Below are 57,671 nucleotides of genomic sequence, written 5' to 3' on the forward strand. Positions count from 1 at the left end.
TGCAGGGGGGACCCTGTGGGAGAGTAGGACGCCGCCGAACTTCTTTTACGGGAAAGCCCCGTGTCCTTTGTGGACACGGGGCTTTTCTGCGTTTATCCCCATTTTCCCTCCGGGGTGGATGGTTCACGGAGCCTTCGTCCGCTGCCGCTGTTCCCAGCGGCAGCGGACGAAGGGAATCGGCCGGCGATCAGTCGTCGGTGCCGTATCCGGGGAGGCCCGCGGCCCGGCCGAGTTCGAGGTCGAGCGCTTCGCGGCGGATGCGCTGATCGACGTAGAGCAGGACCACGACGCCGGCGAGGAGGGCGTATGTGACCGTCGAGATGATCACGCCGCCGATGCCGGAGACGATCAGGAAGGGCCAGCCGAGGTCCGAGGCGCCGCTCGTGAGGGCGGGGTCGGTGGCGCCGCCCTCCGAGATGACGGTGATGACACCGAGCGGAACGCTGATGAACAGAGCCACGACCAGGGCCACGAGGAGCGTCACCAGCACGGTCAGCGCCAGGGCGCCGAACGTCCGCCACCAGGCGTCCTTGACGAGCTTCGCGGACCGGCGCATCGCGGCGGCGATCGACTGCCGCTCCAGCATCAGGGCCGGGAAGGCGAGCGAGAAGCGGACCAGCAGCCAGATGGAGGCGGCGTACCCGGCCAGGACGCCGAGGAGCGCCAGCCCCGCACCGGCGGCGTTCCCGACGAGCAGGCCCGGCAGTAGACCCACGGCCAGAGCGGCGGTGCTGAGCAGGAGCAGCAGCAGGGCCAGACCCAGCAGCCGGGGAAGCCTGCCCCGTGCCTCGGCCCACGCTTCGGAGAGCGTCACGGGACGGCCCAGGACCGAGCGGCTGACCACCACGGCCAGCATGGCGGTGCTGATCAGGACGGCGACCAGGCTGATGGCCAGGGACGGCAGGTAGCCGAAGGCCTGCGCCTGGGCGGAGTCGGCGGCCTGCCGCAGGATCTCCATCCCGGAGGCGTCCGGGTCGATCGGCTCGGGGGCCGGCAGCAGGAAGCGTTCGACCAGGATCGTCGCGACCTGGGCGGGCACGGCCACCGTGAGGCCGATGCCGACAACGGTGCGCCACCGCGTACGCATCGCGGCGAACGCCCCGCCGAGGATCTCACCGACGCCGAGCGGGCGCAGCGGGATCGTGCCCGGTTTGGCAGCGGCGGGCGGTTGCCCCCAGCCAGGTCCCTGCCGGCCGCCCCAACCCACGGGAGGCGGGGGCGCGGTCGGGGGGAACCACTGTCCGGCGGGTGGCTGCGCGGAGGGCCCGTTGCCTGTCGGGACGTTGCCGTCGACGGGTTCCGAGGGGCGGGGGACGTCGGCGCCCTGGCCCTCGGAGGGGGCGGATCCGGGCGAGGCCCGGCCCGGAGTGTCGTTCATGCTCGCTCCTTCACGGTCCCGCCCGTAGATCGGGGCGGCAAGGTGGCAGCCATGGTGTCATGCGGGGTTTCGGCGAGGTCGGGGCGCTTGTTTGTCTCTCCATTCCTTCAGATGCGGGCGGCTCAGCGGGCAGACTGGGCGGATGGCTGATCAGAACGTGCGACCGTCGGCGGGTGGAGTACCTCCCGCGCTTTCCGTGCTCCGCTGGGCCGAACCTCCGGAGGGGCCTGCGGTGGTACTCCTCGACCAGACGCGGCTGCCCGCCGAGGAGGTCGAACTGGTGTGTGCTGATGTGCCCGCCCTCGTCCGCGCGATCCGGACGTTGGCGGTGCGGGGCGCCCCGCTGCTGGGCATCGCCGGGGCCTACGGGGTGGCCCTCGCCGCGGCCCGGGGCGACGACGTGGCGATGGCCGCGGAGCTGCTGGACCGGGCGCGGCCCACCGCGGTGAACCTGGGGTACGGGGTACGGCGCGCCGTACGGGCGTACCAGGAGGCCGTCGGGAAGGGGGCGGACGCGGGGCCGGCAGCGGCGGCGGTGCTGGCCGAGGCCAGGGCCCTGCACAGGGAGGACGCCGAGGCCAGCGGGCGGATGGCGCGCCACGGCCTCGCCCTGCTGGAGGAGCTGCTGCCCGATGGGGACGGCCACCGGCTGCTGACCCACTGCAACACGGGGGCGCTCGTCTCCGGCGGCGAGGGCACCGCCTTCGCCGTGGCGCTCGGGGCGCACCGGGAGGGGCGGCTGCGACGGCTGTGGGTGGACGAGACCCGTCCACTGCTCCAGGGCGCCCGGCTGACGGCGTACGAGGCGACGCGCAACGGGATGCCGTACAGCCTGCTCACGGACAACGCGGCCGGCTCGCTGTTCGCGGCGGGGGAGGTGGATGCCGTGCTCATCGGGGCGGACCGCATCGCCGCCGACGGATCGGTGGCGAACAAGGTGGGGAGCTACCCGCTGGCGGTGCTCGCGAAGTACCACCACGTACCGTTCATCGTGGTCGCGCCGACCACGACCGTGGACCCGGGCACTTTGGACGGGGCGTCGATCGTTGTGGAACAGCGACCGGCCGCCGAGGTGACGGAGTTCATGTCGCCGGGGGCCGGGGCGGTGGGTCAGGAAGGCGGGGGACTGCCCGTGGCGCCGGAAGGCACGGCCGCGTACAACCCCGCGTTCGACGTCACACCGCCGGAGCTGGTCACGGCGATCGTCACGGAGGAAGGGGCGGTTTCACCGGTCACGGGGGCCGGACTGGCAGCACTGTGTGCCAGGTCATCGCAGGTAACGATTAGCTAATGGGATGATGTCGATTATGAAGGGACGCGTCCTTGTCGTCGACGACGACACCGCACTGGCCGAGATGCTCGGGATTGTGCTGCGTGGTGAAGGGTTCGAGCCGTCGTTCGTTGCGGACGGCGACAAGGCACTAGCTGCATTTCGTGAGGCCAAGCCGGACCTGGTCCTGCTGGATCTCATGCTGCCCGGAAGGGACGGAATCGAGGTCTGCAGGCTGATCAGGGCCGAGTCGGGTGTGCCGATCGTCATGCTCACCGCCAAGAGCGACACGGTCGATGTGGTGGTGGGCCTGGAATCCGGGGCCGACGACTACATCGTCAAGCCGTTCAAGCCGAAGGAACTGGTGGCCCGTATCCGGGCCCGCCTGCGCAGGTCCGAGGAGCCGGCGCCCGAGCAGCTGACCATCGGCGACCTGGTCATCGACGTGGCCGGGCACTCGGTGAAGCGGGAGGGGCAGTCGATCGCCCTCACCCCGCTGGAGTTCGACCTCCTGGTCGCGCTCGCCCGTAAGCCGTGGCAGGTGTTCACCCGGGAGGTACTGCTCGAACAGGTGTGGGGTTATCGGCATGCTGCCGACACCCGGCTGGTGAACGTGCATGTCCAGCGGCTGCGCTCCAAGGTCGAGAAGGACCCGGAGCGTCCGGAGATCGTGGTGACCGTCCGAGGCGTCGGTTACAAGGCCGGACCGAGCTGACATGCCCCCGAGTAGCGCTGCTCCGCAGCCCGGGGAGCCGGGAGCCCGTGCGGAGCGGGCTGCCGGCCCAGGAGACAGGGCGCCCAGGATCGGGCGCCTTCTGCAGGGCGGCCGGTTGTTCCACGACCGGGCGCCCGGCGGCCCCGTGCCGCGCCTGCTGATGCGCTGGGTGCGGCGGCCGCTGCTGCCCGCCGTACGGCTCTGGCGGCGCAACCTCCAGCTCCGGGTCGTCGCGGGCACGCTGCTCATGTCGCTCGGGGTGGTGCTGCTCCTCGGGCTGGTCGTGATCGGGCAGGTGCGCAACGGCCTGCTCGACGCCAAGGGCAAGGCCGCCCAGACCCAGGCGGCGGGCGGTTTCGCCGCCGCCCAGGAGAAGGCGAACGCCCCGCTCACCCCCGGCGGGCAGCGCGGTGACCCGGCGGACGGCGCCACCGCCAACAACTCCTGGCGTACCGAGCTGGTCGACCAGCTCGCCAGTGGCGGGAAGAACGCCTTCAACGTGGTGGCGCTCAGCGCCGACGAGGGCACGCGCGCACCGCGCGGCTCGGGCAGCGTGGAGGCGGTGAGCATCCCGCAGAGCCTGCGGGACGCGGTGAACAAGGGGCCGGGGGCGTACCAGACGTACTCCGAGATCCAGTACGCCAACGGGCAGCCGCCTCAGCCCGGACTGGTGGTCGGCAAGCGGCTCTACGACATCGACCACAACCCGTACCAGCTCTACTACCTCTTCCCGCTGACGCAGGAGGAGAAGTCGCTGACGCTGGTCAGGACCACGCTGGCGACGGCGGGGCTCTTCCTGGTCGTGCTGCTCGGGGCCATCGCCTGGTTCGTGGTGCGGCAGGTCGTCACGCCCGTGCGGATGGCGGCGGGCATCGCCGAGCGGCTCTCCGCCGGCCGGCTCCAGGAGCGGATGAAGGTCACCGGCGAGGACGACATCGCCCGCCTCGGCGAGGCGTTCAACAAGATGGCGCAGAACCTCCAGCTGAAGATCCAGCAGCTGGAGGAGCTCTCCCGGATGCAGCGGCGTTTCGTCTCCGACGTCTCGCACGAGCTGCGGACGCCGCTGACGACCGTACGGATGGCCGCCGACGTCATCCACGAGGCGCGCGGCGACTTCGACCCCGTGACGGCGCGCTCCGCCGAGCTGCTCGGGGACCAGCTGGACCGGTTCGAGTCGCTCCTCGCCGACCTGCTGGAGATCAGCCGGTTCGACGCGGGCGCCGCGGCGCTGGAGGCGGAGCCGATAGATCTGCGGCAGGTCGTACGGCGGGTCATCGGCGGGGCCGAGCCGCTGGCCGAGCGCAAGGGCACCCGGATCCGGGTGGTCGGCGACGAGCAGCCGGTGATAGCCGAGGCCGACGCCCGGCGCGTCGAGCGCGTCCTGCGCAACCTCGTGGTCAACGCGGTCGAGCACGGCGAGGGCCGCGATGTCGTGGTGCGGATGGGGGCGGCCGGCGGCGCGGTCGCCGTGGCCGTCCGGGACTACGGCGTGGGGCTCAAGCCGGGCGAGGCCACGCGGGTGTTCAACCGCTTCTGGCGGGCGGACCCGGCCCGCGCCCGGACGACCGGGGGCACCGGCCTCGGGCTCTCCATCGCGGTGGAGGACGCCCGGCTGCACGGCGGGTGGCTGCAGGCCTGGGGCGAGCCCGGCGGCGGTTCGCAGTTCCGCCTGACCCTGCCGCGTACCGCGGACGAGCCGCTGCGCGGTTCGCCGATACCGCTGGAGCCCGAGGACTCGCGGGGCAACCGGGAGCGCCGCGAGCGGCCCGCCCTGCCGAGGACCGGGAGCGAGCACCGGCTGGCGTCGGTGCCGAGCCAGCCCGGCGGCCAGGACAGGTCCGCCCTGCCCGTGCCGCCCCGCGCCCCCGTGCCGCCCCGGACGGCGCCCGCCTCGGTGCATCCGGCGGCCCTGCCCGGGAGCGGGGCCCGGGTCGTCGCACGGCCCGCGGAGGACCGACCGGGCGACGAGTCGGACACGGTGGAGCGGGATCCGGAGCGGGGAGGGACGAATCGTGGGCGCTGACCTTCGCGAGGGCGGCCGGGGGCGGGTGCTGGGGCTGTCCGCCCTGATCGGGTGCGGTGCGGTGCTGCTGTCCGCCTGCGGCTCGATGCCGGTCACCGGGGACGTGAAGGCGGTCGACGCCTCCCAGCCCGGCGACTCCCAGGTGCAGGTGTACGCCGTCGCCCCGCGTGCCAACGCCATGCCCAACGAGATCGTCGACGGCTTCCTGGAGTCCATGACCAGCGACGACCCGCGCTTCCGGACGACCCGCCAGTACCTGACGAAGGAGGCCGCGGCCTCCTGGCGGCCGAACGCCCTCACCACGGTGCTCACCAAGGCACCGACCAGGAAGGACCGTCCGCTGCGCGACGGCGCCCGCAACGTCACCGAGATCGCCTACACGCTGACCGGCGAGAAGGTGGCGACGGTCGACGACCAGAACGCCTACCAGCCGCTGGCGCCCACCGAGTACGAACAGACGCTGCACCTGGTCAAGGAGGCCGGGCCGGACGGCAAGGAGTGGCGGATCGACCACGTGCCGGACGGCCTGCTGCTCGGGCAGTCGGACTTCCGGCGCCTGTACCGGTCGGTGAACAAGTACTACTTCGCGGCGGGGCAGCCCGAGGGGCAGCCGACGCTGGTCGCCGATCCCGTGTACCTCCGCAGCCGGGTGGACCCGGTCACCGGGATGGACACCGTGACGCAGTCCGTCCGCAGCCTGCTCGCCGGGCCGACCGACTGGCTGCGGCCCGCGGTGACCTCCCGGTTCCCGGCCGGTACGGCGTTGCGGAAGGGTGTGACGTCGCTGTCGCCCGACGACCGCAACGTGCTGAAGGTGCCGCTCGACAAGAAGGCGGACGGCGTCGGGCAGCGCTCCTGCCGCATGATGGCCTCGCAGGTCCTCTACACGCTGAAGGACCTGACGTCCGCCCGGGTCGAGCAGGTCGAGCTCCAGCGCTCCGACGGCTCCCCGCTCTGCGTGCTCGGTACCGACCAGGCCGAGGAGTTCGCCCCCGACGGATCGTCGAGCGGGCCGGACAGCCAGTACTTCGTCGACGAGAAGGGGCACGTGGAGCGAATACCCGGCAGCACCAGGGGCAGCGGGGCACCGGAACCGGTGTCCGGCCCGTTCGGTGACGGGCCGGTGCGGATGAGCGCGGTCGGCGTGGCCCGGGACGAGCAGTCCGCGGCGGCGGTCTCGCACGACGGAACGTCTCTCTACGTGTCGTCCATCGTCTCCGACGACGGCCTCCCCGAGGCGTCGGTGATCAGCCACGCCCGCAGGGCCAAGGACCGGCTCTCGGCCCCGAGCTGGGACGCCCGCGGTGATCTGTGGGTGGCCGACCGGGACCCCGGCAACCCGAGGCTGCTGCGGCTGCCCGGAGGGACCGGTGAGCCGCAGGAGGTCGAGGTGCCCGAGCTGGGCACCGGCCGGATAGAGGCGGTACGGATGTCCGCCGACGGGGTGCGGGTCGCGCTGCTGGTGAACGAGGACAAGCGCAACACGCTGAAGATCGGCCGGATCGAGCGGCGCGGACCGGCTTCGGCGCAGAAGATCTCGGTGGTGGACCTGCGCCAGGCGGCGCCCCAGCTCACGGACGTGACGGCGATGTCCTGGTCGGGCCGGAGCCGGCTGGTGGTGGTCGGCAAGGAGCAGGACGGCGTGCAGCAGGTGCGCTACGTGCAGGTGGACGGCTCGACGTCGGCGTCGGGGGTGCTGCCGGGGGTGAACCAGGCGCTGTCGGTGGCGGCGGCGGACGACGAACAGCTTCCGCTGATGGCGGCCACATCCGGTGACGGGATCGTCAAGCTGTCGCCCGGTGACAACTGGCAGACCGTGGTCAAGGGCGGCTTCTCGCTGGTCTACCCGGGCTGAGGCCTGGTCCACCCGGGCTGAAGGTGGTCCCGGGGCGCCACCGCGTCCGTTCCCCGTTTTCCACAGGGGTGGCCGGTTCGCCGCGGGAGGCGCACAGTGGGTTCATGCGGGGGTGGTGGCGGGAGATCTCCGGTCTGGTGCTGCCGGTGTCCTGCGGCGGTTGCGGCGAGCCGCGCGTGGAGCTGTGCCCGGAGTGCCGCGCGGAGCTGTACGGCGGGGCTCCGCGCCGGGTGAGGCCCGCCCCGGAGCCGCCCGGACTACCGGTGGTCCATGCGGCCGCGGCGTACGAGGACGCGGTGCGGGAGTTGCTGTTGGGGCACAAGGAGCGCGGTGAGCTGGGGTTGGCCGGTCCGCTCGGTACGGCGCTGGCGGGTGCGGTGCGCGCCGGGGCGGTGTCCGCGGAGGCGGCGGGCGGTCCGCTGCTCCTGGTGCCGGTGCCGTCGGCGCGGCGCGCGGTGGCGGCTCGGGGCCACGATCCGATGCGGCGGATCGCGCGGGCGGCGGCGCGGGAGTTGCGGCGCGGCGGACTCCCGGCCCAGGCGGTGCCCGTACTGCGGCAGCGGCGGGCGGTGGCCGACCAGGCGGGGCTGGACGCCCGGAGCCGGCACGCGAATCTGGCCGGGGCGCTGGAGGTCGTGGCCGGGGGCGAGCGGCTGCTCGCGGCGGGCCGGGTGGTTCTGGTGGACGACGTTCTGACGACCGGGGCGTCGCTGGCCGAATCGGCACGGGCGCTCAGGGAGGCGCAGGGCGTACGGACGGCGCACGGGCACACCGGATCCGCTCGGGGCGGCGTCGGGCAGGCGGCCGTTGTCGCAGTATCTCCCGCGTCCTTCGAAATAAACCGGAACTCTCGGTGAACTCCCTGCGTTGCAGGTAATGAGTAGGAAAAACAGCCCGATCGGAGGTACGTGCGAGTAGCGGGTGCCGATATCCGGCCAGGCAGGCTATGTTCGGTTGTGAGGAATGGTGAACGCCAAACCTCGCTGAATGCACCGCCAGGTTTCGGGCAGGCGACACACCGGTAGTCCAGACGCTGGAATTCGGTGGGGCCGAGGCTCCGCCGATGGGGGAGGAGGAGGTGGAGGTCACCGAGTCCGTGGCTCCGGTCATCACCGGAGCTTGGTGCAAGAGGGAGATGCTCCGCCGCTGAGCGGAGCGATCCGGGAACGGAGTTCTGCGTGGACATCGTCGTCAAGGGCCGCAAGACCGAGGTGCCCGAGCGGTTCCGCAAGCACGTGGCCGAGAAACTGAAGCTGGACAAGATCCAGAAGTTCGACGGCAAGGTGATCAGCCTCGACGTCGAGGTGTCCAAGGAGCCGAATCCCCGTCAGGCCGACCGTTCCGACCGGGTGGAGATCACGCTCCGCTCGCGCGGCCCGGTCATTCGGGCGGAGGCGGCCGCGGGTGACCCGTACGCGGCGCTGGACCTGGCCACCGGCAAGCTGGAGGCGCGGCTGCGCAAGCAGCACGACAAGCGCTACAGCCGCCGGGGGAGTGGCCGGATTCCCGCTGCCGAGGTCGCCGAGATCGTGCCGGGGGCGGCGTCGTTCAACGGTGACGGCGAGCTGGTCTCCGACGAGGCGGCCGATTCCGTGCCCACCACCAGGATCGGCTCGCTGGAGGTCCAGGGCGAGGGTCCGTTGGTGATGCGCGAGAAGACGCACGTCGCCGCGCCGATGTCGCTCGATCAGGCGCTCTACGAGATGGAGTTGGTCGGGCACGACTTCTATCTGTTCGTCGACTCCGAGAGCAAGGAACCCAGTGTCGTCTACCGGCGGCATGCCTACGACTACGGCGTCATCCACCTGAGGACCGACCCGCTGGCCGCCGACGAGGCGGGCGGCGCGGGCGGCGCGCTCGGCGGCTGACATCGTCATTCCGCGGGTGCCCCTGGTGTGCCTGTGCGCCCCCGGGGGCATCCGCGTGCGACCACGGGAACACCGTTCCGGCGTCCAGGCATGGAATCATGGCGCCCCAGGCCAACCGGGGTTCTGTGAACTGACGTTGGCGGACAGTGTGTGGACTTCAGGCCATGGCCTTCAGGGGGAGGAACGATGGCGGACACCTTCGGGCCCGTGCGTGACGCGAATGACGCCGACGAGATCGCCGGTGCCGGCGCGAACGGCGGTTTCCGCAGGGAGCCGATCAGAGTTCTCGTGGTGGACGACCACGCGCTCTTCCGCAGAGGGCTGGAGATCGTTCTCGCCCAGGAGGAGGACATCCAGGTCGTCGGTGAGGCGGGGGACGGTTCGGAGGCGGTCGACCAGGCCGCCGACCTGCTCCCCGACATCGTGCTGATGGACGTGCGGATGCCCAAGCGCGGCGGCATCGAAGCCTGTACGGCCATCAAGGAGGTGGCTCCCAGCGCGAAGATCATCATGTTGACGATCAGCGATGAGGAGGCCGATCTCTACGACGCCATCAAGGCCGGGGCCACCGGATATCTCCTCAAGGAGATCTCCACGGACGAGGTGGCCACGGCCATTCGCGCGGTCGCCGACGGGCAGTCCCAGATCAGCCCCTCCATGGCGTCCAAACTGCTCACCGAGTTCAAATCGATGATCCAGCGGACCGACGAACGCAGACTGGTTCCCGCGCCGCGCCTCACCGACCGGGAACTCGAAGTCCTCAAGCTCGTCGCCACGGGCATGAACAATCGCGATATCGCGAAGGAACTGTTCATCTCCGAGAACACCGTGAAGAATCACGTCCGCAACATTCTGGAGAAGTTGCAGCTGCACTCCAGGATGGAGGCGGTGGTCTACGCCATGAGGGAGAAGATCCTGGAAATCAGGTGAACCCCGCCCGGCGGCGGGGAGCGGCCGGTCAGGCCAGGGCGCGGGCGATCTCCTGGTCGAGCGGGCCGCGCAGCTCCGGCGCGTCGACCCGCTCCAGCCGGACGCCGGTGCAGCCGACCCAGGAGGCGGCCTCCACCAGCGCCTCGGCCATCGGCGCCACGGCCTTGCGGCCGGCCAGCGACACCTGCCGGGCGACCAGGGTGGTGCCCTCGCGCGCCGGGTCGACCCGGCCGAGCAGCTTCCCGCCCGCCAGCAGGGGCATCGCGAAGTATCCGTGGACCCGCTTCTGCTTGGGGACGTAGGCCTCCAGCCGGTGGGTGAAGCCGAAGATCCGCTCGGTGCGTGCCCGCTCCCAGACCAGCGAGTCGAACGGCGACAGCAGGGTCGTACGGTGCCGCCCGCGCGGCTCCGAGGCCAGCGCCGCGGGGTCCGCCCAGGCGGGCTTCGCCCAGCCCTGGACCGTCACCGGCACCAGCCCGGAGTCGGCCACCACCGCGTCGAACTGCTCGGCCTTCAGCCGGTGGTAGTCCGCGATGTCCGCCCGGGTGCCGACGCCCAGGGACTGCCCGGCGAGCGCGACCAGCCGCCGCAGGCACTCCGCGTCGTCCAGATCGTCGTGCAGCACGGCGTCGGGCAGGGCGCGCTCGGCGAGGTCGTACACCCGCTTCCAGCCGCGGCGCTCGGTGCACACCACCTCGCCGTACATCAGGGCGCGCTCGACGGCGACCTTCGACGCCGACCAGTCCCACCACTCCCCGCCGTTCTTCGCGCCGCCCAGCTCCGTCGCCGTCAGCGGCCCCTCGGCGCGCAGTTGCTCGATCACCTTGCCGTACGCGCCGTCGGGCAGCTCGTGGCCCCAGTGCGGGCGGGCGCGGTAGGCGCGGCGGCGGAAGGCGAAATGCGGCCACTCCTCGACCGGCAGTACGCACGCCGCGTGCGACCAGTACTCGAAGGCCCGCCCGCCCGACCAGTACGCCTCCTCCACGGTGCGCCGGCCGACCGCGCCGAGGCGTGCGTACGGGATCAGCTCGTGCGACCGGGCGAGCACCGAGATCGTGTCGAGCTGCACGGCACCGAGGTGCCGCAGCACGCCCGGGACCCCGGAGCGGCGGTCCGGGGCGCCGAGGAAGCCCTGGGCGCGCAGGGCGATCCGGCGGGCCTGGTCGGCGGAGAGTTCAAGGGCGGGCGGCGGCACGGACGTCATGCCCCGCACCCTAGAGGCAGCCACTGACAACCGTCCCGGAGGCGGTGGAGCCCGCCGGACGGCGATGCGGCGGGGCGAACACTTTTCGGGACTTCCCGGCACCTTCGGAGCGTCCCGGCCGTTGATCCGGGGGGGACGGCGGGGCCAACGCGGCGGCGGCCCTCCCGGCGCGGCGGGGTCCTCGCTTACGATGGCCGTTGCGGTGGGGTCCACCTGCCGTGCCCGCGCCAGAGTCCATCCAACGACCCAGTGCCAGGCCCGACCGGCAAGGAGACCAGCCTCAGTGTCCGTCTTCAACAAGCTCATGCGTGCAGGCGAAGGCAAGATCCTGCGCAAACTGCACCGCATCGCGGACCAGGTCAGCTCCATCGAAGAGGACTTCGTCAACCTCTCCGACGCCGAGCTGCGGGCGCTCACCGACGAGTACAAGGAACGGTACGCGGACGGCGAGAGCCTGGACGACCTGCTTCCCGAGGCGTTCGCGACCGTCCGTGAGGCGGCCAAGCGGGTCCTCGGACAGCGCCACTACGACGTACAGATGATGGGTGGTGCCGCCCTCCACCTCGGCTACGTGGCCGAGATGAAGACCGGCGAGGGCAAGACCCTGGTCGGCACCCTGCCGGCGTACCTCAACGCGCTCTCCGGCAAGGGCGTGCACCTGATCACGGTCAACGACTACCTGGCCGAACGCGACTCGGAGCTGACGGGCCGGGTCCACAAGTTCCTCGGCCTGACGGTCGGCTGCATCCTCGCCAACATGACCCCGGCCCAGCGCCGCGAGCAGTACGCCTGCGACATCACGTACGGCACGAACAACGAGTTCGGCTTCGACTACCTCCGCGACAACATGGCGTGGTCCGCGGACGAACTCGTCCAGCGGGGCCACAACTTCGCGGTGGTCGACGAGGTCGACTCCATCCTCGTCGACGAGGCCCGTACGCCGCTGATCATCTCCGGCCCGGCCGACCAGGCGACCAAGTGGTACGGCGACTTCGCCAAGCTCGTCACGCGGCTGACCAAGGGCGAGGCCGGCAACCCGCTCAAGGGCATCGAGGAGACCGGCGACTACGAGGTCGACGAGAAGAAGCGCACCGTCGCCATCCACGAGCCCGGTGTCTCCAAGGTCGAGGACTGGCTCGGCATCGAGAACCTCTACGAGTCGGTGAACACCCCGCTCGTCGGGTACCTCAACAACGCCATCAAGGCCAAGGAACTCTTCAAGAAGGACAAGGACTACGTCGTCATCGACGGCGAAGTCATGATCGTCGACGAGCACACCGGCCGTATCCTCGCCGGCCGCCGCTACAACGAGGGCATGCACCAGGCGATCGAGGCGAAGGAAGGGGTGGACATCAAGGACGAGAACCAGACGCTCGCCACGATCACCCTGCAGAACTTCTTCCGCCTCTACGACAAGCTCTCCGGCATGACCGGTACGGCGATGACCGAGGCCGCCGAGTTCCACCAGATCTACAAGCTCGGCGTGGTGCCGATCCCGACCAACCGGCCGCTGGTCCGCGCCGACCAGTCGGACCTGATCTACCGCACCGAGGTCGCGAAGTTCGCCGCCGTCGTCGACGACATCGCCGAGAAGCACGAGAAGGGCCAGCCGATCCTGGTCGGCACCACCTCGGTCGAGAAGTCCGAGTACCTCTCGCAGCAGCTCTCCAAGCGCGGCGTCCAGCACGAGGTCCTCAACGCCAAGCAGCACGACCGCGAGGCGACCATCGTCGCCCAGGCCGGCCGCAAGGGCGCGGTCACGGTCGCGACGAACATGGCCGGCCGAGGCACCGACATCAAGCTCGGCGGCAACCCCGACGACCTCGCCGAGGCGGAGCTGCGCCAGCGCGGTCTCGACCCGGTCGAGCACGTCGAGGAGTGGGCGGCGGCGCTGCCCGCCGCGCTGGAGAAGGCCGAGCAGGCCGTGAAGGCGGAGTTCGAGGAGGTCAAGGCGCTCGGCGGCCTGTACGTCCTGGGCACCGAGCGCCACGAGTCCCGCCGGATCGACAACCAGCTGCGCGGTCGTTCCGGCCGCCAGGGCGACCCGGGCGAGTCCCGCTTCTACCTGTCGCTCGGCGACGACCTGATGCGGCTCTTCAAGGCCCAGATGGTCGAGCGCGTCATGTCGATGGCCAATGTGCCCGACGACGTGCCGATCGAGAACAAGATGGTGACCCGGGCGATCGCCTCGGCGCAGTCGCAGGTCGAGCAGCAGAACTTCGAGACGCGTAAGAACGTCCTGAAGTACGACGAGGTGCTCAACCGCCAGCGCGAGGTCATCTACGGGGAGCGCCGCCGGGTCCTGGAGGGCGAGGATCTGCAGGACCAGATCCGCCACTTCATGGACGACACGATCGACGACTACATCCGTCAGGAGACCGCCGAGGGCTTCGCGGAGGAGTGGGACCTCGACCGGCTGTGGGGCGCGTTCAAGCAGCTCTACCCGGTGAAGGTCACCGTCGAGGAGCTGGAGGACGCGGCCGGTGACCGTGCCGGGATCACGGCCGAGTTCATCGGTGAGTCCGTCAAGGACGACATCCACGAGCAGTACGACGCCCGGGAGAAGCAGCTCGGCTCGGAGATCATGCGCGAGCTGGAGCGGCGCGTGGTGCTCTCCGTCCTGGACCGCAAGTGGCGCGAGCACCTCTACGAGATGGACTACCTCCAGGAGGGCATCGGCCTCCGTGCCATGGCGCAGAAGGACCCGCTGGTCGAGTACCAGCGCGAGGGCTTCGACATGTTCAACGCCATGATGGAGGGCATCAAGGAGGAGTCCGTCGGCTACCTGTTCAACCTGGAGGTCCAGGTCGAGCAGCAGGTCGAGGAGGTGCCGGTGGAGGACGCGGCCGAGCCGACCTCGCTGGCCAAGGAGGACGCCGTTCCGGCGGCGCGTCCGGAGATCCGCGCCAAGGGGCTCGACGCCCCGCAGCGCCCCGACCGGCTGCACTTCTCCGCCCCCACGGTGGACGGGGAGGGCGGGGTCGTCGAGGGCGACTTCTCCAGCGGCGGCGGTGCGGCCGGGTCCGAGTCCGACGGACTGACCCGGGCGGAGCGGCGCAAGGCGCAGAAGAGCGGCGGACGGCGCCGCAAGAAGTGATGCGGTGAACGGTCGCCCGCCCCGCGCCGAGGAGGCGGTGGTGGCGGGCGACCGGATCGGGGCCGGGGCGGGACGCGTGCGGAACGCGTCCGGCCCCGGCTTCGTCGCGTTCCGGGGCGGAGCCGGAAGGGACTCCGCCCCGGCGGGACCGGGGGCCCGGGGTGGGCCCGGACGGGTGTCCCGGTCGCTGGGGCCTCCGGGGCCCTCAGGGCGGGGCCCGGGGGTGGGCGCGGGGCCTGAGAACCCGGGTGCGGCACCCGGGAGACCGAGCGCGGGACCTGCGGGAGCCGGGCGCCGGGTCTGAGGGACCGAGCGCCCTTCGGTCGGCTCTTGAGGTACGGCGATGCACCCGGGCCCGGGGCGGGTCATCTGGGCCCCGGGCCGGAGGCGGGGTTCCATGGTGGCCTCCCTTGCCTCTCCCGGGGTCTGAACCCCGGGAGAGAGCCGCTCAGGCCCCGCGTACGCCTCCCTGGGCCCGGAGACGGCCGTACAACCCCGGCGGGCGGTCAGCGGGGTGGTGCGGGGGCCGGGAGGCGTTCGCCGCCCAGTTCCACCGCCGCGCAGCGCCAGCGGAGATCGCTGCCCTGCTCCAGGCGGAAGGCCATGGCCCGTACCTGCTCGCCCGCGGCGATGCTGGCGCACGCCTCCACCACCCCGGGGGCCGGCTGGGCGCCGTGGCACATGCGGACGACGGGGCGCGCCCCGCGGGCGCGGAGCGGGGTGTGCGGGGCCAGCTCGGCCAGCTGGTCGTACGCCTCGCCGATGGTGTGCCCGAGCATCCAGTGCACCGGGCGCCGGCCGCTGAGGACCGCGAGAAGGCGCTCGGCGAACCAGTCGTGCGGGCGTAAACGCCGGGTCGGCCGGGTCCGCTGCGGCGGTACGACGGGCCTGCGCTGGTCGTGGCGGCCGCCGGGCCGGGTCCTGTTCGTGCTCATGATGATCGCCCCCGTGCTTCGGAGCCCGGATGGATACCGGGCGGTAACTTCTGCTGGGGACCTTGTATGGCGACGGCGGGCCGGTCACAAGCCGCGTCGGCGTACCGGGGCCGCCCGGGAGGGATCACCTATCCGGGTGATGCGCTCGGGCCGGGCGGAGCGCGGGGCGGGTGCGGGAAGGGTGAGGGGCGGTCGCTGGGTGGACGGGGCGACCGTGGTGCGGGTGACTCCGAAGGGGGACGTCGCACGTATCCTGAGGGCGTTTCCGACTACGAAAGCGGCCCGGCCATGCGCGTGTACGTCCCCCTGACCCTGTCCGGTCTCGCAGCGGCGCACGGGGCGGGCGAGATCGGCCCCGGCCCGCTCACCGCCTACGCGGTGACCCCCGCACTGCGCGAGTGGTACGTCTCGGACGACATCGAGGAACTGGAATACGCGGCGCTCAACCGGGCCGCCTCCGCCTCGCTGCGCATGATCGCGCAGCACCCGGACGCGGTCCGCAGGCGCGTCGTCGTGGCCGTCGAGGTGCCGGACGGCTCGGCCGTCGCCGACCCGGACCACGCCTTCGACCCGTCCTCGCTCGGCGAGGTGCGGATCGCCGCGCCCGTGGCGCTCGCCCGGGCCGCCGCGGTGCACGTCGACGCGGACGACGCGACGAAGGACGTCACGGCGGCGGCCGCGGCGCTCGGCGCGGCGGACCTCGGGGACGACGACGCGCAGTTCGTCGTGGACGGCGCCGAGGACCACGAACTGCTGTGGTTCGGCATCCAGGAGATCCCGAACCTGATCGGCTGAGCATCCGGGCGGGTCCGGCCGGGCCGACGGGTCCGGCGGCTCCGGAGTGCCCGAGGAGCGGCGGGACCGCCCCGGGCGCGGCCCGATGCCCCGGACCCGTCCCCGTCGCACGCCCGTGGGGCGGTGGTTCGGCCGACCCTCGAACGGATGTCGTACCCGACGGGTATTTTTCTCCCCATGGGGACGCACGGGAATCACCGCACGCATCTGGTCTGGGACTGGAACGGCACGCTGTTCGACGACAACGTCGCGGTCGTCGGTGCGACGAACGCCGCGTTCGGTGAGGTCGGGCTGGAGCCGATCACGCTGGAGCAGTACCGCGAGATGTACTGCATACCGATTCCGCGCTTCTACGAGCGGCTGATGGGCCGGATGCCCACGGACGCCGAGTGGGAGCGGATGGACGTGATCTTCCACCGGTACTACACCGAGCAGCGGGGCGCCTGCGGGCTGACCGAGGGGGCCGAGGAGCTGCTCGCGCAGTGGCGGCTGGCCGGGCGCAGCCAGTCCCTCCTGAGCATGTACACGCACGACGACCTGGTTCCCGTGGTGCGGGGGTACGGCATCGAGAGCCACTTCCTGCGGGTCGACGGGCGCACCGGCCCGTCCGGCGGCAGCAAGGCCCGCCACATGGAGCGGCACATCGCCGCGCTGGACGGGATATCCCCCGAGCGCACGGTGGTCATCGGCGACGCCGTGGACGACGCCGTGGCCGCCGCCCATGTCGGGGCCAGGGCCGTCCTGTACACGGGCGGGTCGCACAGCAGGGCCAGCCTGGAGGCGGCCGGGGTGCCGGTGGTGGACAGTCTGGCCGAGGCCGCGCGGCTCGCCCAGGAGCTGGCCGGGTAGGGCCGGGCGGGGCCGCCCCGCCCGGACGCCGGGGGATTCAGTCGGTGACCGGGGCCTTGGTGCGCAGCACCTTCAGGAACTCGCGCATCCACGCCGAGTGGTCCGGCCAGGCCCGGGAGGAGACCAGCGTGCCGTCGACGACCGCCTCGTGGTCCTCGAAGGCGGCGCCCGCCGTCTGCATGTCGGGTTCCAGCGCCGGATAGGCGGTGACCCGCCGCCCGGCCAGCGCGCCGACCGCGGCCGTCATCAGCGGGCCGTGGCAGATCTGGGCCACCGGCCGGTCCGAGTCGAAGAACGCCTTGACGATCTTGCGGAGCTCCCCGTCGTTGCGCAGGTACTCCGGCGCCCGGCCGCCCGGCACGACCAGCGCCACGTACTCCCCGGGGTCCACCTCGGAGAAGGCCAGGTCGGCGGGCCAGGTGTAGCCGGGCTTCTCGGTGTACGTGTCGAAGCCGGGCTCGAAGTCGTGGACCACGAACCGGAGGGTCTTGCGGGCCGGGGCGGCGATGTGGACGTCGTACCCCTCCTCGCGCAGCCGCTGGTAGGGGTAGAGGACTTCCAGCGACTCGGCGGCGTCGCCGGTGACGATCAGGATCTTCGGTGCCATGACGGGGCTCCCGCGGTTCGTCGGCCTGGTGCGCGTACCCATGCGTACCCGCAGAGGTACCTACGTGTACCCAGAGTGCGGTACCGCGCCTCCGCGCGCTGTCCAGAGTGTCAAAGTTCCGCCGCATCTTTTTACACAAACGGCTCGTGACGGTCACCGGGGCGGGCGATATAGCCTGGACCCGTGATCAGCGCGATATGCCTCGGGGGCATCGAAGCCCCCGGCCTGCGCCCGGAGTGCCACCGCACCCGGGCCGTCGCTGATTCCCGCCACACGGACCGACTGTCAAAAATGGCCAATATGGTCCCGGGCGTCTCTCATAGCGACATAGCGTCGATCCCGAACGGATACCCCGTGTCGTGGCGGTACGTCGCTTTTCTCACCTACGTCACGCAACGGCGCGCGACAGGAGTCAGAGGACATGCAGACCAAGCTGGACGAAGCCAAGGCCGAGCTGCTCGAACGGGCCGCCAAGGTAGCTGACAACAGTCCGGGTGGTGGTGTCGGCGGGCCGGGCGGAACTTCCCCGGTCCGTGTCGCGGGCACCGGGGACGCGCAGGACCGCCCCGGGCGGGACGTGCTCCTCTCCTACCTCCAGCGCTACTACCTGCACACGGCTCCCGAGGACATCACGGGCCGTGACCCGGTGGACGTCTTCGGTGCCGCCTCGTCCCACTACCGCCTCGCCGAGACGCGCCCGCAGGGCACGGCGAACGTCCGGGCCCACACCCCGACGGTCGAGGAGAACGGCTGGACGTGCAGCCACACGGTCGTCGAGGTCGTCACCGACGACATGCCGTTCCTGGTCGACTCCGTCACCAACGAGCTGTCCCGGCAGGGGCGCGGCATCCACGTCGTGATCCACCCGCAGGTCGTCGTCCGCCGTGACGTCACCGGCAAGCTCATCGAGGTCCTCACCGAGGGCGAGGGCGTCACCGCGAGCCGTATGGGCGCCAAGGACGCGAAGGCCCGGCTGCCGCACGACGCGCTCGTCGAGTCCTGGATCCACGTCGAGATCGACCGCGAGACCGACCGCGCCGACCTCCAGCAGATCGCCGCCGACCTGCTCCGCGTCCTGTCCGACGTACGGGAGACCGTCGAGGACTGGGAGAAGATGCGCGAGGCCGCGCTGCGCATCGCCGACGACCTGCCCGGCGAGCCGCTCGACGGCCTCGGCGACGACGAGGTCAACGAGGCCCGCGAGCTGCTGCGCTGGCTCGCCGCCGACCACTTCACCTTCCTCGGCTACCGCGAGTACGAGCTGAAGGACACCGACGCGCTGGCCGCCGTCCCCGGCACCGGCCTCGGCATCCTGCGCTCCGACCCGCACCACAGCGTCGACGAGGCCCACCCGGTCAGCCCCTCCTTCGACCGGCTGCCCGCCGACGCCCGCGCCAAGGCCCGCGAGCGCAAGCTGCTCGTCCTCACCAAGGCCAACAGCCGCTCCACCGTCCACCGCCCCAGCTACCTCGACTACGTCGGGGTGAAGAAGTTCGACGCCGAGGGCAACGTCATCGGCGAGCGCCGCTTCCTCGGGCTGTTCTCCTCCGCCGCCTACACCGAGTCCGTGCGCCGGGTGCCCGTCATCCGCCGCAAGGTCGCCGAGGTGCTGGAGGGCGCGGGCTTCTCGCCCAACAGCCACGACGGCCGCGACCTGCTCCAGATCCTGGAGACCTACCCCCGCGACGAGCTCTTCCAGACCCCCGTCGACCAGCTGCGCTCCGTCGTCACCTCGGTGCTCTACCTCCAGGAGCGCCGCCGGCTGCGGCTCTACCTGCGCCAGGACGAGTACGGCCGCTACTACTCCGCGATCGTCTACCTGCCGCGCGACCGGTACACCACCGGCGTGCGCCTGCGCCTGATCGACATCCTGAAGGAGGAGCTCGGCGGCACCAGCGTCGACTTCACCGCCTGGAACACCGAATCGATTCTCTCCCGGCTGCACTTCGTCGTCCGGGTCGCCCCCGGCACCGAGCTGCCCGACCTCACCGACGCCGAGGCCGACCGCATCGAGGCCCGGCTCGTCGAGGCCGCCCGCTCCTGGGCCGACGGCTTCCAGGAGGCGCTGGGCGCCGAGTGCGGCGAGGAGCGCGCCGCCGAGCTGCTCCGCCAGTACGGCCACTCCTTCTCCGAGGGCTACAAGGCCGACCACTCCCCGCGTGCCGCCGTCGCCGACCTGGTCCACCTCGAAGCGCTCAAGAAGGACGGGAAGGACTTCGCCCTCAGCCTGTACGAGCCGGTCGGCGCGGGCCCCGGCGAGCGCCGCTTCAAGATCTACCGGACCGGCGAGCAGGTCTCCCTCTCCGCCGTGCTCCCGGCCCTCCAGCGGCTCGGCGTCGAGGTCGTCGACGAGCGCCCGTACGAGCTGCGCTGCGCGGACCGCACGCACGCCTGGATCTACGACTTCGGGCTGCGGATGCCGCAGGCCGTCGGCAACGGCAGCTACCTCGCCGACGACGCCCGCGACCGCTTCCAGGACGCCTTTGCCGCCGTATGGACCGGCGAGGCCGAGAACGACGGCTTCAACACGCTGGTGCTCGGCGCCGGGCTGACCTGGCGCCAGGCGATGGTGCTGCGCGCCTACGCGAAGTACCTGCGCCAGGCCGGCTCCACGTTCAGCCAGGACTACATGGAGAGCACGCTCCGCAACAACGTGCACACCACCCGGCTGCTGGTCTCGCTCTTCGAGGCCCGGATGTCCCCGGAGCGGCAGAGCGCCGGCACCGAGCTGACCGACGGCCTCCTGGAGGAGCTGGACGGCGCGCTGGACCAGGTCGCCTCGCTCGACGAGGACCGCATCCTGCGCTCCTTCCTCACCGTCATCAAGGCCACCCTGCGCACCAACTTCTTCCAGCTGGGCGAGGACGGCACGCCGCACGGCTACGTCTCGATGAAGTTCGACCCGCAGTCCATCCCGGACCTCCCGGCGCCCCGCCCGGCCTTCGAGATCTGGGTCTACTCGCCGCGCGTCGAGGGCGTCCACCTGCGCTTCGGCAAGGTCGCCCGAGGCGGTCTGCGCTGGTCCGACCGGCGCGAGGACTTCCGTACCGAGATCCTCGGCCTGGTCAAGGCGCAGATGGTGAAGAACACCGTCATCGTGCCGGTCGGCGCCAAGGGCGGCTTCGTCGCCAAGCAGCTCCCGGACCCGGCCGTCGACCGCGACGCCTGGATGGCCGAGGGCATCGCCTCGTACCGCACCTTCATCTCGGCGCTCCTCGACATCACCGACAACATGGTGGCCGGCGAGGTCGTCCCGCCCAAGGACGTCGTCCGGCACGACGAGGACGACACCTACCTGGTCGTCGCAGCCGACAAGGGCACCGCGAAGTTCTCCGACATCGCCAACGAGGTCGCCGTCGGCTACGGCTTCTGGCTCGGCGACGCCTTCGCCTCCGGCGGCTCCGCCGGCTACGACCACAAGGGCATGGGCATCACCGCCCGGGGCGCCTGGGAGTCCGTCAAGCGGCACTTCCGCGAGCTGGGACACGACACCCAGACCGAGGACTTCACCGTCGTCGGCGTCGGCGACATGTCCGGTGACGTGTTCGGCAACGGCATGCTGCTCTCCGAGCACATCCGCCTGGTCGCCGCCTTCGACCACCGGCACATCTTCCTCGACCCCACCCCGGACGCCGCCACCTCCTACGCCGAGCGGCGCCGCCTCTTCGAGCTTCCCCGCAGCTCCTGGGCCGACTACGACAAGGACCTGCTCTCCGCGGGCGGCGGCATCCACCCGCGTACCGCCAAGTCGATCCCGGTCAACGCGCACATCCGCGAGGCGCTCGGCATCGAGCCGGGAGTCACCAAGATGACCCCCGCCGACCTGATGCAGACCATCCTCAAGGCCCCCGTGGACCTGCTGTGGAACGGCGGCATCGGTACGTACATCAAGTCCTCCGCCGAGTCGAACGCCGACGTCGGCGACAAGGGCAACGACGCGATCCGCGTCAACGGCGAGGACCTGCGGGCCAAGGTCGTCGGCGAGGGCGGCAACCTCGGCGCCACCCAGCTCGGCCGGATCGAGTTCGCCCGCGGCGGCGGCCGGATCAACACCGACGCGATCGACAACAGCGCCGGCGTGGACACCTCCGACCACGAGGTGAACATCAAGATCCTGCTCAACGGCCTGGTCCGGGACGGCGACATGACCGTCAAGCAGCGCAACAAGCTGCTCGCCGACATGACCGACGAGATCGGCCGCCTGGTGCTGCGCAACAACTACGCGCAGAACGTGGCGCTCGCCAACGGCACCTTCGAGTCCTCCTCGCTGCTCCACGCCCACCAGCGCTTCATGCGCCGCCTGGGCCGGGACGGCGACCTCGACCGCGGCCTGGAGTTCCTGCCCAACGACCGGCAGATCCGCGAGCTGCTCAACGGCGGCAAGGGGCTCAGCCAGCCCGAGCTGGCCGTGCTCCTCGCCTACACGAAGATCACCGTGGCCCGCGACCTGATCCGGACCAGCCTGCCGGACGACCCGCGCCTCCAGCAGCTGCTGCACGCCTACTTCCCGGCACAACTGCGCGAGCAGTTCCCCGAGGCGGTCGACGGGCACGCGCTGCGCCGCGAGATCATCACCACCGTCCTGGTCAACGACACGGTGAACAGCGGCGGTTCGACCTTCCTGCACCGGCTGCGGGAGGAGACCGGCGCCTCGATCGAGGAGATCGTCCGGGCGCAGTTCGCGGCCCGCGAGATCTTCGGCCTCGGCCGGGTCTGGGACGCCGTCGAGGCGCTCGACAACAAGGTCGCCGCCGACGTCCAGACCCGCATCCGGCTGCACTCCCGCCGGCTCGTCGAGCGCGGTACGCGCTGGCTGCTCGGCAACCGGCCGCAGCCGCTGGAGATCGCCGAGACGGTCGACTTCTTCCGGGCGGGCGTCGAACAGGTCTGGGGCGAGCTGCCCAAGATGCTGAAGGGCGCCGACCTGGACTGGTACCAGTCGATCCTGGACGAGCTCGGCGAGGCGGGCGTCCCGGACGAGCTGGCCCAGCGGGTCGCCGGATTCTCCTCCGCCTTCCCGGCGCTGGACGTCGTGGCGATCGCGGACCGCACGGGGAAGGACCCGCTGGCCGTCGCCGAGGTGTACTACGACCTCGCGGACCGGCTGGGCATCACCCAGCTGATGGACCGGATCATCGAGCTGCCGCGGTCCGACCGCTGGCAGTCCATGGCCCGCGCCTCCATCCGCGAGGACCTGTACGCCGCGCACGCCGCGCTCACCGCGGACGTGCTGTCGGTCGGCAACGGCACCTCGACGCCCGAGGAGCGGTTCGAGGACTGGGAGGAGAAGAACGCGGCGATCCTGACCCGGTCGCGCTCCACCCTGGAGGAGATCCGCAGCTCGGACGCGTTCGACCTGGCGAACCTGTCGGTCGCGATGCGGACGATGCGCACGCTGCTCCGTACGCACGCCTGATCCCGTGCGGAGGGGCGGTCACCGGTCTCCGGTGGCCGCCCCTCCGGCGTTCCCGGGCGGGGCCGGCGCGAACGGTGCGGGTCCGGCCGTCGGATCAGCTCCGTGGAGAGGGATCTCCTCATACCCGGCGGTACGTGGGGGTGTACCCGGACGGGCGTGGCCGGGTCGCCGCCTCGATCCGGCCCACGGCGGCCGCCACCGGATCCGGCAGCCACCCGGTGAACTCCCGCAGGCCGGTCCCTCCGAGCCCCTCCCGGCACACCTCGGCCACCTCGCGGGCGGACGGGCGGTCCTCGGGCCGGGCGGCCAGGCAGCCCACCAGCAGCTCCCGCAGCGGCGAGGGGTGGTGGCCCAGCTCCGGGGGCTCGAGGTCGGTGCCCGCGATCCGGATGGCGAGGGCGAGGCCCTGGCCCCGCCCGTACGGATGGAGCCCGGTGGCGGCTTCGGCGGCCAGCAGCCCGAGGGCGAACACGTCGGACGCGGGCGTGAGCGACTGCCCCAGGGCGTGTTCGGGCGACATGTGGGAGGGGCTGCCGACCAGCCGTCCCGCCGTGGTGAGGGTCGGGTTGTCGGTCGCCCGCGCGATCCCGAAGTCGAGGAGCCAGGGGCCGCTCGCGGCGAGCAGCAGGTTGCCGGGCTTGACGTCCCGGTGGATGACCCCGGCGGCGTGGACGGCGTCCAGCGCGGTGGCGAGGCAGCCGGTCAGTCTCAGGACCGCGGCCGTGGGCAGCGGGCCGTGCGCGGCCAGCACCGCGTTGAGCGGGAGGCCGGGGACGTAGTGGGTGGCCAGCCAGGGTCGTTCGCCGTCCGCGTCGTGGTCGACCACCGCCACCAGGTGGTGGCCGGAGACCCGGCGGGAGGCGGCCACCTCGCGGGCGAACCGGGTCCGGAAGTCCGCCTGGCGCGCGTGGTCCCGGCGGATCACCTTCAGGGCGACGGGGTGGCCGCCCCGGGTGTGCGAGAGGTAGACGGTGCCCATGCCGCCCTCGCCCACCCGGCCCCGCAGGACGTAGCCCGCGACCTCCCGGGGGTCGTCCGCCCGCAGCGGCCCGGGTATCCCGTCCTGCATCTCTTCCCCCGAACTCCTCGGCCGCGCGGCCCCGTCCGCCCGGCGCCGGGTTCCGCCGCCGAACTCGGCCTGTGCGCGGGGCTGTTGCGCGGCAGCGGAGTCTACCGTTTGGCCGGGCTCTTCTTCGTGCCGGAGGTGAACCGCTCGTACGCCGCGACGACCTCGTCCGCCGGGCCGTCCATCCGCAGGGTGCCCGCCTCCAGCCAGATCGCCCGGTCGCAGGTCTCGGTGATCGACTTGTTGCTGTGGCTGACGAGGAAGACCGTGCCGGCCTCCTCGCGGAGTTCGGCGATCCGTTCCTTGCTGCGCCGCTGGAAGCGGGCGTCGCCGGTGGAGAGCGCCTCGTCGATCAGCAGGACGTCGTGGCTCTTGGCGGCGGCGATGGAGAACCGCAGCCGGGCGCCCATGCCGGAGGAGTACGTGCGCATCGGCAGGGTGATGAAGTCGCCCTTCTCGTTGATGCCGGAGAACTCGACGATGCCCTGGTAGCGCTCCTGGACCTGGGCCCTGGTCATGCCCATCGCGAGACCGCCGAGCACCACGTTGCGTTCGCCGGTCAGGTCGCTCATCAGCGCCGCGTTGACCCCGAGCAGCGAGGGCTGGCCCTGGGTGTGGACCCCGCCCCGGGTCGCGGGCAGCAGTCCGGCGATGGCCTTGAGCAGGGTCGACTTGCCCGAGCCGTTGGAGCCGATCAGCCCGATGGCCTCGCCCCGGTACGCGGCGAAGCTGACGCCCTTCACGGCGTGCACCTCACGCACCCCCGGGACCTGGCGGCGCGAGACGATCCGGCTGAGCGCGGAGGTCGCGCTGCCCCGCCCGGTCCGGGCGCCGTTGACCCGGTACGTGATGTGGACGTCGTCCACCACGACGGTGGGGATCCGGGGGTCGTTCGTCGTCTCAGCCACGTCCGTACCGCTCCTCCGCCTGCCAGAAGTACACGAATCCGCCGATGCCGCAGACCAGCGCCCAGCCGGTGGCGACCGCCCAGACGTGCGGCGGGAGATGGCTCGCGTCGAAGCTGTCGATGAGCGCGAACCGCATCAGGTCGATGAAGACGGCGGCCGGATTGCACTCCAGGACCATCACCACGGCGTGCGGGACGCGGTCCCCCCGGAGCATCCCGTCCACGCTCCACATGACGCCCGAGGCGTACATCCAGGTCCGCAGGACGAACGGCATGAGCTGGGCGATGTCCGGGGTCCGGGCGGCCAGCCGCGCCACGACCATGGAGACCCCGGTGTTGAACAGCGCCTGGAGGAACAGCGCCGGAACGGCGAGCAGCCAGGACGGCCGGGGGAACTGCCCGAAGCCGATCAGGATCGCCACCAGCGCGGCGAGCGAGAACATCAGTTGCTGGAGCTGTTGCAGGGCCAGCGCGATGGGCAGCGAGGCGCGCGGGAAGTGCAGCGCCCGTACGAGGCCCAGGTTGCCGCTGATCGCCCGGGTGCCCGCGGTGATGGAGCTGCTGGTGAAGGTCCAGATGAAGACGCCGGTGACCAGGAACGGCACGAAGTCCTCGACGTCGCGCTTGGTGTTCATCAGCACGCCGAAGATGAAGTAGTAGACCGTCGCGTTGAGCAGCGGGGTCATGATCTGCCAGATCTGGCCGAGCTTCGCCTGGCTGTACTGGGCGGTCAGCTTGGCGGTGGCGAACGCCGTGATGAAGTGCCGACGCCCCCACAACTGCCGTACGTACAGGGGTAGTGAGGGGCGGGCGCCGCTCGTCGTGAGGCCGTGCCGGGCGGCGAGCGCGGCCAGCTCGCCGGGCGCGTACACCGGCGGCGGGGTCGGTACGGGACTGTCGGCGGGCGGGGCCGCCGGGGCTGCTGTCTGGCTCACCACGATCGCTTCCGAGGAAAGGGGTGGGGTGGGGGAGGGAGACACTTCGACGGGACGGGACCGTATCGTCGTAACGCTGAGGGTAGGACGTGGCTACGTCGCAACGCAACCGTTCCGTCGTCACGGACTATGATTTCCGGCATGACCACCGACCCGCGCCCCCGCCGCCGCGCCCCCGCCGGAGCCGCCGTCCTGCGCGAGGACGTCACCGACGCGATCCGCCGAGCCGTCTTCGAGGAACTGGCCGCGGTGGGGTTCGCCCGGATGTCGATGGAGGGGATCGCCCGGCGGGCGGGCGTCGGCAAGACCGCCGTGTACCGCCGCTGGAAGTCCAAGCTGGCGCTCGTCCTCGACCTGGTCTCGGCCGTCGCCGTCCAGGGCATGCCCGCCCCGGCGACCGGCTCGCTCCACGGGGACGTCCGGGCCGTGCTCGAACTCGCCGCGTACGCCCTGCGCCACCCGGTCGCCTCGCAGGTCATCCCGGACCTGCTGGTCGAGGCGGCCCGCAATCCGGAGATCGCCGACACCATCAAGGCCGCCCTGCTCGACCCGCAGCAGGGCATCGCCGCGGTGGTCGTCCGGGACGCCGTGGCCCGGGGCGAGCTGCCCGGGGGCAGCGACCCCGACCGGGCGCTGGACCTGATCGTCGGCCCGCTCTACTGGCGGCTCGCCGTCGTCCGCACTCCGCTCCCCGCGGGCTACCTCGACGAACTGGCCACCGCCGCCGTCGCCGCCCTGCGGAGCTGACCGCCCCGCTCCACCGGGACTTCGGTGAGGCAGACCGGTGAAGGAACGCGGCCGTTCAGGTCGTGCCGCCGTGCCGTCGCCGCCGCCTCGCCCGGATGTGGGCGCGCCGTGCCTACGTTGCGATCATGACACTTCCCCGTACACGCCTTGCGGGCGCGGCGCTGGCGGTCTCCGCCGCGCTGTTCCTCACGCCCTCGGCCCCTGCCTTCGCGACCGATCCGGCGACCGCACGACAGGCCGGGTCGCGGACCTTCGTCTTCACCGGAGCCCCGGAGTCGTTCACCGTCCCCGCGGACGTCTGCTCGCTGTCCGTCACCGCGTACGGAGCGGCCGGCGGGACCGGCCAGTACAACGTGCCGGGCGGCGGCGGTGCCGAGGTGGCCGCCACCCTGGACGTGACGCCGGGGCAGGTGCTCACCGTCGACGTCGGGGGCGCGGGCCACGGCGGGGACGACCCCCTGGCACCCACCCTGGGCGGCTACGGCGGCGGCGGCACGGGCGGCGCCTACCGGGTGGACGGCGAGATCAGAGGGATCGCCGCCGGCGGCGGGGGCGGCCGCACGGTCATCAGCAGCGGGGCGGTCCCGCTGATCGTGGCGGGCGGCGGAGGCGGCGGAGGCGGGTCCTTCTTCTCCTCGGCCATCGGCGGCGGAAGCGGCGGCAGGACCGGTCAGCCCGGCACCGGACTGCCCGGGGACGACGAGGGCAAGCCCGGCAGGTCCGGCGGCGAGGGCGGCCAGGGCGGCATCAACGTCCCGAGGCCCGATCCGAACGGCCAGAACGGCTCGCCGGCCGTGGGGCCGGTCGGCGGACGCGGCGGCGACAACACCGGCGACCCGCACGGCGGCGTGGGCGGCGGAGGCGGCGGCGGGGCGACCGGAGGGGGTGGCGGGGCCGCGTCCCCGACCGACCACAACAGCGGGGCCGGCGGCGGCGGGGGGTCCAGCACCGGGCCCGCGAACGCCACCTTCGTCACCGGGGCCCGCCGGGGCGACGGCGAGGCCGTCCTCCAGTGGCAGCCCTGCCCCGTCCCGCCCGGCCGGCTGACCGTCACGAAGACCGACGAGGAGACCGGGAAGCGGCTGCCGGGCGCGGTCTTCCAGCTGTGGCGGGAGACCAACGGCATCGACGGGCTCCAGACCACGGGCCCCGACCCCGACACCCGGACCGGCGGCGCCTGCGCCACCGACGCACAGGGCCGGTGCACCTTCGGCGACCTGGAGCCGGGGACGTTCTACCTGCAGGAGACCGCCGTCCCCGAGGGGTACGAGCTGCCCCGGAACCCCGTCACCGGCCCCCTGGAGCTGACCGCGACCCACCCCGAGCTCGCCACCACCGTCACCAACACCCGGCCCGAACCCTGTGAGGGCAAGAGCTGCAAGTGACCCCGGCCCGGTCCGGGAGGCGCCCGCCTCCCGGACCGGACCGCCGTCTACTCGGCCAGCAGCCGGTCCGCCACCCGGGCCGCCGCCGAACCGTCGTCCAGATCGCAGAAGTCCCGGCGGAAACTCCCGTACGCCGCCGCGTGGCGCGCCGCCGACGCGTCCAGCGCGCCCCGGTCCCGCAGCAGCGCGGCGATCTCCGCGGTACTGGCGAGCAGCGGGCCCGGCGCCCGCTCCTCGAAGTCCAGGCAGAAACCGCGCACCGTGTCGCGGTAGTGCGCCAGATCGCTGGTGTGGAAGACCATCGGGCGGCCGGTGAGCGCGAAGTCGAAGACCAGGCCCGAGTAGTCCGTGATCAGCACGTCGGCGATCAGCAGCAGCTCCGCGGTGTCCGGATGCGCCGACACGTCGAGGACGTCCGGCCGCTCGGGCACGCTCCCGACCACCCGGGGGTGGCGGCGCACCAGCACCGTGTGGACGCCGCCGACGTGGCGCGCCAGCACGGCCGGGTCCAGCGCCGGGGCCCAGCGGTAGTGGGGCCGCCCGCCCGGCCCCGGGCCGGGGTGGATCAGCTGGTCGCGGTAGGTCGGCGCGTACAGCACCACCCGGCGGCCGTCCGGGATGCCCAGCCTGCGCCGCACCCGCTTCGCGATCCGGTCGCGGTCGGCCGAGAAGAGCAGGTCGTTGGCGGGGGAACCGGCCTCCAGCACCTCGCCCCGGTAGCCGAGCGCGCGCCGCAGCAGCCCGGTGGCATGGCTGCTGGGGGAGACCAGGACCGACCACTGGGCCGAGCGGTGCGCCAGGGTGGCGAGCTCCAGATGGTCGGCGTACGGGGTGCCGGCCAGATCCGTGCCGAAGCGGCCGAGCGGTGCGCCGTGCCAGGTCTGCACCACGGTCTGACCCGGCCGCCGCTCGAACCACTCGGGCAGCTGGTCGGCGGTGACGATGCGGCGGCACCGCGCCAGCGCCTCGTACCAGGCGGTGCTGTGCTCGACGACGGGGACGGCGGTCGGCGGGACGTTTCTGTGCACGCCGTCGGTGACCCAGAGCTGTTCCGAGGCCACGCCCCGGCGCAGCAGCTCGGCATGGACGGCGCGCGGGGAGTCGCCGCCCGTGTACAGCACCGCGTCCCGCATCGGCATCGCGCGCCGCGACGGGTAGTGGCGCCCGCGCAGCTCCGCCCCCCGGTACGCGCCCCGGTCGCCCGGCGCCAGCACCGGCCCGGCCCGCACCGCCAGCCGGTCGCCCGCACACCGGTCCAGGGCGAACTCCCGCCCCGGCACCAGCGCCCCCGCCACCGGCCCGCTCCGGCGCAGCGGCAGCCGGGCGGCGAGCGAGGTGAGCACCCGCACCGGCCGCCCGCCCAGCGCCGCCTCCCAGTGCCCCTCGCGCAGCCCGGCCGCCACCGAGGGCGCGAGGAACGCGGTGAACCGGCGCCCGCCACCGCCCCCGTCCCGCGCCTCCCCGTGGGTGACCGGCACCGACACCGTCTCCCGCAGCACCGCGTGCCGCAGGACCAGCCGGTCCGGCCCCTCCTCCTGACGTAACCCGGTCCCGGCACCGGTCACGCCCTCCACCCGCAGCGCCCCGTCCGGCGTCCACACGGCGGCGTCCACGAACGGCTGCCCGCTCAGGTCCAGCACCAGCTCGCCCACCGCGTCCGCCACCACCGGCGGCGCCGACTCCGGGGCCGCCGCGAGCGGCACCCGCGCCCCGTCGGCCAGCACCAGCCGGGCCCGCCACCGCCCGAAGGGCTCCGGCTCCACCTCGCGCGGCGCCCGGTGCGGGGCCGGGGGCACGGCCGCCATCCCGGCCAGATCGGCGAGCGGGACGCGCACCGTGAAACGGCCGTCCGGGCGGCACTCCACCGGGTGGCCGAACTCCTGGTCCTCCACCCCCTCGCAGCTCAGCACGAGGGCCGTGGGCCGGTTGTCCCCGTACAGCCGGCCGGTCAGCTCCAGGTCGCGGCCGAAGCGGTGGTACTCGCACCGGGCGGGCAACTGGGCCAGGGTCAGCCGGAGCCGCCCGTCCGGGTGGTCGAGCACCGCCCGCCGTCCGTCGCCCAGGTCGTGGACGAGCGGCAGGCCCGTCGCCGGCCCGGCCGCGCGCACCGCCACCCGGCGGGCCGTGCCCTGAGCGGCCACCATCATCCCCACCAGCCAGCCACCCGGCCGCAGCCGGCGCGGATCGACCGTCATCTCGAAGCCCGCGTGCTGGTAGCCGTGCACCTGCTGGCCCGAGTCGACGGTCGCCTCCGGGGCGGGCACCCCGCGCACCGGCACCGTCCGCAGCTGCTGCCCCCGGGTCGCCCGCACCATCCCCACCCGCATCGACTGGCGCGGCGAGGCGGCCGGCAGATTGCGGATGTACGCGTAGCCGCGCAGCCGCAGCTTCCCGTCCTCGCTCCACCGCGCCTCCGACAGCCGCGCCACCGCCGGGAGGTCGGCCCGGGTCAGCCGGGCGGTGTCCGGGACGGCCGGGAAGACGGCCTGCCGCCGGCCCGGCACCCCGCCGACCGTGAACGTCCCGGCCCCGTTGCCCCGTTCGAAGGCGAGCAGCTCCAGCAGATCCGGCAGCCGCCGCTCCTTCACGAGCTGCCACTTGACCCTCAGCTCCACCGGCAGCTCGTGCGCCACGCTCCGGTCCGCGCGGCCCGCCCCGTCCATCCGCTCCATCCGGTCCAGGAACGCCCCGGCCCCCGCCATGAACGCCTGCCGGTACCCCGCCCCGCCCAGCGGCAGCTCCTCCAGGAGACAGGCGAAGTCGTCGCGCAGGCACGAGAGGTCGTAGCGGCGCCGGGCCGCCGCGTTCGCCACCCCGCCCCGGCCCGCCAGGAACGCGCTGACCTGCTCGCACGCCGCGATCCTGTCCCGTACGTCGGGCGCGTCGGTGCGCCGCCGCACCGTCCGGCCCTCCCGGAGCCACCAGTAGTGGACGTGCTCGTGCAGCACGTCCACCGCACCGGCCAGATAGTGCGCCGGGATGATCACCGGGGGGTCCTCGTGGGACCGGCCCTCCGGGAAGGCGAAGCCGTGCCGGTCCCAGAACGAGCGGCGGAACACCTTGTTCCAGGACGGGCGGTCGGCGAGCAGCCTCGGCTCCCGCCCGATGTGGGTCCGGGCCCGGCTGTCGGTCATCCAGCGGTACGGGCGGGCCTGCCGGCGCCCCTGCTCGGTCAGCCACCACACATTGCCGGTCGCCAGGTCGGACCCGGTCGACTCCAGTGAGGCCAGCATCCGCGCGTAGGCGTCGTGCACCACGATCCCGTCGCCCCCGGCGAACGCCAGGTACGGCACGCCCGGCGTGGTGAACCGCACCCCCGTGTTGCGGGCCGCGCCCGGACCGCCGCCGGGATGGCAGATCCGGCGGAAGCGCCGGTCACGGGCGGCGAACCCCTCGGCGACCGCCGTGCCGCGCTCCGTCGCGCCGTCGTCCACCACGACCACCTCGATGTCCGTGACCGACTGTTCGGCCACCGAACGCAGGCAGTCCTCCAGGTGGTCCGCGTGGTGGTGGACCGGGACGACGACACTGAGGCGCGGTTTCATGCACGGACAACACGGGCGAACGCCCCGGGTCACCGGCACTGACCCGAACGGGTGACGGCGCGAAAGGCGCGAGGTTGCCGCGCGACCGCGCCCGGCCGATGCGCCCCGAGGCGTCGAGGGCCACGTCACCCGTGCGCCATGGCGGTGGTGGGGGCGCACGGAGCCGGTCCGGGGCGGCAACCGGGGCGCCACCGGTATCACCCGTTCGGGAAAGACCGCCACCCCTCGGTGGTGACCCCCGGGCCGCCGCGGGGTTGAGAGGTACGGACCCCAGGCCCCGAGGAACGGACGTGCCCGCCATGCCGCCACGGCTCAGTGTCGTCGTACCCGTCCACAACGTCGCGCCCTGGCTGACGGAGTGTCTGCGGTCCCTCGCGGAGCAGACCCTGGCCGACCTGGAGGTGGTCGTCGTCGATGACGGATCCACCGACGACAGTGCCGCCCTGGCCGCCGCCTTCGCCGCCCGGGACGGCCGGTTCCGGCTGGTCGGCCAGGGCAACGGCGGCCCCGGACACGCCCGCAACACCGGCGTGCGCCACTGCGACCCCGGCGCCCGCCACCTCGCCTTCGCCGACGGCGACGACGTCCTGCCGCCCCACGCGTACGAACTCCTCACCGCCACGCTGGACCGGACCGGCTCCGACCTCGCCACCGGCCAGGTCCTGCGGCTGACGGCCGACGGCACGCTCGGCCCCGCACCCGGCCCCCGCCGCGCCCCGGCCACCACCCGGCTGCGCACCCACATCTCCCGCCACTGGGAGCTGGCCGCCGACCGGACCGTCTGCAACAAGGTCTTCCGCCGCTCCTTCTGGGACGAGCACGCCTTCGCCTTCCCGTCCGGCACCCGCTCCGAGGACCTCCCCGTCGTGCTGCCCGCCCACTTCCTGGCCCGCGCCGTCGACGTACGGGGCGAACCCGTCCACCACTGGCGCGAGCGGGACACCGCCGCCGGCACCACCGGCCCGCCCGCCGACGTACGCGGCCTCCAGGACCGGATCACCCAGCTCCTGGCCGTCTCCGCCTTCCTCGACGAGCACCGCGGCCCCGACGACAAACGGCGCTACGAGACCCATGCGCTCAGCCACGAGCTGGCCCCCTTCATGGCGGTGCTCCCCGAGGGCGACGAGGCGTACCGGCGCGCCTTCCTCACCTACGCCAACGAGTTCACCGACCAGGTCGACCCGGCCGTCCTCGGCGCCCTGCCGCTGCCCGCCCGGCTGCTGTGGCACCTGGTGCGCGAACGGCGGACCGGCGAGCTGCTGGCCCTGATCGCCGACGAGCGGGCCGAGCCGGGCGCGTTCACCGTCCGGGGCACGGTCCGCCGCACCGCCCACTACCCGGCCCTCGTCCGGCCGGTCCCCGGCCCCCTGCTGCGGCTCGGCGCGCGGGACCTGCCGTTCACCGCCCGGCTGCGCGCGGCCCACTGGCGGGACGGCCGGCTCCACCTCACGGGGGACACCCACCTCCCCGGCGGACCGGGGTTCGGCGGCGTCCGGACCGGCTGGCTCCGCGCCGCGCACCACGCACCGGTGCCGCTGCGGCTGCGCACGGACCGGACGCCCGGCCGGAACCCGTACGGCCGGGACCGCGCGGCCTTCGAGGCCGTCGTCGACCCCGCCCGGATCCGCCCCCGCCCCGGCGGCCGCGAACGGACCTCCTGGTACCCGGAGATCGGCCTCGCCGGCCCCGGACTGCTGCGCCGCGCCGCCCTCACGGCGGACCGCCCGACGCCACCGCCGCCCGTCCACCGCCCCGACGGCGACCACCGGATCGTGCCCGCCTTCGACGACTACGGCGCGCTGGTGCTGCACGCCGAGCGGATCGGCGCCCGCTTCGAGACGCACCGCGCGGGCACCGCCGCCGACTCCACCGCCACCGTGGTCATCGACGGAATGGTCCGCGACGGCGTCGGCCCCGGCCCCCTGCGCCTCACCCTCACCCACCACCCCTCCGGCACCGTCCTCGACCGCCCCGTGACGGTGCACGACGGAGCCGTCCCCTCGGCGGCGGGCTGGCGGCGCTTCACCACGGACCTCCCGCTCGCCGCCCTCGCCGCCGCCCGGCCCGCCCCCGCACCCGGGACCGACCGCGCCCGGCTCCGGTACCGGCTGAGGCTCGTCGGGCCGGACGGCCGCCGCACCCCGCTCGACGTCCCCGGACCGGTCCTCCCCGGCGACTACCCGCTGGCGGGGGACGACGACGGGCCGCGCGCCCTCGGCCTGGCCGCCGGGTACCGGGGCGATCTGCTGATCGACGACCACGCGGCACGGCCGCACCGAGCCGGATTCCACGGGCCGCCCGATTCCCGCGCCACGAAGGCACCGTAAGGAATTCGTAAGGACGCCCCAAGGGATTCACGAGGGGCGGACCCGGGACGGCTTTCCGTGCCGCGCTGAACCATTCGGGTGACACTCCACCGCGCGAAATGCGAATGTCCGGTGCATTCACGTAATGGTCCGCACAAGTGCGGCCTTCGATACGTCGCTCAGCGTCCTCGGGTTGCTACGTTCTGCTTTCATGGGTATCCGAACGCGGTACGAGACCTGGAACGTGCCCCGAGCGAGAGCGGCGGTACTCGTCGCCGCTGCCGCCGGTCTCCTCATCCGCATGCTGATCGCGGCGAATATGCGCGGGCCGGCCGATGTGCACATCTTCCGCGGATTCGCGCGGGCCACCGTCCAGTACGGTCCCATTCGGATCTACGAACAGCCGCTTCCCGGACTGCCCGTCTACAACCACCCGCCGCTGGCCGGATGGATGCTGCTCGGCCTCAATGAACTCTCTGAAAAGGGCATCCCCTTCGGAACGTTGATCAGGGCCCCCGCCTCGATCGCCGACTTCTTCTGCGCACTCGTCGTGTTCGAGATCGTGCGCCGCCGCGCCTCCCTCGGCACCGCCGTCGCCTGCGGGATCGGCGTGGCCGCCAGCCCCCTGCTGATCGCCACCTCCGGCTACCACGGCAACACCGACGAGGTCGCCATCACCTTCGCCCTGCTCGCCGGCCATCTGCTGGTGGACCGGAAGGCGCCGCTGCTCGCCGGGGTGGCCGCCGCGCTCGCGATCAGCGTCAAGTTCGTCCCGGTGGTGGTGGTCCCGGCGCTGTTCGTCGTCGCGCTGCGGGCGGGCCGGCCGGCGCTCCTCCGCTTCACCGCGGGCTTCACCGCGCTGTTCGCCCTGGTCTGGGGGCCGGTCCTGGCGACCGTGCCGGAGAACCTCAAGGAGAACGTGCTGGAGTACGCCGGCGGCGGCTTCCGGCTCTGGGGGCTGGTGCGGTTCGCCGACCTGTTCGGGCTGCCGGACTCCTTCATCACCTTCATCGAGGGCGACGGCCACTTCCTCTTCGTCCTGGCCTGCATGGCGGCCGGGGTCTGGCTGGCCTGGCTGCGCCCCGCCCAGGCGCCCGTCGTCGTGGGCGTCGTCATGGGCCTGCTGCTCCTGCTCTCCACCGCCTCCGCGCTCCAGTACCTGACCTGGCCGGCCGCCGGGCTGTTCGTCGTCGGCTTCTGGCCGGGCGCCGCGTACAGCTGCGCGCTCGGGGTGACCGCGGTCCTCGGCTACCGGGGCCGCTCCGCCGTGCGCTGGAACGAAACGGTGCTGCACTTCGCCGAGTTCGGCTGGCTGGTGCTGGCCGCCGCCCTGGCCGTCGGCGTACGCACGGTCCTCGCCGCCCGCCCGGACCGGCCCGGCGAACCGCCCGCCGGGAAGAGCCGCCTCGCCGCCCCGCGCACCTCCCACCCCACCGGCTCCACCGTCAACTGAACCTCCCCCACGCATCCCCCCACGCACCCCGAGCGACTGGAGAACGCCCCGTGACGGAAAGCCCGAGCCCCAGGATCGGCATCCTGGTGGTCGCGTACAACGCCGAGACGACACTGGAGCGGACCCTCGACCGCATTCCGGCGGATTTCCGGTCCAGGATCGCCGAGATCCTCATCCTCGACGACGCGAGCCACGACGCGACCTTCACCGCGGGCTGCCGCTGGTCGCAGACCGAGGGAATGCCGCGGACCTACGTCATGCGGCACACCAAGAACCTCGGATACGGTGGCAATCAGAAAGCCGGATACGCCCTGGCCGCCGAGCACGGGCTCGACATCGTCGTCCTGCTCCACGGCGACGGACAGTACGCCCCGGAATTCCTCCCCGACATGGTCGCGCCGATCGAACGCGGCGAATGCGAGGCCGTCTTCGGTTCACGGATGATGAAATCCGGATCCGCCCTCAAGGGCGGCATGCCGATGTACAAATGGCTCGGGAACCGCATTCTCACCCGGGTGGAGAACACCCTGCTCGGCTCCCGGCTCACCGAATTCCACTCCGGCTACCGCGCCTACAGCGTCGCCGCGCTGAGGAAACTGCCGATCCACCGCAACACCGACGCCTTCGACTTCGACACCCAGATCATCGTCCAACTGCTCGACGCCGGGATGCGGATCAAGGAGATCCCCGTCCCCACCTACTACGGCGACGAGATCTGCTACGTCAACGGCATGAAGTACGCGAGGGACGTCGTCAAGGACGTCCTCGAATACCGGCTCGCCGTCAAGGGGTTCGGCACCTGCGGCTGGATCCCCAAGCCCGTCGAGTACGCCTTCAAGGAGGGCGACGGCTCCTCGCACGCCGTCATCCTGGAGCGGATGCGCTCGCTGCCGCCCGGCCGGGTCCTCGACCTCGGCTGCTCCGGCGGCCTGTTCGCCCGGCGCCTGGAAGCCCTCGGCCACGAGGTGACCGGCGTCGACTACGTCGAGGTCCCCGGCGTGCGCGAGAACTGCACCCACTTCCACCTCGCCGACCTGGAGGAGGGGCTGCCGGCCGGACTCGGCACCGACTACGACTACGTGGTCGCCGGAGACGTCATCGAGCACCTCTCCCGGCCCGACCGGGTGCTCACCGGGATCGCCGACGTGCTGCGGCCCGGCGGCCGGGTCCTGCTCTCCGTACCGAACTTCAGCCACTGGTACTCCCGGATGCGGGTCGCCCTCGGCGCCTTCGGCTACGACCGGCGCGGCATCCTCGACGAAACGCATCTGCGCTTCTTCACCCGGGCCAGCCTGCGCCGCACGGTCCGGGACGCGGGCTACGACGTCCTCGAACTCACCTCGACCGGGGCGCCCTTCTGGTCACTGCTCGGCGGCGGTCCGCTCGCCGGGGCGCTGGGCGGCGCGTCCAAGCTGCTCACCCGGATCAGGCCGACGCTGTTCGGCTATCAGCACGTCGCACTGCTCACCCCGCACGCGGCCGAGACGATCATCGCTGGAGAGCACGTCGATGTTCAGGACATCCTCAACCGACAGTACGTCCCGGCCGCCGACCGGGTCGGTGTCTGAGCCCGCCGTACCCCGTCCCACCCCCGCGCCCCGGGCGCCGGAGCCGGAGCGGCGGCCGCCGGGCCCCGCAGTCAGGAGCAGGACCTTGACCCTTCCCAGTCTGACGCTGCTGCTGTTCGCCGTGTTCTCCTCGGCGGGCGGCCAGATCATGCTCAAGCACGGGATGAAGACCGCCGCGGCCGCCGCGGACCACGGCGGCGGTTCCGTCGCGATGCGGGCGGCGACCAGCCCCTGGGTCGTCCTCGGGCTGCTGGTCTTCGGGGTGTCCGCGCTGGCCTGGATGGCGACCCTGGCGAAGGTGCCGCTCTCCATCGCCTATCCGTTCAACGCCCTCGGCTATCTGCTGATCGTGCTGGCCGGGGCGACCGTGCTGCACGAGCGGACCTCGATGTGGACCTGGGGCGGCTCGCTGCTGGTGATCGTCGGCCTGATCACGGTGATGGCCGGACAGCAGCGCTGACGGCCGGGGTCCTTCGTTCGGATCAGGCCGGACGAGGGCCGTACGGGCCCGGGACGTCCCCGGACCCGTACGGCCCCCGCCGCGCCGACCGCTCGGCCGGTCCCGCTACTTGACAGCGCCCGCCATCACTCCGGAGACGAAGTGGCGCTGGAAGGCGAAGAAGACCGCAAGCGGGATCACCATCGACACGAAGGCGCCCGGCGCCAGCACGTCGATGTTGTTGCCGAACTGCCGTACCTGCTGCTGGAGGGCGACCGTGATCGGCGGTGAGCCCGAGTCCGCGAAGATCAGCGCGACCAGCATGTCGTTCCACACCCAGAGGAACTGGAAGATCCCGAGCGAGGCGATCGCCGGACCGCCGAGCGGCATCACGACCCGGGTGAAGAGCCGGATCTCGCCCGCCCCGTCCAGCCGGGCCGCCTCCAGCAACTCCCGGGGGATCTCCGCGAAGAAGTTCCGCAGCAGGAACGTCGCGAACGGCAGGCCGAAGGCCGTGTGGAAGAGGACCACGCCGAACGTCGTCTCGAAGATCCCGACCGCCCCGAACAGCTTGGAGACCGGGACCAGCGCGACCTGCACCGGCACCACCAGCAACCCCACGACCAGCAGGAACCACCAGTCGCGGCCGGGGAAGTCCAGCCAGGCGAAGGCGTATCCGGCCAGCGAGCCGATCACCACCACCAGCACCGTCGCCGGCACCGTGATCATGATCGTGTTGAGGAGCGAGCCGGTGATGGTGGAGTTCTCCAGCAGCCGGGCGTAGTTGTCGAAGGTGAGCTGGGTGGGGGCCGTGAAGACCTTCCACCAGCCGCTCGACGCGATGTCGTCCGCGCCGCGCAGCGAGGACAGCAGCAGCCCCACCGTCGGCATCAGCCAGAACAGGGCCACCAGGACCAGGAAGACCCGCACCGCGCCGCCGCCCACCCGGGCGGCGAGCCGGGCGCCGAGCGACCGCCCGGCCTTCGCCGGGGCGTCCCCGGCGGTCGTGCGGGTGGCCGTGGACGCTGCCGTGGTCGACGGTGTCGTCATCGGCGCCCCTCCTTCCGGATCCGGCGGATGTTCACGTACATCACCGGGAGTACCAGCAGCAGCAGGAGTACGGCGATGGCGCTGCCGATCCCCAGATCCGCGTCCGTGCCGAACGACGAGCGGTAGAGCTGGAGCGCGAGCACGTTCGCGTCGGCCTGCGAGGAGCCCGGCGCGATGATGAAGACCAGGTCGAAGACCTTCAGGACGTTGATCATCAGCGTGACCAGCACCACCGTCAGCACCGGTGCCAGCATCGGCACCGTGATCCGGCGGAACACCTGCCACTCGTTCGCCCCGTCGACCCGGGCCGCTTCGAGGAGTTCACGCGGCAGCCCGGCGAGCCCCGCCGCGATCAGCACCATCGCGAACCCGGCCCACATCCAGACGTACGAGCCGATGATCCCGGGCGTGACGAGCGCCGGGCCCAGCCACTCCACCCCGTTGTACGGCTCCGCGAAGTTCGAGGCGGGCAGCCGGAGCAGGGCGCCGTCCGCCGCCGCGGGGAGGGCGAACGTGCCGTCCGCGGCCGCCGTCGCCGAGGCGACGACCTTCCCGTCCTTCACCGCCTCGACCTTCAGCCCCTTGAGGCCCAGCTCCTTGGCGTCGATGACGTCGGGCCGCCCGCCACCGCCCCGGGTGAAGTCCAGCCAGGCGGTGCCGGAGACCGCGCCGCCGCCCGCCGCGGCCTCCTTCGCGGGCTTCGCGTCCTTCGGCATGTCCCCCGGGGCCACACCCACCAGCGGCAGATGGACCGGCCGCCCGGCCCGCACCGGCTCCTTGGTGACGAAGGAACCGCCCCCGCCCGCCTTGACCGGGTGGACGGGCAGCGGATGCGCCTTCGGGAAGCTCGACGACTCGTTGAACGTGTCGTGCACCCCCACCCAGACGGCGTTGGCCACCCCGCGCTCCGGGGCGGCGTCGTACACCAGCCGGAAGATGATCCCCGCGGCGAGCATGGAGATCGCCATCGGCATGAACACGATGAGCTTGAACGCGGTGCCCCAGCGGATGCGCTCGGTGAGGACCGCGAAGATCAGCCCGAGGGCGGTGGAGACCGTGGGCGCCACCACCACCCAGATCGCGTTGTTCTTGATCGCCGTACGGATGGTGTCGTCGGTGAACAGCGCCTTGTAGTTGTCGAGTCCGGCGAAGCCCGTACCCGCCTGGTCGAGGAACGACCGGTAGACGGAGTACACGATCGGATAGACCACCAGCGCGCCCAGCAGCACCAGCGCGGGCGCCAGGAAGAGCGCCGCGACCAGCCGGCGGGTCCCGGTCACGCTCCGGCCGCGCGGCCGGAGGCCGGAGGACCGGTCGTCGGGCGTCGGATCTTCGGACATGTGCGTGTCGGCGGGGGGCACCGCTCCGGCGCCCCCCGCTGCGGCTGTCGTCATCGCGTCAGCTCTTGTACGCCTTGGCCGCGGCGGACTCCAGCGCGGCCTGGGTCCCCGCGACGTCCTTCGGGTTCTTCAGGAAGTCCTGGAGGATCTTCCACTCGCCCTTGCCGGGCGTCCCGCCGAACGACTGCGGGGCCTGGTCGGACATGTCGAACCGGACCGCGTCACCGGCCCCGATCAGCGCCTTCGCCATCGTGCGCTGCACCTCGTTCGGGTACGCGGCGTCGTCCAGGCCCTTGTTCGGCGAGATGAACCCGCCCTGCTCGGCCATGATCTTCGCGGCGTCCGCCGAGGCCAGCCAGGTCAGCAGCGCCTGGGCGCCCTTGCCGTCCTTCAGGGCCACCGCCGCGTCGCCCCCGGTCACCACCGGCGCCTCGGCACCGACCGAGGGGAACGGGAACACCTTGGCGTCGGTCCCGATCTTCGCCTTCGTCTGCGCGATGTTGACGGCCACGAAGTCGCCCTCGTAGACCATGGCGGCCTTGGGCTGGTCGCCCCCGGTGAAGGTCTGGGTGACCGAGGCCGGGAACTCCGTCTGGAGCGCCCCGTCGGCGCCGCCCGCGATCAGCGACGGCTTGCCGAAGAGCTCGGCCAGCGTGGTCAGCGCGTCCTTGACGGACGGGTCCGTCCACTTGATCTTGTGCTGGGCCAGCTGGTCGTACTTCTCCGGACCGGCCTGGGAGAGGTAGACGTTCTCGAACCAGTCGGTGAGCGTCCAGCCGTCCGCGCCGCCGACCGAGACCGGGGTGACGCCGGAGGCGGAGACCGTCTCGGCGGTCTTCAGGAAGTCCTTCCAGGTCTTCGGTTCGCTCGCGCCCGCGTTCTCGAACGCCTTGGCGTTGTACCAGACCAGGGACTTGTTGGCGGCCTTGAAGTAGACGCCGTACTGGGTGCCGTCCACCGTGCCGAGGTCCTGCCAGACCTGGGAGTAGTTCTTGGCCAGCTGCGCCTTGGCCTCGGGGCCGACCGGCTTCGCCCACTTCTTCTGCGCGGCCTGCTGGACCGCGCCGACCTGCGGGATCATCGCGACGTCCGGCGGCTGACCGCCCGCGATCTTCGTACCGAGGAAGTTGACGATCGGGTCCTGCGCCGGGACGAAGGTGACCTCCGCGCCCGTGCGGCTCTCGAACTCCTTGAGCACCTTGACGAAGTTGGCCTGCTCGGTGCCGGTCCAGACCGCCGCGACCGAGAGCTTCTGGCCGTTCAGCTTGGGCAGCGAGACGCTCGACGAGCCGCCCTTGCCGCTGTCCGTTCCCGGTGTGCTGGGCTTCTCCTCGTTGCTGCACCCGGTGAGGGCGAGGGCGCCGGCGGCGGTGACCACCGCGACGGCCCTGCTGATCCGAAGGGTTGTGCGCATTGCTTCCCCGTCTCTCACATCGTCGTGTGCGCACAGTCCTACGCCGGGCGCCGGGGGCCCGCAATACCGACCTCCGACTCAACTCCCTTATCGTGATGGGCTCGTGACGTGAGGTCAGAGCATTGTCGGGGCATGTCCGGACCCGGCCCGGACGGACGCGACCGGCGGAGTGCCGGGCGCGACGCGGTCAGGAGGGGACGGGACCGAGCGGCGCTATCGGATCGGCGTCGACCGAGCGGGCCGCCCACTCCAGCGCACTGGCCAGCAGGGCCAGATCGGTCGGCCCGTTGCCCAGCTCGCGGACCGGGCGCCGGGTCGGCGGATCGCCCATCCGCTCCCACTCCAGCGGTACGACGGTGGGGCGCAGCGTGGCCGTACGCGGGATGCGGCCCGTCACCCGGCCCCCCTGGAAGGGGGTTACCCGCCCGTCCGGATGGCCGAGCCGGCCCCGGCCGGGCGCCGGGTCCTCCGGCGCGCGCGGCACCGCCGGGGCGTCCAGCACGATCCGCAGCCGGGCCCCGTGGGCCAGGTCCGTGTCCTCCGTGCGGTCGGGCCGGGCGGACGCCGCGACCAGGTGGACGCCCAGCCGCCCGCCCTCCCGGGCCACCGCCTCCAGGGCCCGCACCACCGAACCGGCGGCGGGGCGCCCCGGACTGCCGAGCGCCGGGGCGACCAGCGCGTCGAAGTCGTCCGCCAGCACCACGAGCCGGGGCAGCGGGGAGGGGCCGGGCGCGGCGGGCCGGGGCGTGGAACGAAGCCGGAGCGTCCCGCTCGCCGGGGCGTCCACATCACCGCGCTGCTCCGCGGCCGACGCCGGACGCTGGCCGACCAGCCGCCGCGCCACCTCCTGCCGGTGGTGCCACTCGGCGAAGTCGTACGGGCCGAGCAGCTCGGCCCGGCGCTTCAGCTCGCCGCTCAGCTCCTGGGCGAACTCCCGCATCCGCACCGGATCGGAGGCGACCAGATGGGAGAAGGCGTGCGGCAGCTCCATGCAGGGGCCGAGGCCCTCGCCCCGGTCCCCGCCCGCGCCGTCGACCAGCATCAGACCCAGTTGATCGGGGCGGGCGGCCGAGGCGAGCGAGGCGGCGACGGCCCGCAGCAGCTCCGTACGCCCACTGCCGGCCGGCCCCTCGATCAGCAGGTGCGGGCCCTCCTCGGACAGGTCGACGCCGACCGGGCCCCGGGGCCCGGCCCCGAGCACCACCATGGGCCGCCCGACCGTCACGGACCCCTCGGACCCGGCGGAGCCGTCCGCGGAGGCCGGGACGGCGGCCGCGGGCGCCGTGGAGATCCGGGGGGCGTCCACGCCGCGCTCCCCGCTCACCCGGCGCGAGGACCCGGGCCCGGAAGCGGCGGCACGCGGACCACCGGAACCGGCGACGGTGCGCCCGGAGCCGGGCGCGTCCAGCCCGTCCCCGGGAAGCAGCACATGACCGGGGGCGCCGACATGGGTGGCGTGCTCGCTGCCCGGGAACGGGGCACCGCCCACCCGCTGCGCCCCCACCCGGGGGCCCGCCGCGCGCGGGTGCTCCGTACCCTCCGGGTCGCGGCCCTCCAGGGCGGGGCCGCCGTCCGGCCGGCGGCCCGCACCGCGCACCGGGGCGCCGGGCTGCTCGTCGGCGGTGGAGGCCCAGCGGGCCATCAGGGACGCCGGGGTGGCGCGGGCCAGTCCCAGCTCGTCCAGGAGCCGGGCGGTCGTCGGCAGCGCGGCCGCCGGCCGGCCGTGCGCCGGGGCCGCCCCCTCCGCGCGCAGCGGCGCCAGGGCCCGGCCGAACCGCTCCGCCCAGTGCGCCGACACCGCGTCCACCGCGGCGACCGTGCCGCGCCCGGCGGCCTGCCCGTCCGCCGTCCGCAGCAGCCGCAGCGCCGTCGCCACGTCGCCACTGAGCATCGCCACCGCTCCGCACTCGCGGAAGGGGATCGAGGCGTGGCAGGCGGCCTCGTACGTCGCCGCGACCGGTGAGGTGGGGGTGGCGGCCGGGGTTTCGGCCAGACAGATCAGATGGATGCCCGCCGCGGCACCGGCGGCGGCCAGCCGGGCGGCGTTCTCCCGCAGCGCGGCCGAGCCCGGGTCGCCGTCGAGGACCACCACCGTGTACGGACCCGCGTACCGCGCCGCGGCCTCGGCGACCGTGGCCCGGTCCTGGCTGGCCCAGCCGGGCCCGAGCGGGCCGTCGTCCAGCCGGCGGGCCAGTTCGGCGAGCCGGGCGGTGGCCTGGTCGCGGTCGTGGGCGAGGAGCAGGCGGCAGTCCTGGCCGTGCGCCGGGCGCAGATGGGGCAGCCAGCCGAGCCAGGCCCACTCGCGTCTGCGCTCCTCCGCGCCGCGCGCCCGGTCCACGCTGATCAGCACGATCTCCAGATCGGCCGGGGAGTGCAGCGCGGCGAGCTGCGCCACCACGGACCGGGCGAGCCCGGCCAGCCTCGTCCGCGGCCCGGCGAGCCCGAGCGAACCGGCCTCCCGCAGCCCCACCGTCACCGGCACCGAGGGCAGCTCCGCCCGGTCGGTCGTGCCGAGCCGCACCACGAGCGCCTCGGGGTGGCCGGCGGCGCGCTCCCAGAGCCGGGGCCCCGGGCCGAGCGCGGTCAGCAGCACCTCCGCCGGATCGGGCCAGGCGCTCCGCTCCGCGCCGCCCGGCGGGGCCGGGGCGGGGCCGGACGCGGCGGGGCCCGGACCTCCGTGGCCCTCGGCGGACTGGGCGGCCTCGCCCCGGCCGCCCGCGAGGCGGCGGGCCCAGGCGCCGATCCCGCCCCGGCGGGGGGCCCCGCCGTCCGGTGCGGCCGGTCCGGCCGCACCGGACGGTGCCGCGTCGTCGTACGCCGGACCGGGGTCGGGGGAGCCGGGGGCGCTGAGGGAGGGGTCGTCGGTGGGCGCGACATGGTCCGGGCCGGTGCGGTCGGCGGTGCCGGAGACCCGGAGGTGGCCCTCGCCGTCGGGGGCGGTGGTCAGGGCGGGGGTCGGCGCGCCGGACGTCAGCCGGAGCGTGGACTCGCCGAGCCGCAGCAGTGCGCCGGGCTTCAGCCGGACCGGGCGGTCGTGGACCGCCGCGCCGTCGAGCAGGGTGCCGTTGGTGGAGCCGAGATCGGCCACCGAGACCGTGCCGTCGCCCAGGACCGTCACCGCGCAGTGCAGCCGGGACACGTCGGGGTCGTCGAGCGGTACGTCGGCGTCGGCGGAGCGGCCGATGCGGATCCGGCCGCCGTGCAGCAGATGGACCCCGCCCGCGTCCGGCCCCGCGACCACGTGCAGCCGCGCCGGGACGGCGTCGTCCACCGCCTCGTCCTCGCCGGGAACCTGGAGCGAGAGCACCGCGCCGTCCACCAGCGGCGGCTCGCCCAGCGCGGAGCGCTGCCCGTCGAGCCGCTCGCGCCCGGCGTACAGCACCACCGCGCCGCCGCCGAGCTGGCCCTCGGGACCGAGGACGGCCGTCGCGAGCTGGGAGGCCACGGTGGCCAGGGCCGTCCCGGGCGGGGCGGTGACCAGCACGTCGCACGCGCGCGCCGGGGTCTGGCCGCTGCGCGGCGCGAGGACGGTCAGCCGGATCTGCATCGCCGTTCAGCGGTCCCTTCTGCGCGCCGCGCCGAGCAGGGGAAACGCCCTGTGACTCCCCCCGCCCGCCGCGGACGCGTCGTCCGGTACGGGTTCGTCACGCACCGAGGGGCCCGACCCCACAGTCCGTGCTGGAGGCATCCTCGCACTTGCCACTGACATCGTGCCCGCGGGTCACCGCTTAACGATCTTGAAACGTCGGCTGTGCGCCCATAAGTGCCTGCTTGGAGCGGCGCTTGCGGGGACGGAGCCGTTCCGGAAGTGTCTGCGGAGCGACATCTCGAACGCGAGTGCGGCAACCATCGGCCCGGAAAGGGCGTCTTGTTCCGGGAACGTCCCTGTCCTTCCGAGAGGGGCCGCCAGGGCGTACGGGCTGATGGGAGGCCCCGGGGCTGTCCCGGGGATCTGTCCGGAAACCGTCGTCCCATGACCGACGGTGACAGTTTGACGAGAGGCCAAAGGGTGTCCACGGGACACCCCTTAGAGTTAGCCGGAACTCCCGGGCGGAAGCCGGGAACACCGTAAGCACCACGATCTGCAGGGAGCGCATGACGTGCGGCCGGTAGGCAGCAAGTACCTCCTGGAGGAGCCGCTGGGACGCGGCGCCACGGGCACCGTCTGGCGGGCCCGCCAGCGGGAGACCGCGGGCGCCGAGGCGGCCGTCGCCGGTCAGCCCGGCGAGACCGTGGCGATCAAGGTCCTGAAGGAGGAGCTGGCCAACGACGCCGATGTCGTGATGCGCTTCCTCCGTGAGCGCTCCGTGCTGCTCCGGCTCACCCACGAGAACATCGTGCGCACTCGCGACCTGGTCGTCGAGGGCGATCTCCTCGCCCTGGTCATGGACCTGATCGACGGCCCCGATCTGCACCGCTACCTGCGCGAGAACGGCCCGCTCACCCCGGTCGCCGCCGCCCTGCTCACCGCGCAGATCGCCGACGCGCTCGCCGCCAGCCACGCCGACGGCGTCGTCCACCGCGACCTGAAGCCCGCCAACGTCCTGCTGGACGAGAGCGGCGGCGGGATGCGCCCGATGCTCACCGACTTCGGCATCGCCCGGCTCGCCGACTCCCCGGGGCTCACCCGCACCCACGAGTTCGTCGGCACCCCCGCCTACGTGGCGCCCGAGTCCGCCGAGGGCCGCCCGCAGACCTCCGCCGTCGACATCTACGGCGCGGGCATCCTGCTGTACGAGCTGGTCACCGGCCGCCCGCCGTTCGCCGGCGGCACCGCCCTCGAAGTCCTGCAGCGGCACCTCAGCGAGGACCCGGTCCGCCCCGGCAACGTCCCGGCCCCGCTGTGGACGGTGATAGAGCGCTGCCTGAGCAAGGACCCCGACCGGCGGCCCAGCGCCGAGAACCTCGCCCGCGGCCTGCGCGTCGTCGCCGAGGGCATCGGCGTGCACGCCACCTCCGCCCAGATCGCCGCGGCCGACGGCGTGGGCGCCCTGCTCGCCCCCGACCCGGCCCCCGCGGCCGTCCCGGGGACCCCGGGCGCGGCGGACCCGACCCAGGTGCTGCCGAGCAACGCGGGCTCGTACGACCCGGCCGCCGCCACCAGCGTCCTGCCGCAGACCGGGCCGGGCGCGGGCGGACACGCCGACCCGACCTCGGTGCTGCCCCCCGTGCCCCCGCGCCCGGACGGCCCTCCGCAGCCCGAGGAGCCGCACCCCTGGCAGTCCCAGCTCCGGGCCGCCCGCGACCGCAACGAGCAGACCCAGGTCCAGTACCTCGACCCGAGCGAGGACCCGCTCCGCCGTCGCCCCCAGCGCCCCCAGCCGCAGCCCCAGCAGCACCAGCAGAGGCGCCAGCCGCCGCAGCAGCAGTACCAGCAGCAACAGCACTACCCCCAGCAGCAGTACCAACCGCAGCCCCAGCAGCAGTACCAGCCCCAGCAGCAGCGCCAGCAGTACGCGCCCCCGCAGCAGCCGGCGCCCCAGCAGCCGCAGCCGCCTGCCCCGCGTCCGCCCCGCGAACCGAGGCAGCGCAGCGCCAACCCGATGCGCATCCCCGGTCTGGGCTGCCTCAAGGGCTGCCTGTTCACGCTGGTCCTGCTCTTCGTCGCCGGCTGGCTGATCTGGGAACTGACCCCGCTCCAGGACTGGATCGGCCAGGGCAAGAGCTACTGGAAGGCGATCAGCGACACGGTCTCCACCATCGGCGACTGGATCTCCAAGCTGGGCGGCGACGGAAACCCCTGAGCGACCACCGCACGCGGCGGCCCCCAACGGCCGCCGCACCGGCGGCCGATGCGGCCGCGACCCCATCAACTCTGTAGCTATGTCGACTTCCGCGGGCCAGTTTCCATCGCATATCGCCCGCGGAAGTGAGGTCTGGCGCCATCCCGGGCACTCAACCACTCGGCCGACGCGTAACTTTGTCGACCGGGGGTCATGAGCGACGGTTCATCGCCAGCCGCTGAGGGAGCAGTCTTGGCACGGAATATCGGCAGCCGGTACACCGCACACCAGATCCTGGGGCGCGGCAGCGCGGGCACGGTCTGGCTCGGCGAGGGGCCCGACGGCCCGGTGGCCATCAAGCTGCTCCGCGAGGACCTCGCGTCCGACCAGGAGCTCGTCGGCCGCTTCGTCCAGGAGCGCACCGCCCTACTCGGTCTCGACCACCCGCACGTCGTCGCCGTCCGCGACCTCGTGGTCGACGGCAACGACCTGGCCCTGGTCATGGACCTGGTGCGCGGCACCGACCTGCGCACCCGCCTGGACCGCGAACGACGGCTGGCCCCCGAGGCGGCCGTGGCGATCATCGCGGACGTCGCGGACGGCCTCGCCGCCGCGCACGCCGCCGGGGTGGTCCACCGCGACGTCAAGCCGGAGAACATCCTGCTCGACATGGAGGGCCCGCTCGGCCCCGGCGGCGCGCACCCGGCGCTGCTCACCGACTTCGGCGTGGCCAAGCTGATCGACACCCCGAGACGCACCAAGTCCAGCAAGATCATCGGTACGCCGGACTACCTGGCGCCCGAGATAGTCGAGGGGCTGCCGCCGCGCGCCGCCGTCGACATCTACGCCCTCGCCACGGTCCTGTACGAACTGCTCGCCGGTTTCACGCCCTTCGGCGGCGGACACCCCGGCGCGGTCCTGCGGCGGCACGTGACGGAGACGGTCGTCCCGCTCCCCGGCATCCCCGAGGAACTCTGGCAGCTCCTGGTCCAGTGCCTGGCCAAGGCCCCCGCCTCCCGGCTGCGCGCCTCCGAGCTCGCGGCCCGGCTGCGCGAGCAGCTCCCGCAGCTGGCCGGCATCCCGCCGCTCGACGTGGACGAGCCGGACGCCGAGCCGGAGGCCGGTGCCCACGACGAGCGGGAGTACGCCCCCGCCGCCGAGGAGCCCCGCCGTCGCGGCGCGGTGCCGCTGGTCCCCGGTTCGTCCGCCGACTCCAACCGGGACACCCACACGAGCATGCGCGTCCCGGCCCCCGACGAGCTCTCCGGCGGCCCCCGGGGCACCGCGCGGGCCCCCCGCTCCCCGGGCGCCCCCCGCCCCGGCTCGGCCCGGAACAAGTCCGCCGCGGTCCGCAAGCGCCGCATCGTGCTGGGCGCCGCGGCCCTGGTGCTGCTGGCCGCGCTCGGTCTGGGCGGCGCGCTGGCGCTGGGCGGCGACGACGCGGACGCCCCCGACGGGAAGCCGGGAACCTCGGCGCCGGAGGCGCCCTGACCCGGTCCTGGGGCGGCCTCGGGGCGTCCGGCGCGGCTGATTGCGGGAGGAAACGGACGGCCCGAGGAATGTCCGCGCCGACAGCCGTTACGCTGGACCCGTGGCAGTCGTCGATATTTCCGAAGAGCTGAAGTCCCTCTCCTCGACCATGGGGTCGATCGAGGCCGTCCTGGACCTGGATGCGCTGAGGGCGGACATCGCCGTGCTTGAGGAGCAGGCGGCCGCGCCCTCCCTCTGGGACGATCCCGAGGCGGCGCAGAAGATCACCAGCAAGCTTTCCCACCTCCAGGCCGAGGTCCGCAAGACGGAGGCGCTCCGCGGCCGGATCGACGACCTCGGAGTCCTCTTCGAGCTCGCCGAGGACGAGGGCGACGCCGACGCGCTGGCCGAGGCCGAGGCGGAGCTGGAGGCGGTCCGCAAGGCGCTGGACGAGATGGAGGTCCGCACCCTCCTGTCCGGCGAGTACGACGCCCGCGAGGCCCTCGTCAACATCCGCGCCGAGGCCGGTGGCGTGGACGCGGCCGACTTCGCCGAGAAGCTCCAGCGCATGTACATCCGCTGGGCCGAGCGCCACGGCTACAAGACCGAGGTCTACGAGACGTCGTACGCGGAGGAGGCCGGCATCAAGTCGACCACCTTCGCCGTCCAGGTGCCGTACGCCTACGGCACGCTCTCCGTCGAGCAGGGCACCCACCGGCTCGTCCGGATCTCCCCCTTCGACAACCAGGGCCGCCGCCAGACGTCCTTCGCGGGCGTCGAGGTGCTGCCGGTGGTCGAGCAGACCGACCACATCGAGATCGACGAGTCCGAGCTGCGCGTGGACGTGTACCGCTCCTCGGGCCCCGGCGGCCAGGGCGTCAACACCACGGACTCCGCGGTCCGGCTGACCCACCTGCCGACCGGCATCGTGGTCTCCTGCCAGAACGAGCGCTCGCAGATCCAGAACAAGGCGTCCGCGATGAACGTCCTCCAGGCGAAGCTGCTCGAACGCCGCCGCCAGGAGGAGCAGGCCAAGATGGACGCCCTCAAGGGCGACGGCGGCAACTCCTGGGGCAACCAGATGCGGTCGTACGTCCTGCACCCGTACCAGATGGTCAAGGACCTGCGTACGGAGTTCGAGATGGGCAACCCGGAAGCGGTCTTCAACGGCGAGATCGACGGCTTCCTGGAAGCCGGTATCCGCTGGCGCAAGCAGCGCGAGAAGTAGTCGGCGCACAGCCTTCCCGGCGGTGCCGGAGACCCGAGCGGTCTCCGGCACCGCCGTTTTCCGTTGCCTGTGGGGGAGTTGGTGCCACCGCTCGTGCGGGCGCCGTGGGGAGTGCGTCACAGTCCTGCCTCTGTCTGGTGACCAACTGCGACCAAACCGGCGCATAGCGCACGGAACGGCCTTGACGTAGTCCTTAACCGTGGCCAAGGTGCTAGGGCAGCATGCGTATGTCTGGGACAGGTGTGAACGGGGGCGGGCGGCATGACCATGACTCTGTGGGGCGCCGTTCGGAGCGAACTCCGGAGAACCGGGGCCCGCATATGGCTGCTCCACTGACGAGATCAGCTACTGGGGGTAGCAGCACATGACGAAGAAGACGCGCGTTCGCGTCGCGCGGATCGCCGCGGGTGCGGTCATCGCAGCGGGTGCCTCGCTCACCGCCGCCGGCGTCGCCTCGGCGGTCGGCGTCGATGTCAACGTCGCCGGACTGTCGGCCAAGGCCGAGGTCACCGGCGGCGGCGAGGACGGCGACGGCGAGTGCAGCCCGATCGACCCGCGCTGCAACGAGACCGGCGGTAACGAGACCGGTGGTAACGAGACCGGTGGTAACGAGACCGGCGGTAACGAGACCGGTGGCAATGAGACCGGTGGTAACGAGACCGGTGGTAACGAGACCGGTGGTAACGAGACCGGCGGCAATGAGACCGGTGGTAACGAGACCGGCGGCAATGAGACCGGCGGCAATGAGACCGGTGGTAACGAGACTGGCGGCAACGGCAACCAGGGTGGCAACGGCAACCAGGGCGGCAACTCGTCCAACGGTGGCAACGGCAACCAGGGTGGCAACTCCTCCACCGGCGGCTCCGGCAACCACGGCGGCACCTCCGGCAACGGCGGTAGCTCCTCCAACGGTGGCAGCTCCTCCACCGGCGGCAACGGTGGCACCGAGGGCGGCGCCACCGGCGGCTCCGTGACCGGCGGGGGCGACGACTCCTGCACCGTCGACCTCGACGGCGCCAAGTGCGCGGACAACACCACCCCCGACTCGGCCGGCAACCAGCCGGTCGAGCAGGGCAAGGGCAAGGACGAGCTCGCCGAGACCGGCGCCGCCGAGACCACCTTCCTGGTGGTCGGCGCCGCGACGATGATCGCCGGAGGCATCGGCTTCCGCATCCTGCCGCGCCTGATGAGCGGCCGCGCGGCCGTCTAAGGACCGCCGTCCGCGCCGGGCAGTGCCCGGCGCACAGGCACAGAGGGGCCCGGGACGCCATTCGGCATCCCGGGCCCCTCGACGTACGTACCGTGCCCGGAAGGAGCGAGGGCCTACGCGCCCTGGTGCGCCAGCAGTGCCAGGGCGCCCACCAGCACCACCAGCAGGGCCACCAGCATCACCGGACTCAGCCCGGCGAACATCCCCTGCCCCTGCTCCCGCTGAAGCCGCTCACGGCTCGCCCGGCACACGGGACACCGGCCCTCGCTGACGGGCGCCGCGCAGTTCGCGCACACCAGTCGGTCGTAGGTCATGCGCCTTCCTCCTCCCGCGCGGCGGAGCCGCGACCCGCTGGACGCTCCGCACAACGCTCGTGGAAACGCAACCGTTCCCCTCCCACTGTGCCAGCTCGCGCGGGTTTCGGCGCGGCCCGCCGGAGATCACCTGTTCCGTCATACTTACGTCCTGCGTCCGGGCGGCCCCGTTCCGACACAAATCGCCCATCCCCGGACGTGCGCCTGCACGCCTGAGTCCGGTTCGCGTATGGTCACGCACACCTACTCCCGGCCGACCGTGGTGCATCCGTGATCCGATTCGACAACGTCTCCAAGACATACCCGAAGCAGAGCCGCCCCGCTCTGCGGGATGTGTCCCTCGATATCGAGAAGGGCGAGTTCGTCTTCCTGGTGGGCTCCTCCGGCTCCGGCAAGTCCACCTTCATGCGACTCATCCTCCGTGAGGAACGCGCCAGCCAGGGCGCGGTCCATGTCCTGGGCAAGGACCTCTCCCGCCTGTCCAACTGGAAGGTGCCGCACATGCGCCGCCAGTTGGGCACGGTGTTCCAGGACTTCAGGCTTCTGCCCAACAAGACCGTCGCGGAGAACGTGGCGTTCGCGCAGGAGGTCATCGGCAAGCCGCGCGGCGAGATCCGCAAGGCGGTGCCCCAGGTCCTCGACCTGGTCGGCCTCGGTGGCAAGGAGGACCGGATGCCCGGCGAGCTCTCCGGTGGTGAGCAGCAGCGCGTGGCGATCGCGCGGGCCTTCGTCAACCGCCCCATGCTGCTGATCGCGGACGAGCCGACCGGCAACCTCGACCCGCAGACCTCCGTCGGCATCATGAAGCTGCTGGACCGGATCAACCGGACCGGCACCACCGTGATCATGGCGACCCACGACCAGAACATCGTCGATCAGATGCGCAAGCGCGTCATCGAGCTGGAGAAGGGCCGTCTCGTACGCGACCAGGCGCGCGGCGTCTACGGCTACCAGCACTGAGCACCGAGCACTGAAAGGACGCCATGCGCGCCCAGTTCGTCCTGTCGGAGATCGGCGTCGGCCTCCGTCGCAACCTCACGATGACCTTCGCCGTCGTCGTCTCCGTCGCCCTCTCGCTCGCCCTGTTCGGCGGCGCGCTGCTCATGCGCGAGCAGGTCAGCACGATGAAGGACTACTGGTACGACAAGGTCAACGTCTCGATCTTCCTCTGCAGCAAGGCCGATGTGACCTCGACGCCGAAGTGCGCCAAGGGTGCGGTCACCACCGAGCAGAAGCAGCAGATCAAGAGTGACCTCGAGAAGATGGACGTCGTCGACACGGTCAGCTACGAGTCCGCCGACCAGGCGTACAAGCGCTACCAGGACCAGTTCGGCGACTCGCCCATGGCGAGCAACATCACGCCCGACCAGATGCAGGAGTCGTACCGGGTCAAGCTCCACGACCCGAAGAAGTACAAGGTCGTCGCCACCGCCTTCGCGGGCCGTGACGGGGTGCAGTCCGTACAGGACCAGAGAAGCATCCTGGACAACCTCTTCGGCCTGATGAACGGCATGAACGTGGCCGCCCTCTTCGTGATGGCGCTGATGCTCGTCATCGCGTTGATGCTGATCGTGAACACCGTCCGGGTGTCCGCGTTCAGCCGACGGCGCGAGACCGGGATCATGCGGCTCGTCGGGGCCTCCGGCTTCTACATCCAGATGCCGTTCATCATGGAGGCCGCGTTCGCCGGACTCATCGGCGGTGTGCTGGCCTGCGTGATGCTGCTGGCCGGCCGGTACTTCCTGATCGACGGCGGCCTGGCCCTCCAGAGCAAGCTGAACCTGATCGAGTTCATCGGCTGGGACGCGGTCTTCACCAAGCTGCCCCTGGTCCTGGCGATCGGCCTGCTGATGCCCGCCGTCGCCGCGCTCTTCGCGCTCCGCAAGTACCTCAAGGTGTGACATGCGCCCCCGGGGGCGCGCGGCCAACAAGCCGTGCGCCCAGGGGGCGTTGTCCTAGACTCGGCGACATGTCGGGCCCCACACAGTGTCTCGGGCCCCGCGGCATGCGCCGCGGGGCTGCCCTGACCTTGGTGTTCGCGGGTGTACTGACGGCCGGTGCCGCCACCGGCGTACTGCCCCGGGATGCTCACGCCCCCGCCGCGCTCGCCACCCGCTCCGTCGCCTCCACCGTCAAGGGCGAGGACGTGACCGCCGCGGCCGCGCGCGCCATCGCCGACGGCAAGTCCGGCAAGGAGGCGGCCGAGGAGGTCGTCAGCCGCAGCGGGGACCGCTGGGGCGCGGTGTACGACGAGCGCCAGTACGCGGAGTTCGAGCAGGCGCTGGACGGTACGTACACCGGCGTCGGGATCTCCGCACGGCGCACCGAGGACGGGCGGGTCGAGGTGGCCCGGGTGCAGCCCGGCAGCCCCGCCGCCCGGGCGGGCATCGAGCCGGGCGACCTGCTGCGCTCCGTGGACGGCCACCGGGTCGACCGCCGCCCCGTCGCCGAGGTCGTCGCCCTGCTGCGCGGCGACGGCGCGGAGGCCGCCGAGGGCAGCACGGTGGCCCTGGGCGTCGAAGGGGCCGGCGGCGCCCGGACCGAGACGCTGCGCCGGGCCAGGCTCGCCACCGAGGCCGTGACCATACGGCGGATCGGCGCCGGCCGCCCCGGGCCCGAGGCCGTACTGATCGAGGTCGACTCCTTCACCAAGGGCTCGGGCACCAAGGTCCGCGACGCGGTCCGGACGGCCCCCGCCGACGCCGGGGTCCTCCTCGACCTCCGGGGCAACTCCGGCGGGCTGGTCACCGAGGCCGTCACCGCCGCCTCCGCCTTCCTGGACGGCGGCCTGGTCGCCACGTACGACGTGCACGGCGAGCAGCGCGCCCTCTACGCGCAGCCCGGCGGCGACACCTCCCGCCCGCTCGTCGTCCTCGTCGACGGCGGCACGATGAGCGCCGCCGAGCTGCTCACCGGCGCGCTCCAGGACCGGGGCCGTGCCGTCACCGTGGGCTCGCGGACCTTCGGCAAGGGCTCGATCCAGATGCCCAGCAGGCTCCCGGGCGGCGGGGTGGCCGAGCTGACCGTCGGCCACTACCGCACCCCGGCGGGGCGCGGCGTCGACGGCCGGGGCATCACCCCGGACCTCGCGGTCGACTCCCGGGCCGAGCAGCGGGCGGAGACAGTATTGAGTGGCCTCGGGGGCGGTTCGTAGTGCGAAAATGGCCGCACTATGGCTAAGGAAAAAGACACCGGTCGCAAGATGATCGCGCAGAACAAGAAGGCGCGGCACGATTACCACATTCTGGACACCTATGAGTGCGGTCTCGTCCTCATGGGCACCGAGGTCAAGTCGCTCCGGCTCGGCCGGGCCTCCCTGGTGGACGGCTTCGTCCAGATCGACGGCGGCGAGGCCTGGCTGCACAACATCCACGTGCCCGAGTACGTGCAGGGCACCTGGACCAACCACTCGGCGAAGCGGAAGCGCAAGCTGCTGATGCACCGGGCCGAGATCGACAAGCTGGAGTCGAAGTCCGGCGAGACGGGCCACACGATCGTCCCGCTCGCGCTGTACTTCAAGGACGGCCGGGTCAAGGTCGAGATCGCCCTCGCCAAGGGCAAGAAGGAGTACGACAAGCGGCAGACCCTGCGCGAGAAGCAGGACCTCCGCGAGACCAACCGCGCGATCTCCGCCGCCCGCCGCCGCCAGCGCAGCGCCTGAGACCCGCGCTCGCGGCCCGCCTCCGGTCGGCCTGTCGGCCGTCCGTCAGGAATAGGCTGGCATCGTCGCACGTTGGTCACGTACGATGGCAACGCACTCCACAGCGGGTGCGCGCATTTGAAAAAACAACATGGGGATGATCGGTTTCGACAGCGGATGTCGAAGCAGGGGAAGCGTGTCGAGGAAGCGGCAATGATCTCGTAAACCATATGTCGCAACCAATAATCGCCAACTCCAAGCGCGATTCCTTCGCCCTCGCTGCCTAAGTAGCGACTTGCGAAGTGTCAGCCCGGGGGTGATCCCGACCCGGATCCTGGCATCATCAAGGGATCTAAACTTCTAGACCCGGTCACGGGGCCTAGAAGGAAATCAAACAGTGACTGAGCCCGTCGGAGACTTGTCCGCGTGATCTCCGGGGCCGAGAAAATCGCAGCGGACTGCACACGGAGAAGCCCTGGTTCTGCACCGTTGGACGCGGGTTCGATTCCCGCCATCTCCACAATTCCCATGTGAGCCTCCGCCCCGCGAGATTTTTCGCGGGGCGGAGGCTTTTTCATGCCTGCCCGCGGGGAGGGGGCGGCTCGCATCGGACGCCGGACGGTGGACGGCGGCCCGCGTGGTCCGCCCCTGTTCGAATGCAGTGCTTGAATGGGTTGACGTTCCTGGCGAGCAAGGAGAAGCGCAGTGCCCCTGGTATCCGTCGTGATGCCCGTGTACAACTCGGCGGCCACTCTCGGTGCGGCGGTGCGGTCGGTGCTCACGCAGACCCACGGCGACCTTGAGTTGCTGATCACCGACGACAAGTCGACCGACGACTCCATGGACATGCTCATGGAGTTCGCCCGGCAGGACGAGCGCGTACGGCCGGAGTCGGCGCCCGAGCAGGGCGGTGCCGGCCGGGCGCGCAATCTCGCCATCGAGCGGGCCCGGGGCGACTACATCGCCTTCCTCGACAGCGACGACATGTGGCTTCCGGAGAAGGCCGAACGGCAGCTTGCGTTCGCTGCGGAGGGCGATGCGCCGCTGACGTTCACCTCGTACTACAAGATGGACGCCGATTACGCGGGAGAAAGCGTCGATTTCGTCCCGAACGGGCGCATCATTCAGGCACGAGGACATGTGGACTACCGGGCGATGCTGGTCCGGGACTACATCGGCGCCCTGACCGCGATGTACGACCGCAACGTCCTCGGCACGCGGCTGATGCCGGAGATGCGGAAGCGCCAGGACTACGCCCTGTGGCTGTCGATCATGCGCGACGGCGCCGACGCCCGGGGGCTGACCGAGCCGCTGGCGGTGTACCGGGCCCACCGGGCGGGTTCGCTGTCCTCCAACAAGCTGTCGCTCGTCCAGTACAACTGGGCGCTGTACCGCGAGCACGAGGGGCTGTCGGTGCCCCGGGCGACGCGGGCGCTGACCGGCGCGGTGTGGCAGTCGCTGCGGAACTCGCGGATCTGAGCCGTTCCGCCTCCGCCCCGCGAGATGATTCGCGGGGCGGAGGCTTTTCCCGTACCGGTGGGGAGGGCCGTGCGCCGGGCTCATGGAGCGAAGAGCTTCTTCACGGCGGACGGGCCGTCGAATTCCGGTGCGATCGCGTCCATGACGATCTCGTCGCAGACCTCCCCGAGCCAGTACCCGGCCCGACGCAGCGTCCCGGCGGACCGGGCTGATCACGGCCGCTGCCCGTGCCGCCGGGTGTGGGAGGCGTACCGCATCAGGTGGTCGACGGCCTTGGCGAGGAGCCGGAGCATGGCGGCGGGGTCGCCGTCCCGGTCGCGGAGCAGGCCGCGGGCGTGGGTCACGGTGGCGACGGCGATGTCCCGGGCTCGTGAGTCGGCCAGGCCCTTCGCGTACTCCTCGGCCGGGTCGGTGAGGAGCCCGAGGTGGGAGCGGAGCCGCTTGCGGACCTCGCCGGCCACCGGCCCCGTCGGCCGGCTCCGGGCGAGTGCGAGTGCCAGGTCCACGTCCCGGGCCATGTCGGTCGCGGTCGGGGGAGTGCCGGGCGCGGCACTCATCGTTCGGCGCTTTCGTCGTACCGACCGTGTTCGATGTCCTCGCCCGGCAGCGGCCCGGTGCGGGCGAGGAAGGTGTCCCAGCCGCGCTGGGCCCGGGCGAGCAGTTCGGCGGACGGGTGACTGCCGGGCAGGTTCGAGTCGGGGGTGTGAGCCGAGAGCGGGAGCTCTAAACGGTCGGACTGGGGTTCCATGCCGATCTCCGTGTTCTGCGGGCTCCTCCGGCCGATTCCGGCGGGCCGAAGGGCGATGCCTGCTACTGACACCCAGTGAACGCGTGACGACGCCCCGGAACTGGCACACGTTGTGACAGTCCGGGGCGTCGTGCGGAAGTCCTGCCGCAGGCGTTCCGGCGTAACGCCCCTAGAGCTGTGCGCCGCACCAGGAGGCGTAGCCGATGAGGGCTTCCGGGGTACGGCGGGCCGCGCGTACCAGGCCGGCGGTGGTTTCGCGTACGGACGGGTGGTACTTGGCCTGCTGCGGCGCTGCTTTGCGGGCCTTGAGTAGGGAGGCGAGTGCCGCGTCGGTCCTGCCGGTCCAGAGCTGGGAGCGGGCGGTGTCGATCCAGAAGTGCCCGAGCCGGTCCGGGAAGTAGTCCGCCGGAGGATGTACCAGCTTGGCGAGCTGGAGGGACCTTCCGTGGTTGCCCAACTCCATCTCCGCCGCCGCCGCGTGGATGGCCACGTTGGTTGGACCGAACGACTGGACGTGTGCTCCGTCCCGGGCACCGCCGATCACCTCGCGCCCCAACTGTTCGGCCAGGCGCCGCGCTTCGGCCAGTTCATTGCGGGCCGAGTCGGCGTCGCCCTGCCGGGTGGCCAGCATCGCCGCCCGCAGGTGCAGGTTCCCGGCGGAGCAGAGGGCGGGAAGTTCACCGGCACGTACGCCGGGTTCCACGGTCTCGCGCGCCCTTGCGATGATCTTCTGCCCGACCTCGTGCCGCCCGGTGGCGAAGG

Annotated in this window: 42 protein-coding genes and 1 other RNA gene (1 of these 43 running past the window's edge); 27 read left to right on the plus strand and 16 right to left on the minus strand. The window is 72.4% G+C overall.

Going from position 1 to position 57,671, the window contains the following annotated elements:
- Window positions 1–187: 187 nt before the first annotated feature.
- Window positions 188–1,378 (minus strand): hypothetical protein, encoded by a 1,191-nt coding sequence (locus ACWC97_RS20605; RefSeq protein WP_450650762.1) that lies wholly within the window; start codon window positions 1,376–1,378, stop codon window positions 188–190.
- A 142-nt stretch (window positions 1,379–1,520) separates the two neighbouring features.
- Here ACWC97_RS20605 and mtnA point away from each other — a divergent pair, with 142 nt between their 5' ends.
- The 7 genes from mtnA (at window position 1,521) to ACWC97_RS20640 (ending at window position 10,039) form a co-directional block, all read left to right on the plus strand.
- The gene (mtnA, locus tag ACWC97_RS20610) at window positions 1,521–2,669 is read left to right on the plus strand and encodes an S-methyl-5-thioribose-1-phosphate isomerase (RefSeq protein WP_450650764.1); all 1,149 of its coding nucleotides are present in this window, start codon (window positions 1,521–1,523) and stop codon (window positions 2,667–2,669) included.
- Window positions 2,670–2,673: 4 nt separating this feature from the next.
- Window positions 2,674–3,363, plus strand: coding sequence for a two-component system response regulator MtrA (mtrA, locus tag ACWC97_RS20615; RefSeq protein ID WP_007448372.1), 690 nt, complete (start codon window positions 2,674–2,676; stop codon window positions 3,361–3,363).
- A 1-nt stretch (window position 3,364) separates the two neighbouring features.
- Entirely contained in the window at window positions 3,365–5,386 is a 2,022-nt protein-coding gene (gene mtrB / locus ACWC97_RS20620) for an MtrAB system histidine kinase MtrB (protein ID WP_352273634.1), read from the plus strand.
- An 85-nt stretch (window positions 5,387–5,471) separates the two neighbouring features.
- On the plus strand, window positions 5,472–7,241 hold the full coding sequence (locus ACWC97_RS20625) for an LpqB family beta-propeller domain-containing protein (RefSeq protein WP_450651059.1): 1,770 nt from the start codon (window positions 5,472–5,474) through the stop codon (window positions 7,239–7,241).
- A 104-nt stretch (window positions 7,242–7,345) separates the two neighbouring features.
- On the plus strand, window positions 7,346–8,098 hold the full coding sequence (locus ACWC97_RS20630; RefSeq protein ID WP_352273635.1) for a ComF family protein: 753 nt from the start codon (window positions 7,346–7,348) through the stop codon (window positions 8,096–8,098).
- Window positions 8,099–8,419: 321 nt separating this feature from the next.
- A complete protein-coding gene (hpf, locus tag ACWC97_RS20635) occupies window positions 8,420–9,109 on the plus strand; it encodes a ribosome hibernation-promoting factor, HPF/YfiA family (protein ID WP_352273636.1) in 690 nt (229 codons plus the stop codon).
- A 186-nt stretch (window positions 9,110–9,295) separates the two neighbouring features.
- Window positions 9,296–10,039, plus strand: a complete 744-nt coding sequence (locus tag ACWC97_RS20640; protein WP_352273637.1) for a response regulator transcription factor — start codon at window positions 9,296–9,298, stop codon at window positions 10,037–10,039.
- 28 nt (window positions 10,040–10,067) lie between these two features.
- Here the strand turns inward: ACWC97_RS20640 and ACWC97_RS20645 are convergent, their stop codons facing one another.
- Window positions 10,068–11,243: a winged helix-turn-helix domain-containing protein gene (locus tag ACWC97_RS20645; RefSeq protein ID WP_450650767.1), complete on the minus strand. Its 1,176-nt coding sequence runs from the start codon at window positions 11,241–11,243 to the stop codon at window positions 10,068–10,070.
- 283 nt (window positions 11,244–11,526) lie between these two features.
- On the opposite strand from ACWC97_RS20645, the gene secA reads away from it, so the two are divergent.
- Window positions 11,527–14,340 carry a preprotein translocase subunit SecA gene (secA, locus tag ACWC97_RS20650; RefSeq protein WP_352273639.1) on the plus strand — a complete coding sequence of 938 codons (2,814 nt, stop codon included), beginning with the start codon at window positions 11,527–11,529 and terminating at the stop codon, window positions 14,338–14,340.
- Between the two features lie 506 nt (window positions 14,341–14,846).
- On the opposite strand, the gene ACWC97_RS20655 is transcribed toward secA, so the two are convergent.
- Window positions 14,847–15,275 carry an Rv3235 family protein gene (locus ACWC97_RS20655; protein WP_352273640.1) on the minus strand — a complete coding sequence of 143 codons (429 nt, stop codon included), beginning with the start codon at window positions 15,273–15,275 and terminating at the stop codon, window positions 14,847–14,849.
- Between the two features lie 288 nt (window positions 15,276–15,563).
- Between ACWC97_RS20655 and ACWC97_RS20660 the strand changes: the two genes are divergently transcribed.
- Together ACWC97_RS20660 and ACWC97_RS20665 are read left to right on the plus strand one after the other, a co-directional pair.
- A complete protein-coding gene (locus ACWC97_RS20660; protein WP_385209653.1) occupies window positions 15,564–16,070 on the plus strand; it encodes a DUF6912 family protein in 507 nt (168 codons plus the stop codon).
- A gap of 177 nt (window positions 16,071–16,247) precedes the next feature.
- The gene (locus ACWC97_RS20665; protein WP_352273642.1) at window positions 16,248–16,919 is read left to right on the plus strand and encodes an HAD family hydrolase; all 672 of its coding nucleotides are present in this window, start codon (window positions 16,248–16,250) and stop codon (window positions 16,917–16,919) included.
- Window positions 16,920–16,956: 37 nt separating this feature from the next.
- Here the strand turns inward: ACWC97_RS20665 and ACWC97_RS20670 are convergent, their stop codons facing one another.
- Window positions 16,957–17,526 (minus strand): DJ-1/PfpI family protein, encoded by a 570-nt coding sequence (locus ACWC97_RS20670; RefSeq protein WP_352273643.1) that lies wholly within the window; start codon window positions 17,524–17,526, stop codon window positions 16,957–16,959.
- A gap of 421 nt (window positions 17,527–17,947) precedes the next feature.
- On the opposite strand from ACWC97_RS20670, the gene ACWC97_RS20675 reads away from it, so the two are divergent.
- A complete protein-coding gene (locus ACWC97_RS20675; RefSeq protein ID WP_450650769.1) occupies window positions 17,948–22,942 on the plus strand; it encodes an NAD-glutamate dehydrogenase in 4,995 nt (1,664 codons plus the stop codon).
- Between the two features lie 118 nt (window positions 22,943–23,060).
- Here ACWC97_RS20675 and ACWC97_RS20680 read toward each other — a convergent pair whose 3' ends face one another.
- The 3 genes from ACWC97_RS20680 to ACWC97_RS20690 form a co-directional block, all read right to left on the minus strand.
- Entirely contained in the window at window positions 23,061–24,011 is a 951-nt protein-coding gene (locus ACWC97_RS20680; RefSeq protein WP_450650771.1) for a serine/threonine-protein kinase, read from the minus strand.
- A gap of 101 nt (window positions 24,012–24,112) precedes the next feature.
- Entirely contained in the window at window positions 24,113–24,916 is an 804-nt protein-coding gene (locus ACWC97_RS20685) for an ABC transporter ATP-binding protein (protein WP_450650773.1), read from the minus strand.
- Window positions 24,909–25,853, minus strand: a complete 945-nt coding sequence (locus ACWC97_RS20690) for an ABC transporter permease (RefSeq protein WP_450650775.1) — start codon at window positions 25,851–25,853, stop codon at window positions 24,909–24,911. The genes ACWC97_RS20685 and ACWC97_RS20690 overlap by 8 nt, the downstream gene beginning before the upstream one ends.
- Before the next feature lie 138 nt (window positions 25,854–25,991).
- On the opposite strand from ACWC97_RS20690, the gene ACWC97_RS20695 reads away from it, so the two are divergent.
- Together ACWC97_RS20695 and ACWC97_RS20700 are read left to right on the plus strand one after the other, a co-directional pair.
- The gene (locus ACWC97_RS20695) at window positions 25,992–26,597 is read left to right on the plus strand and encodes a TetR/AcrR family transcriptional regulator (protein ID WP_450650777.1); all 606 of its coding nucleotides are present in this window, start codon (window positions 25,992–25,994) and stop codon (window positions 26,595–26,597) included.
- A 125-nt stretch (window positions 26,598–26,722) separates the two neighbouring features.
- Window positions 26,723–27,982 carry a prealbumin-like fold domain-containing protein gene (locus ACWC97_RS20700; RefSeq protein ID WP_450650779.1) on the plus strand — a complete coding sequence of 420 codons (1,260 nt, stop codon included), beginning with the start codon at window positions 26,723–26,725 and terminating at the stop codon, window positions 27,980–27,982.
- Between the two features lie 47 nt (window positions 27,983–28,029).
- On the opposite strand, the gene ACWC97_RS20705 is transcribed toward ACWC97_RS20700, so the two are convergent.
- Complete coding sequence (locus tag ACWC97_RS20705) at window positions 28,030–31,527, minus strand: CDP-glycerol glycerophosphotransferase family protein (protein ID WP_450650780.1); 3,498 nt, start codon at window positions 31,525–31,527, stop codon at window positions 28,030–28,032.
- 299 nt (window positions 31,528–31,826) lie between these two features.
- Here ACWC97_RS20705 and ACWC97_RS20710 point away from each other — a divergent pair, with 299 nt between their 5' ends.
- From ACWC97_RS20710 to ACWC97_RS20725, 4 genes are all read left to right on the plus strand, one after another.
- Complete coding sequence (locus ACWC97_RS20710) at window positions 31,827–33,854, plus strand: glycosyltransferase family 2 protein (RefSeq protein WP_450651061.1); 2,028 nt, start codon at window positions 31,827–31,829, stop codon at window positions 33,852–33,854.
- Window positions 33,855–34,044: 190 nt separating this feature from the next.
- Window positions 34,045–35,286: a glycosyltransferase family 39 protein gene (locus tag ACWC97_RS20715; RefSeq protein ID WP_450650782.1), complete on the plus strand. Its 1,242-nt coding sequence runs from the start codon at window positions 34,045–34,047 to the stop codon at window positions 35,284–35,286.
- A 50-nt stretch (window positions 35,287–35,336) separates the two neighbouring features.
- Complete coding sequence (locus ACWC97_RS20720; protein WP_352273652.1) at window positions 35,337–36,854, plus strand: bifunctional glycosyltransferase/class I SAM-dependent methyltransferase; 1,518 nt, start codon at window positions 35,337–35,339, stop codon at window positions 36,852–36,854.
- An 85-nt stretch (window positions 36,855–36,939) separates the two neighbouring features.
- A complete protein-coding gene (locus tag ACWC97_RS20725) occupies window positions 36,940–37,314 on the plus strand; it encodes a DMT family transporter (protein WP_352273653.1) in 375 nt (124 codons plus the stop codon).
- Window positions 37,315–37,419: 105 nt separating this feature from the next.
- On the opposite strand, the gene ACWC97_RS20730 is transcribed toward ACWC97_RS20725, so the two are convergent.
- The 4 genes from ACWC97_RS20730 to ACWC97_RS20745 all read right to left on the minus strand — a co-directional run bounded on the left by ACWC97_RS20730 (window position 37,420) and on the right by ACWC97_RS20745 (window position 44,644).
- Complete coding sequence (locus tag ACWC97_RS20730; RefSeq protein WP_352273654.1) at window positions 37,420–38,343, minus strand: carbohydrate ABC transporter permease; 924 nt, start codon at window positions 38,341–38,343, stop codon at window positions 37,420–37,422.
- Window positions 38,340–39,737 carry a carbohydrate ABC transporter permease gene (locus tag ACWC97_RS20735; protein ID WP_352273655.1) on the minus strand — a complete coding sequence of 466 codons (1,398 nt, stop codon included), beginning with the start codon at window positions 39,735–39,737 and terminating at the stop codon, window positions 38,340–38,342. The genes ACWC97_RS20730 and ACWC97_RS20735 overlap by 4 nt, the downstream gene beginning before the upstream one ends.
- A 4-nt stretch (window positions 39,738–39,741) precedes the next feature.
- Window positions 39,742–41,097, minus strand: a complete 1,356-nt coding sequence (locus ACWC97_RS20740) for an ABC transporter substrate-binding protein (protein WP_450650784.1) — start codon at window positions 41,095–41,097, stop codon at window positions 39,742–39,744.
- Between the two features lie 187 nt (window positions 41,098–41,284).
- Window positions 41,285–44,644, minus strand: coding sequence for an FHA domain-containing protein (locus ACWC97_RS20745; RefSeq protein WP_450650786.1), 3,360 nt, complete (start codon window positions 44,642–44,644; stop codon window positions 41,285–41,287).
- A gap of 553 nt (window positions 44,645–45,197) precedes the next feature.
- Here ACWC97_RS20745 and ACWC97_RS20750 point away from each other — a divergent pair.
- From ACWC97_RS20750 to ACWC97_RS20765, 4 genes are all read left to right on the plus strand, one after another.
- Entirely contained in the window at window positions 45,198–46,841 is a 1,644-nt protein-coding gene (locus ACWC97_RS20750) for a serine/threonine-protein kinase (protein WP_352273658.1), read from the plus strand.
- A gap of 231 nt (window positions 46,842–47,072) precedes the next feature.
- Window positions 47,073–48,311 carry a serine/threonine-protein kinase gene (locus tag ACWC97_RS20755; protein ID WP_352273659.1) on the plus strand — a complete coding sequence of 413 codons (1,239 nt, stop codon included), beginning with the start codon at window positions 47,073–47,075 and terminating at the stop codon, window positions 48,309–48,311.
- 100 nt (window positions 48,312–48,411) lie between these two features.
- Window positions 48,412–49,518 carry a peptide chain release factor 2 gene (gene prfB, locus ACWC97_RS20760; protein ID WP_352273660.1) on the plus strand — a complete coding sequence of 369 codons (1,107 nt, stop codon included), beginning with the start codon at window positions 48,412–48,414 and terminating at the stop codon, window positions 49,516–49,518.
- Window positions 49,519–49,882: 364 nt separating this feature from the next.
- On the plus strand, window positions 49,883–50,728 hold the full coding sequence (locus tag ACWC97_RS20765; protein ID WP_450650791.1) for an LPXTG cell wall anchor domain-containing protein: 846 nt from the start codon (window positions 49,883–49,885) through the stop codon (window positions 50,726–50,728).
- A 113-nt stretch (window positions 50,729–50,841) separates the two neighbouring features.
- On the opposite strand, the gene ACWC97_RS20770 is transcribed toward ACWC97_RS20765, so the two are convergent.
- Window positions 50,842–51,042: a hypothetical protein gene (locus tag ACWC97_RS20770; protein WP_352273662.1), complete on the minus strand. Its 201-nt coding sequence runs from the start codon at window positions 51,040–51,042 to the stop codon at window positions 50,842–50,844.
- A 270-nt stretch (window positions 51,043–51,312) separates the two neighbouring features.
- On the opposite strand from ACWC97_RS20770, the gene ftsE reads away from it, so the two are divergent.
- The 6 genes from ftsE (at window position 51,313) to ACWC97_RS20800 (ending at window position 56,161) form a co-directional block, all read left to right on the plus strand.
- On the plus strand, window positions 51,313–52,002 hold the full coding sequence (ftsE, locus tag ACWC97_RS20775) for a cell division ATP-binding protein FtsE (protein ID WP_148838248.1): 690 nt from the start codon (window positions 51,313–51,315) through the stop codon (window positions 52,000–52,002).
- 23 nt (window positions 52,003–52,025) lie between these two features.
- Window positions 52,026–52,943 carry a permease-like cell division protein FtsX gene (ftsX, locus tag ACWC97_RS20780; RefSeq protein WP_352273663.1) on the plus strand — a complete coding sequence of 306 codons (918 nt, stop codon included), beginning with the start codon at window positions 52,026–52,028 and terminating at the stop codon, window positions 52,941–52,943.
- Window positions 52,944–53,011: 68 nt separating this feature from the next.
- Complete coding sequence (locus ACWC97_RS20785) at window positions 53,012–54,196, plus strand: S41 family peptidase (protein ID WP_450650793.1); 1,185 nt, start codon at window positions 53,012–53,014, stop codon at window positions 54,194–54,196.
- 18 nt (window positions 54,197–54,214) lie between these two features.
- The gene (smpB, locus tag ACWC97_RS20790; RefSeq protein ID WP_352273665.1) at window positions 54,215–54,703 is read left to right on the plus strand and encodes an SsrA-binding protein SmpB; all 489 of its coding nucleotides are present in this window, start codon (window positions 54,215–54,217) and stop codon (window positions 54,701–54,703) included.
- 132 nt (window positions 54,704–54,835) lie between these two features.
- Window positions 54,836–55,205, plus strand: a transfer-messenger RNA (tmRNA) gene (gene ssrA, locus ACWC97_RS20795).
- A gap of 182 nt (window positions 55,206–55,387) precedes the next feature.
- A complete protein-coding gene (locus ACWC97_RS20800; RefSeq protein ID WP_450650795.1) occupies window positions 55,388–56,161 on the plus strand; it encodes a glycosyltransferase family 2 protein in 774 nt (257 codons plus the stop codon).
- A 212-nt stretch (window positions 56,162–56,373) separates the two neighbouring features.
- On the opposite strand, the gene ACWC97_RS20805 is transcribed toward ACWC97_RS20800, so the two are convergent.
- From ACWC97_RS20805 to ACWC97_RS20815, 3 genes are all read right to left on the minus strand, one after another.
- Window positions 56,374–56,718 carry a DUF6415 family natural product biosynthesis protein gene (locus ACWC97_RS20805; RefSeq protein WP_450650797.1) on the minus strand — a complete coding sequence of 115 codons (345 nt, stop codon included), beginning with the start codon at window positions 56,716–56,718 and terminating at the stop codon, window positions 56,374–56,376.
- Window positions 56,715–56,909, minus strand: a complete 195-nt coding sequence (locus ACWC97_RS20810) for a hypothetical protein (protein WP_352273669.1) — start codon at window positions 56,907–56,909, stop codon at window positions 56,715–56,717. The genes ACWC97_RS20805 and ACWC97_RS20810 overlap by 4 nt, the downstream gene beginning before the upstream one ends.
- Window positions 56,910–57,078: 169 nt before the next feature.
- A protein-coding gene (locus ACWC97_RS20815; protein ID WP_352273670.1) for a helix-turn-helix domain-containing protein crosses the window boundary here: on the minus strand, window positions 57,079–57,671 show its 3' end. The gene runs 628 nt beyond the window's last position; the window shows 593 of its 1,221 coding nt (coding positions 629–1,221); the start codon falls outside the window, past its right edge; the stop codon is at window positions 57,079–57,081.

This window comes from Streptomyces sp. NPDC001108 (genome assembly GCF_053598535.1).

Bases quoted from the DNA above. Each gene is read 5' to 3' on its own strand.
- ACWC97_RS20735 (WP_352273655.1), bottom strand. From the start codon at position 39,737: ATGACGACAGCCGCAGCGGGGGGCGCCGGAGCGGTGCCCCCCGCCGAC.
- ACWC97_RS20715 (WP_450650782.1), top strand. From the start codon at position 34,045: ATGGGTATCCGAACGCGGTACGAGACCTGGAACGTGCCCCGAGCGAGA.
- ACWC97_RS20640 (WP_352273637.1), top strand. From the start codon at position 9,296: ATGGCGGACACCTTCGGGCCCGTGCGTGACGCGAATGACGCCGACGAG.
- ACWC97_RS20605 (WP_450650762.1), bottom strand. From the start codon at position 1,378: ATGAACGACACTCCGGGCCGGGCCTCGCCCGGATCCGCCCCCTCCGAG.
- mtrA (WP_007448372.1), top strand. From the start codon at position 2,674: ATGATGTCGATTATGAAGGGACGCGTCCTTGTCGTCGACGACGACACC.
- ACWC97_RS20695 (WP_450650777.1), top strand. From the start codon at position 25,992: ATGACCACCGACCCGCGCCCCCGCCGCCGCGCCCCCGCCGGAGCCGCC.
- ACWC97_RS20730 (WP_352273654.1), bottom strand. From the start codon at position 38,343: ATGACGACACCGTCGACCACGGCAGCGTCCACGGCCACCCGCACGACC.
- ACWC97_RS20630 (WP_352273635.1), top strand. From the start codon at position 7,346: ATGCGGGGGTGGTGGCGGGAGATCTCCGGTCTGGTGCTGCCGGTGTCC.
- ACWC97_RS20675 (WP_450650769.1), top strand. From the start codon at position 17,948: ATGCAGACCAAGCTGGACGAAGCCAAGGCCGAGCTGCTCGAACGGGCC.
- ACWC97_RS20745 (WP_450650786.1), bottom strand. From the start codon at position 44,644: ATGCAGATCCGGCTGACCGTCCTCGCGCCGCGCAGCGGCCAGACCCCG.
- ACWC97_RS20770 (WP_352273662.1), bottom strand. From the start codon at position 51,042: ATGACCTACGACCGACTGGTGTGCGCGAACTGCGCGGCGCCCGTCAGC.
- ACWC97_RS20805 (WP_450650797.1), bottom strand. From the start codon at position 56,718: ATGAGTGCCGCGCCCGGCACTCCCCCGACCGCGACCGACATGGCCCGG.
- ACWC97_RS20670 (WP_352273643.1), bottom strand. From the start codon at position 17,526: ATGGCACCGAAGATCCTGATCGTCACCGGCGACGCCGCCGAGTCGCTG.
- ACWC97_RS20645 (WP_450650767.1), bottom strand. From the start codon at position 11,243: ATGACGTCCGTGCCGCCGCCCGCCCTTGAACTCTCCGCCGACCAGGCC.
- ACWC97_RS20810 (WP_352273669.1), bottom strand. From the start codon at position 56,909: ATGGAACCCCAGTCCGACCGTTTAGAGCTCCCGCTCTCGGCTCACACC.
- ACWC97_RS20710 (WP_450651061.1), top strand. From the start codon at position 31,827: ATGCCGCCACGGCTCAGTGTCGTCGTACCCGTCCACAACGTCGCGCCC.
- ACWC97_RS20765 (WP_450650791.1), top strand. From the start codon at position 49,883: ATGACGAAGAAGACGCGCGTTCGCGTCGCGCGGATCGCCGCGGGTGCG.
- ACWC97_RS20705 (WP_450650780.1), bottom strand. From the start codon at position 31,527: ATGAAACCGCGCCTCAGTGTCGTCGTCCCGGTCCACCACCACGCGGAC.
- mtnA (WP_450650764.1), top strand. From the start codon at position 1,521: ATGGCTGATCAGAACGTGCGACCGTCGGCGGGTGGAGTACCTCCCGCG.
- ftsX (WP_352273663.1), top strand. From the start codon at position 52,026: ATGCGCGCCCAGTTCGTCCTGTCGGAGATCGGCGTCGGCCTCCGTCGC.
- ACWC97_RS20660 (WP_385209653.1), top strand. From the start codon at position 15,564: ATGCGCGTGTACGTCCCCCTGACCCTGTCCGGTCTCGCAGCGGCGCAC.
- ACWC97_RS20740 (WP_450650784.1), bottom strand. From the start codon at position 41,097: ATGCGCACAACCCTTCGGATCAGCAGGGCCGTCGCGGTGGTCACCGCC.
- mtrB (WP_352273634.1), top strand. From the start codon at position 3,365: ATGCCCCCGAGTAGCGCTGCTCCGCAGCCCGGGGAGCCGGGAGCCCGT.
- ACWC97_RS20625 (WP_450651059.1), top strand. From the start codon at position 5,472: ATGCCGGTCACCGGGGACGTGAAGGCGGTCGACGCCTCCCAGCCCGGC.
- ACWC97_RS20700 (WP_450650779.1), top strand. From the start codon at position 26,723: ATGACACTTCCCCGTACACGCCTTGCGGGCGCGGCGCTGGCGGTCTCC.
- ACWC97_RS20785 (WP_450650793.1), top strand. From the start codon at position 53,012: ATGTCGGGCCCCACACAGTGTCTCGGGCCCCGCGGCATGCGCCGCGGG.
- smpB (WP_352273665.1), top strand. From the start codon at position 54,215: ATGGCTAAGGAAAAAGACACCGGTCGCAAGATGATCGCGCAGAACAAG.
- ACWC97_RS20655 (WP_352273640.1), bottom strand. From the start codon at position 15,275: ATGAGCACGAACAGGACCCGGCCCGGCGGCCGCCACGACCAGCGCAGG.
- ACWC97_RS20665 (WP_352273642.1), top strand. From the start codon at position 16,248: ATGGGGACGCACGGGAATCACCGCACGCATCTGGTCTGGGACTGGAAC.
- ACWC97_RS20680 (WP_450650771.1), bottom strand. From the start codon at position 24,011: ATGCAGGACGGGATACCCGGGCCGCTGCGGGCGGACGACCCCCGGGAG.